Below are 50822 nucleotides of genomic sequence, written 5' to 3'. Positions count from 1 at the left end.
CAAATTCAAACCTTTTTTGATGGCAATCGTTGGATTCTTTCCCGTAGGCAAAAAACGAGCAATCCTTCCAATGTTCGCGTACTTCCCATTGCTCAAAAAATCATTGATAAATACGAGTCGATTACTAAAAATGATTTCGTGTTTCCTGTTCCTACTAATGTTACCTGCAATCGTTATCTCAAAAAAATCAGTTTAGAGGCAGGTATTAATAAAACAAAATCTTTGAGTTTTCATTGGGCAAGACATACTTTTGGAACTTTATTTCTCACGGAGGGTGTTCCTTTGGAAAGTGTTAGTAAAATGATGGACACAAGAATTTAAAAACCACACAGATTTACGCTAAAATCACTAATGAAAAAATCAGTAAGGATTTGGAAAAAGTAGCCCATAAATTTTATAGCTTAGGACAAGGATTTACATCTTCATTATAATGTAATTTATTGTAAATCATATGGTAGAACAAAATATTTTAGTTTTACAATCAGCCGACATAGAAATTGTTTACAATTTCTGTATCGTTTTTTTATTAGGTTTTATTTAGCTTTTTTGGGAAATTGTAAAGCAACTTCGTTTCTTAATTAAACCATTGATTACATAAGTTCCCTTAAATTTTTTCCTGTTTTTTTAAACCCAAAGTGCCAAAAATGGTATTCGTTCTTGAGAGCAAAGGTATTTCTGTGTTTGTAACGCTGTCACAAGGTCAAGCCTTTGGTTTTCAAAAAAATCTCCACACCCTGCGGGGTTGTATTTTTTTGAAAAACCTTGTAGCCGCTAAACACAGACCTTTTAGGCTCTCGAAACGACCACCGCATATTCCGACTCTTTATACGAATAAAAAAATGTCAATAATTATAAATACAAACACTTTGTTACTATTGGTTTTTGAAACGACTTCGCTCTTCCTCTCATTGCCGAATTAAAAATTTTCAGAGATAGAGAGCGGAAAAAGCAGGATGGACAAAACATTTCGCAAAACGCGACTCAAAAACAAAGAATATGATTGGATAACCTACCAAGTCAATCACAATTGGTATTTCAAAAATGCCATTCCTGTTATAGGATACTGCTTTGATTTTTCAGACGTTTTAAAAACTTTTTTGGTACTACAATACTAACAATGGTACAAGCATAAAGCTCTTGACAAAACAAGCCTTCGGGTGCTACAAACAAATTACATCAAATAAGTACACTTGACGTAGTTCGGAAGTCAGTGGTCAGGTTTGACTTTTGAAGGTTATTTCAAATCCTCCAAACTCCAAGCGTGAAAACGATACTCATACTTGGTTAATTGCGGGTGTAATTGTAGTAATTGATATACTTTTTGTTTGAGAATTTCTATGTTGATATTGTCTTTTTTGCGTTTTATCTCTGCAAAATCAACGGTCTTTTCCAAGTCATTCACGGCTATGAAATCGATTTCCGTTTCGCCTTTCCTGTCCCAAAAGTTACCAATTTGTGTATATTGCCCCGATTCAATAGCACGAGCTTTGAAAAATTTTTCGAGCATTTGTCCGCTAAATGTGGTGTAATCGCGTTCAATGATTTTGATGAGTTGCCCATATGCACCAATTTCAATAATGTGACTGTATTTATAAATAAATCGAAACCAAAAAGTTAGAAAATTATCTTCCAAAGTGTATTTTACATTTTTGGTTTCGCTTTTAGCAAACATCGGCGTATTTTTTCGTATCAGATTAAAATCGCGTTCCATTTTCGTCAGATAACCTCCAATTTCTTTTTTCAATAAATTTTCGATTTCACTTCTAGAATTTTTCCCTTCAGAAATAGCAGTCAAAATACTAAAGTAAATGCTGTACTCTTTACCAAATTCCTCAACAAGCAGGTTTTTCCCCTCGGAGATAAAAATGGAATTTTCATCAATCATTCCCGCAATCATTTTGCTTTTGGTTGTCCAACCGTTATCCATAAAAAGTTGTACATATTTGGCAACACCACCCGTAAAACTATAAAGAGCCAACAGGTCGTCAGACTCATAATTCGGATTAAAATCCAACAAAATTTCTTTTAAAACTTCTGTTTCAAAGGCTTTGAGTTTGATAAAGTGACTGGCTCTGCCAAACAAAGGTTCTTTGTTATTTTCAAAGATTTTGTACATCAGCGAAACCACCGAACCCGAAACAATCAGATTCAACCGAGTCTTATCCTTGTTTAAATCCCAAATGCGTTGTAAGTCGCTGTAAATCGAAGGATTGATTGCTAAAAACTCCTGAAATTCATCAATAATCAAGGTGATGTTTTGCCGGTGTGAAAGTTGTACTACATACTCAAAAAGTACTGAAAAGGAAGTTACTTCTCCCAAGATGGGAATGCCTAATTTTTGACTTAATTCCTGCTGAAAATCAGCACACAGTAGCATTTCCGATTTTTTAGCAACAAAGAAGTACAGAAAATTGGTGTCTTTATAGGCTTGCAACAAAAGTTGGGTTTTTCCAATTCTTCTTCTGCCCGTAACTACCGTAAGTTGTGCATTTTGCTTTGATTTTTCTGCAATGGAAAGCAGTTTTGCAATTTCCTTTTCCCGATTATAAAATTTCATATCTTTATTTTTTTAAGAAACAAATATTTCCGAAATGAGTGTTTCGGAAATGCAAAGATATGATTTTATAAATAATAATCTATTATTTATATAACAATAGTATTGTTTTTTCGTGTCATTTTTGGAAATCCTACATACAAAATCAGGTAATTGAATACATATATGTGTATGTATCTATCTACATGTGTATTTTTGTAAGTAGATACGTACTTATCCAAATATTTATATACATATACACAAACAGGTAGGTGTGTAAGTATTTACATTTGCAGATAATCACATAGGTATTATCGTATTTGTTTACGTATGTATGTACATATGTAAGTACGTTGGTACGTAGTTACATCCATATCTATGTGCGTATAAAGAAACATACACAATTACACACGTATTTACATAAGGAATTCTTTGGTATTATAAGGCATTCAAAGGCAAGGAATGATATATCTGTTAAATGATTGAAATTCGGTTGTTTTGCACAAAAACAAAAGACAATGATTTTGGAAGGTTTTTCTATCTTTTTCAAAGCTGACTTTAATGCGACCGATAGGGAGTATTTTCTGTTCACCCGAACAAAGCAAGTTGTGTTTTGAGATGCTCAAAATATTTTCCGCATCTCAAAACCACTTGCCCTTGCAGGGAGCTGAAAACCCCTCCAAAGTCATGGTTTTTCATATTATTCTATTTCAACTTCTCTACAAATTCTGTTGGACTTTCATTGAATAAGTCTTTAAAACATTTAGCGAAGTAGGAAGGTGATGAAAATCCTATTTCATAAGCAATCTCTGAAATGGTTTTGGTGTTCTGCATTAGTAGTTGTTTGCCTTGTTGTACTCGAATGATTCGGATAAGTTCATTAGGTGAATAATTGGTCAATGATTTTATTTTTCGATAGAGTTGTGAGCGAGAGAGTCCAAGAGCTTCTGCCATTTCATCAATATTCAAATCGGGGTTGGCAATTTGTCTTTGAACATATGTTTTAAATTCGTTAATAAAAAGTTCTTCTACTTTGCCAAGAGACTCTTTTGAGGAAACATCAAGTAATTTACTAGAGAAAATTTCTTGTATTTTCTTACGATTTTCAATGAGTTTTCTTACTCTAACAAGTAGTAAATTCGTATTGAAAGGTTTGGAGATATAAGCATCAGCACCGCTTTCAAATCCAATTTGTTTCTGCTCATCTAAAGAATAGGCTGTAAGCAAAATCACAGGAATATGATTGGTTGAAAGATTGGTTTTTAATAGTTGACAAAGTTCAAATCCATCTTTTTGGGGCATCATTACATCGCTAATAACTAAATCGGGCGTATATTTTTTGGCTTTTTTAAATCCTTCTTCACCATTAACTGCTTCAATCAAATTAAATTCGTTACAAAGAATATGACAGATAAATTTACGCATATCTTCATTGTCTTCCACAATGAGAACCAAAGGTTTGTCAGGCAGCGTAGATTCGGAAGAGAGGTACATTCTTTCTTCGTTATTTGAAGAGGGTTGAGCTAATAATCTCATTTGTGTTTGTAAAAAACTCGTTTCGTAGATATCCTCCGATATTTCGCTATGTTGGTTAGGTAAATGCACAGAAAAAGTAGTTCCTTCATTGCGGTCACTTTCCACACTAATTGTTCCTTTATGAGCCCACACCAATGATTGTGTCAAAGCCAAACCAATGCCTGAACCTTCACTATTGGGATCTATTTTGTAAAAATGTTCAAAGACGTCTGTCAATTTATCTTCCGGGATATAAGATCCTGTGTTGGAAATAGATAAACACACTCCTTCATTTTCTTTCGAAAGAGAAATAACTATTTTTCCGTTATAGTTGACAAATTTTAAGGCATTGGAAACCAAGTTAAAATAAATTTTTTCCATTTTTTCTTTGTCAAAAATAATTTCAAAGGAAGTTGCTTCGGCACGAAAAACAAAATCAATATTTTTTTGTTTTATCCAATTTTCAAAAAATATATTGATTTCTTCCAAGAATATTTTAAGGTCGGCTCGTACAAAACACATTTTTATTTTTCCGCGTTCGTAACTACGAAATTCGATAAGTTCAGAAATGAGAAACAATAAGCGATGGCTATTTTTTTGGATAAGTAATAGCATTTCACGTTGTTTTTCAGTTAGTTGTTCGTTTTTCAAAAGTGAATCTACGGGTGCTAAAATTAAGGTCAGAGGTGTTTTGAATTCGTGTGAAATATTGGTAAAAAATACCAATTTGGCTTGTGTTGTATCTTCTAATTGCTTGGTAATAAGCTCTAATTGTTCTTTTTGTTTTTGAAGAATATCGGTCTGCCTTTGAATTTTTTCGTTTTTAAGAGCTAACATTTGTCGAGCTCTGTTTTCGGTTCGGTATGCCCGAATGGTAATTAATAAAAATATCATTACTAAGACTATGGCAATGACTGAAATATAGAAAAGTGTCCGTTGATTGGTGTATTTTACTAAACTTTCGTTCAGAGATTGATTAATAGCATCAATTTTAGCTTGTTTTTCGGTAATTTGTTCTGTTTGAAGTTGTAAGACACGCACATTACTTTTGTCTACAACAGTGGTGTGTAATGTATTTTCTTTGGTAAAAGGCCGTTTTTGCAAAATTTTCATCGCTAATTCAACCACTTTGTCTCCTCCCGTTGGGTATAAAAACGAGGCGTTTTGCTTTCCTTGGATAATGTTTTGAACACCCTCGTTCTGTAAGGCATCTACTCCAATGATGAAAGGTTTTCTTCCACTAAATAACAATGAAGCCTCATACGCACCCGAAGCCATTCGATCGTTTAGAGCGAAAATTAAGTCGATGGTTTCGTGTTCGTGATAGATAGAAATCATTTGATTCTTAGCGTCATCTTTCAAGAAATTTCCATATACTTCCGCAATGATTTTTATTTCGGGTGTATTGCGAAGAGCATCTACAAAGCCTTGGTGGCGTTCTGTATCAGGAGTAGAACCTTTCCAACCACGTATTTCAACGACATTTCCCTTGCCACCGAGTACCGATGCGGCATATAACCCTGCTTCTTTCCCAATTTGGTAATTATCTGCTCCGATGTAAGCCGTGTAATTGTCAGTTTTAACTTTTCTATCAACTAAGATTATGGGGATGCCTTGTAGATGTGCCTTTTGAACAACAGAAGTAAGAGCCTCTGCTTCATTTGGAGCAATAATAAGTAAGTCTACTTTTTGATTTATAAATTCCTCAATATCTTGAAATTGTTGTTGAGTATTATCCTTTGTGCTTTTTATAATGACTTGTGTCTGTGGATAGAAAGCTATTTCACGTTTAATTTCCTCATTCATCGCCTCGCGCCACAAGTCGTCACTGCACTGTGAAACTCCAACAATGTATTGGGATGCTTTCTCTTTTTGGCAGGCAAGTAGAATCAAAAATAAAAATGGATATATAAACCTCATCATTAGATACATTAACGAACACAAAGGTACAAAAAATGACCTGCTTGGAGATGCTTATTTCATAAAAATCTTGCTTCGTTTTTCGGAAATATCAAATCACAAAGATTAAGAATACGATTAGTTTTAATAAAAAATAACTTCGATTTTTTTTCTTTTTTTTGGAGGTAAAGATATCCACTCAAAGAATATTATTTTGAAGTTAAATAATTAAGTTTTTGTTTTTAAACGATTTACAAATTCATTTTTTTATTCAAGATTCTAAAATGCAACATTCTTGCTTGTTTTTGACCAATTTTTTACAGTGTCAAAACGTAAATAATCGCAACTTTGTGAAAAATTTAATAGCATATATTGTATATGTATAAATTTAATTAAGTGCAAATTTAGGAACAATATAAAACTATATTAATATGCATCATCTAATAATCAAAAAAATGAACCTGATGTTTTTGATGAGCTTCTTTTGTTGCTATGGGATAATTTCCGCACAACAAGTAAATGTACAAGGAGTTGTAAAATCAAAAACGGATAACGAACCGCTTTTGGGCGTGAGTGTTATTGTGAAAAACAGAGTAGGAATAGGTACAACCACCGATTTTGATGGGAATTACCGCCTCGCTGCAAACACGAATGATACATTATCGTTCTCTTATGTTGGCTTTAAGACACTTAATGTAGCCGTTAGTGGACGCACACAAATCAATGTCAGCTTGGAAGAAGATATGGTAATGATTGATGAAGTAGTTGCTGTTGGTTATCGTACTGAACGAAAAGCCGACCTAACAGGGGCAGTTTCGGTAGTAAAAGTCGATGAAATGATGACAGCAGCCGAAAACAACCCAATGAAAGCCTTACAAGGGCGTGTAGCGGGTATGCAAGTAACCAATGATGGAACGCCTTCAGGAGCTGCTACTATTCGTATTCGTGGTGTTGGGACGCTTAATAACAATGATCCTCTTTATATCATTGATGGGGTGCCTACTAAAGCGGGAATGCACGAACTCAATTCCAATGATATTGAAAGCATTCAGGTACTTCGTGATGCTTCGGCAGCGAGTATTTATGGGTCACGTGCGGCAAATGGGGTTATCATTATCACCACCAAAAAAGGAAAACAAGGAGCAATAAGAGTCGATTTTGACCATTACACCACTATTTCTTCTTTCCAATCGCAGATTGAGACTTTGAACTCTGATGAGTATGCGAGGGTACTTTGGAAAGCCTTTAAAAACAGTGGGCAAGATCCAAACACCAATCCTATTGGTATTATGTACGACGAAGGGATAGATGCTTCGGGGAATGCTGTCTTAAATCGTTTACGTTATCCAAGTGAATTTAAAGATAAAATTGGACGTATTTTGCTTCCTGCTGATACTGATTGGTTTGATGAAGTTACTAGAACAGGTGTGGCTCATTCTTACAATCTATCAGTTTCAAACGGTACTGAAAAAGGAAATTATTTCTTATCGTTAGGATATTACAAGAACGAAGGATTGGTAAAATATTCAGATTTTTCACGTATTTCAGCACGTATCAATTCCGATTACAAACTTTTAGATGGAGTTGTTACCATTGGTGAGAATTTAACAATCAATCGCACAAGTGAAGTTGGGCAAAATATCATTGAAGGTGCTGTCATTGCCGCTCCATTCATCCCTGTAAGAACTGCTGACGGAACGGGTTGGGGTGGTCCCGTAGGAGGAATGCCCGACCGACAAAATCCAGCACGTATTATCCACGATGGGCAAAACAATCGTTTCAACTTTTGGAGAACTTTCGGAAATGTTTTTATCAACATACAACCCTTGGATAAACTTAATTTCCGTTCAAGTTTTGGTCTTGATTATGGTAATTATTTCAAACGAGGACTTAATCACTCTTTCATTTCAGGTTTTTTGGAAGAACCAAAGGCACTTACCTTTTCAAGTTTAGAACAAGCACATTGGCTCAAATGGAATTGGTCAAATACCATTACGTATGACTTTGAATTGGGAAGCCATCGTTTTGAAACTCTTGCAGGTATGGAAATGTTCCGTCAGAACGATACTGATTTTTCTGTTCGTGCGTATGATTTTGCAGTCGAAACTCCAGATTATATGTGGCCTAATTTGGGAACAGGAAGAGTAACAGGAACAGGGTTATCGTCCGGATACAGACTATTTTCTTTCTTTGGAAAGGTAAATTATGCCCTTGCAAGTCGCTATTTAGCTTCGGTTACACTTCGTCACGATGGTTCTTCACGTTTTCATAAAGACAATCGTTGGGGAACGTTTCCTGCCTTCAATTTAGGTTGGCGTATTTCACAAGAGTCTTTTATGGAAAGCCTACAAAACACAGTTTCTGACCTAAAATTGCGTTTTGGTTGGGGACAAAACGGAAACCAAGAAATTGGGAATTATTCCATCTACAATATTTATGTGCCTTATTATGGCGTAACAGGAGATTACATATGGAATTCTATTTGGAATACCTCCTACGACATCGAAGGTAAAAATTCAGGGCAATTAGCATCGGGCTTTAAACGCGACCGATTGGGTAACAAAGAACTAAAATGGGAAACTACTACACAAACCAACTTTGGACTTGACTTTGCTTTCTTTGACAATTCACTTTATGGTTCTGCTGAATATTATATCAAAAAAACCAAGGATATTTTGGTCGAACCTCCATACGCAGGTATCAAAGGTGAGGGAGCACATCAATGGGTAAATGGTGCAGCGATGGAAAACAAAGGGTTAGAAATTTCATTGGGTTATCGAAACGAAACAAGCTTCGGACTGAAATATGACCTTAATGCTAATTTCTCAACCAATAAAAACCGTATTACCGAACTTCCTGAATCGGTAGTTAATGCTTATGGTGGAAACGGAAGAGGAGACAATATTTTGGGGCGTCCATTAGGTTCTTTTTACGGCTATGTAGCTGATGGCATTTTTAAATCTCAATCAGAGGTTGATAATCACGCAACACAAGAAGGAAAAGGAGTTGGACGTATTCGTTATCGTGATTTAAACAATGATAACATAATCAACGATGATGACCGCACTTGGATTGGCGACCCACATCCGGACTTTATCTATGGACTCAATGTCAATTTAGAATACAAAAATTTTGACTTAACATTCTTCTTGCAAGGAGTTCATAACGTGGATATTGATAGTGCTGTCAAACGCCATACTGATTTTTGGTTCTTCGATACGTACTCTAACAAAGGAAAACGTCTTCTTGATGCTTTCGACCCTGTAACGAATCCAAATTCTGATATTCCAAGTGTTTCGAACCTCAACCCAAATGACGAAGGACGCTTTTCTACTTATTTCGTTGAAAATGGTTCATACCTAAAATTACGTAACATACAATTAGGGTACTCTCTTCCACAAAGTTTATTGGAAAAAGTAAAAATGAGTAAAATGCGCTTTTACGTTAGCGGACAAAATTTATTTACTATTAAAAGCAAAAACTTCTCAGGGAAAGATCCTGAAAACCCGAACTACGGTTATCCGATTCCAATGACATTTACCGTAGGTATCAACACCTCTTTTTAACTTTAAACATAATTAAAAAAATGAAAAAGATAATATATACAGCTTTTTTAAGCTCCTCCTTTTTAGTAAGTTGTAATTTCCTTGATGAAACTCCACAAGGTATAATGACTGATGAAGAAGTAAAAACACAAGTTGAAGGATTAGTTACAGCTGCTTATTCAGCTTTGGGTAACGACCATTATGATGTGCCTTTTAGCCTTTGGCCATACGGAAATGTACGATCCGATGATGCTTATAAAGGGGGAGGTGACTTAAACGACATTGGTGTATTCCACTTTTACGAAATCTCCCAAAATATTCAACCTACTTTTGGAGAACCTGATAAATTATGGTTTAGTTGTTTTCAAGGGATTTCACGTGCAAACAACGCTTTGAGACTTCTAAAAGAGTCATCGTTTGAAAAGAAAAATGAGCGAATGGGCGAAATGTATTTCATACGTGGGCATTTTTACTTTATGCTGAAAAGAGTTTTTGGGCATATTCCTTTTGTTGATGAAAATACACCTGACAACGAATATGAAAAAACACCTAACACCTTGCCTAACGACGAACAATGGGCGTGGATTGTGAGCGACTTCAAAAAAGCCTACGATTTGCTTCCCAAAAATCAGCCTCAGAAAGGACGTGCTAATAAATATGCCGCTGCAACATATCTTGCCAAAGCCTATTTATACAAAGCTTACAGACAGGACGAAGCAAATAACGTAACTTCCATCAACTCTAACGATTTGGAGGAAGTACTAACTTACACCAATGAGGTAATGACTTCAAGTTATGGACTAGAAGAGGATTTTGCTTTCAATTTCCTCCCTGGTGAATATGAAAATGGAAAAGAATCCATTTTTGCTATCCAATATTCTCACGAAGATGGAACCGCTTACGGAAGACTAAACTGGGGTGATGTACTTTCTACCCCAATGGGATTAGGCTGTTGTGATTTTCATAAACCAAGCCAAAACTTAGTTAATGCTTTCAAAACTTCTAACGGTATTCCACAGTTTGATTCCTATAACAATGTTAATTACAACGCATCAAGTGATAAGGTTGATCCAAGGTTATTTCATACAGTTGCAATTCCTGGACTTCCATATAAGTACAACATAAATCGTATTTATAAAGAAGATTGGAATAGAAACATAAACATTTATGGTGTATATGCTTCACTTAAAGAAAATGTTGACCCTGATTGTCCTTGTTTTAAGAATATTAATCCATTTAGAGGAAATTCTAAAAATCGAATTGTTTTACGTTATGCCGATGTACTACTGATGCGTGCAGAAGCTTTGATAGAGTTAAACCGCCATAACGATGCACTTGTATTAATCAACCAAGTACGTACACGTGCCAAACAAAGTACATCACTTATCGGATACGCTTCTAATGTAGATATCGAGCCTTACAGTAATAGTAATTGGACAAAAGAATATGCCCAACAAGCCTTACGCTGGGAGCGTCGTTTAGAATTTGCTATGGAAGGTGAGCGTTTCTTTGATTTAGTGCGTTGGGGCATTGCTCACGAAGTACTTAATGCCTACTATATTTCCGAAGCAACCCGACGTCCTGCTATTTATTCAAATGCTCGTTTTACAAAAAACAAAAACGAGTATATTCCTATACCGCAACAACAAATCGGTTTTGTAAAAGGAATTTATAAACAAAATGTAGGATTTTAATAAAACATCTTGCTGAGATACTTATAAACCTTTGTCAGAGATTAAATCTTTGACAAAGGTACTCTTCCTAACTCATTTTTAAGATAATTTGGAGAATAAAATAGTTTCAAGAAGAATTATTTAGTGATTTTAGAGAGTTACATCTATAAAAAACTTACAAAAGATATGGAATTTTAATCATACACACGAAATTGTTAATGAAAAATATTAGAAATAGTAATTCTCCTCAACAATGATAAATAAACATACAAATATGAAAATAAAAATAGTATTAAGTGGATTGTTAATAACATTGCTAAGTAGCTGTAATTCCACTAGTGATATTAGTATTGACGATTTTGAGTCTGGTAACTTTGATAAATGGAGCATTGAAGGTGATGCTTTTGGTGAAAAACCTATTGAAGGAAGTTATAAAGGACAACAACCTGTAAGTAATTTTCAAGGAAAATTCCTTGCCAATAGTTTTCTAGGTGGTGATGATACGCGTGGGGTACTTACCTCAAAAGAATTTACTATTGAACGCGATTACATAAACTTCCTTATCGGAGGAGGAAAAAATGAAGACACTTATGTTGAACTTATTATCAACGGAAATAGTGTGTATCGTTCGCGTTCATTTGTAGAAAGCGAGGCATTGCAATGGCTCACTTGGGATGTAAAAGCCTATCATAACCAAAAAGCAATTATTCGCATTGTGGATAATCAGCGAGGTGGTTGGGGGCATATTCTCGTTGACCAAATTGAACAAGGAAATAAAGCTAAAAGTGTTTTTATGACCAATTATAAACTATCCTTTGACGCTAATCAAAAATATATCCTTTTACCAATTGAAAAAGAAGCTCCCGAAGTAGCTATTCAGCTCTCAGTTGATGGTAAAAATGTTGGTGAGCAAATGAACGTTCGCTTGGCACAAACTCACATAAATTATTGGTTTCCTATACATATTGATGCTTACAAAAGTAAAAAAGTAGAACTTGCTTTCGCTCCAATAAAAACTACGGACATTTGGTATCAACAAATAAAACAATCGGATACATTTGAGTACAATTACGACGAAACGTATCGCCCAATATATCATTTTTCGCCACCTTATGGCTGGATGAACGATCCTAACGGAATGGTTTACAAAGATGGAGAATATCATCTATTTTATCAATATAACCCATACGGGACGCGTTGGGGTAATATGCATTGGGGACACGCAGTGAGTAAAAACCTTCGTAAGTGGGAACATTTGCCTATTGCTTTGTTTCCTGATGCTCTTGGGACAATATTTTCAGGAAGTGCCGTTATTGATAAAAACAATACAGGAGGTTTTGGTAAAGATGCCTTAATTGCCATTTATACTTCGGCAGGGAAAAACCAAACACAATCCATTGCATATAGCCTTGATAATGGACGAACCTTCACTACTTACAACCAAAATCCTGTATTGACGGACCCAAATATTGTTGATTTCCGCGATCCAAAAGTATTTTGGCACGATGCATCTGCACAATGGATAATGTCACTGGCTACCTCACAAACCATTACTTTTTATGGCTCTAAAAACCTAAAAGAATGGAACAAGTTGAGTGAATTTGGAGAAGGCATCGGCTCGCACGGGGGCGTATGGGAATGTCCCGATTTATTCCCTTTAACCTATGACGGAAAAACCAAGTGGGTACTTTTTGTAAGCATTAACCCTGGAGGACCAAATGGAGGAAGTGCTACACAATATTTCATTGGGGATTTCAACGGAAAAACCTTTACACCCGATGCAATGAACTATCCACTTTGGCTTGACTACGGACGAGATAATTATGCAGGTGTTACTTGGAGTGATATTCCCACTACGGATGGTCGTCGCCTTTTTATTGGGTGGATGAATAATTGGGATTATGCTAACAATACGCCTACAGAAAATTTCTGTAGTGCAATGACACTTCCGAGAGAGTTGAAATTGGCTCACAATGGCGAACATTTGGTAGTAAGTAGTATCCCTGTGAAAGAACTTAATGAGTTACGTAGAGAAAATCAAAGGTTTGACAATCAGAAAATTGAAAAGAGTTACACTTATGATAAATTACTCAAAGACAATGTAGGAGCCTACGAAATAGAATTTGTTGTAAAACCACAAGGAGCAACTGCTTTTGAATTCAAATTGTTCAATCAAAATAACGAACAAATGCGCTTTATTTTCGATTTGAAAAATAAAACCTTGGCGGTTGACCGTTCTAAAAGTGGTAAACTTGATTTCAGTGATAACTTTGCTCAAACTGTTATCAATGCCCCACTTCCAACAAAAAATAACTACAAAATTCGCCTATTTGTTGATAAAAATTCTACCGAAATTTTCGTAAATGATGGAGAAGTGGTACAAACTAACACGATGTTCCCTACAGCAGTATATAATTCCTTATCATTTGATAATGAGCAAGGCATAATAAGTGTTGAAAATATAAATGTTTATAATCTAAAATAACAAAAAGATGACAAAGAAATCTATTTTAGGCAGTTTATTGCCTGTTATGTTAGCTTTTTTCTGTATGGGGTTTGTTGACCTTGTGGGAGCAGCTACCAATTATGTGAAGGATGATTTTAATTTAAGTGATACGGTTGCCAACACGCTTCCTTCTATTGTATTCTTTTGGTTTTTGCTATTTTCTGTACCCACGGGCGTACTGATGGGGAAAATTGGACGTCGCAAAACTGTAATTTTGAGTTTGATAGTTACCGCCATTTCGTTGGCAATTCCGTTTGTGAATTATTCATATGTTTCGATGCTCATTTCATTTTCACTTTTAGGAATTGGAAATACATTGATGCAGGTAGCTATCAATCCGCTACTATCAAGCATTGTAAAAGGCGACAAATTAGCGAGTTCGCTCACTTTTGGTCAATTTATTAAAGCGATAGCCTCATTTGTTGCTCCTATTATAATGGCTCGTACAGCATTGGCTTATGACAATTGGAAAATATTGTTCCCAATCTTTACTATTATTTCAGTAATTGCTATTGTTTGGCTCGGATTTACTTCCATAGAAGAAGAGAAACAAGAGGGTAAAAGTGCTTCGTTTGCTGAGTGTTTTTCATTATTGGGTAACAAGTTCATTTTCCTTTGTTTCTTAGGAATAATGTGCCACGTGGGGATTGATGTTGGCGTGAATGTTACCGCTCCGAAATTACTTATGGAGCGTGTAGGTGTAAGTTTAGAAGATGCTACTTATGCTACGAGTGTTTATTTTCTGTTTCGTACGATAGGTGCTTTCAGTGGAGCGTTTATTTTATCATTCTTTTCGCCTAAGAAATTTTTTACTATTGGCGTAATTTGTATGGTAGCCGCAATGGTAGGATTTTTTATATTTGACACAAAAACAGCTCTTTATGTAGCAGTTGCATTGGTTGGTTTTGGTAATTCGAATATTTTTCCCATTATCTTTTCACAAGCGATGTATGCTCTACCCAATAAAAAGAATGAAGTTTCAGGTCTGATGATTATGGGACTTTTCGGCGGAACGATATTTCCATTCTTTATGGGGCTTGCTACTGATGCGGTTAAATCACAAACGGGAGCATTAATAGTACTTAGCATTGGTGTGGCTTATTTAATCTTAATGACACTAAATTTAAAAGGAAAAACGACATAATATATTCAAAAAGTGTCGTTCCCTTGCAAACAAAAAGTATAAAAAAATTAATTATATCCAAAAGGCTATTTTCTCAAGAAAAATTGTTCCTTTTGTAAGAAGTATCAAATTATCAACATATTAAAAAGAAAAACAAATGAAAAATATAGTTGTAGGTTTGGGAGAAATCCTTTGGGATGTATTTCCTGAACGAAAAATATTAGGTGGGGCACCTGCTAATTTTGCGTATCACGCATCACAATTTGGTTTTGAAGGCTATGTTGTGAGTGCCGTAGGTTCTGATGTATTGGGGCACGAAATTCTACGAAGTTTAAAGCGTAAAGAATTGAATGCACTTGTAGAAACCGTTGATTTCCCAACAGGTACGGTGCAAGTAACCCTCAGCGGGGCAGGTATTCCGCAGTATGAAATTTGTGAAAATGTAGCTTGGGACAATATTCCCTTTACCACAGAAACCGAGAATTTAGCAAAAAAAACACAAGTTGTTTGTTTTGGCTCACTAGCACAGCGAAGCGAAGTTTCTCGGCAAACTATCCACAAATTTATTCAAACTATGCCTCCCGATAGTCTTAAAATCTTTGATATTAATTTGCGATTGAACTATTACACGAAAGAAATCATTGACGAGTCGCTCAAACTCTCCAATATGATGAAGCTTAATGATGAAGAAGTGGTGAAAATAGCGAATCTATTCGGTTGGCAAGGTACAGAGGAAGAAATTTGTAAGCGATTATTGCAAGAGTATGGTTTGAGAATTGTGATTTTAACCAAAGGTACGCAAGGAAGTTATGTTTTTGCAACTGATAAGATTAGTTTTGTATCATCACCCAAAGTACACGTGGCTGACACGGTAGGTGCAGGCGATTCATTTACAGCGGCTTTTGTGGCAGCCTACCTCAATGGGCAATCCGTTGAAGAAGCACAACAATTGGCTGCCGAAGTCGCTGCCTATGTATGTCAACAACACGGAGCAATGCCTAAACTTGCTGATGCGTTCATAGAGCTTTTTAGAAACAGAGCTTAGAACTTTAAAAATTAAAATTAATCTGTAAAAAAGGCGTGTTTTTCGAAATGAAAAACACACCTTTTTTAATTTGGTTATAGATGTAAGATGATTTTGTCAATTTATAAATAGCTTGTATCTTCGCATCGTTGAGTTACAACGCAAAAGAAGTAAAATCAATGAAATTGGCTCCGTTACTAAATCGTTACCTCATAGACTTTGAAAAACAAGTAACACACTGATAATAAATATGTTGTGAAATTAGTTGAATTCCCTTAGATGAAAAGAACCAAAAATCAAGGCTTTGGATACTTCGCTAAAAATCAGATGAATTCCGCTGAAAATCTCCAAACTTACTCCCTACGGTCGCTTCGAACAATGAAAAATTTTCACGCTTTATTCGTTGATTTTCTTAACGCCAAATCTCCAATGCCGATGAAAAGCGGTCAAAATACTGAAAAATCAGTGTTTAAACATTAAAAAGTATATGCAATTAAGTACTGAAATGAAAATAGTAATACCAAATAATTTTTGATACTTGGACTTCAAAACTTCGTGTTAGTCTCGGCGGAGTTAAAGACTTTTATCTCAGTAATTTTAGACTCGAAATTATGAATGTGTCTTCGTTACTTCTTCGTTGTTTCTTCGTTTATTTACGATGCTTTTTTGTAGTAATCAATCCACGCTTCGACTTCGCTCAGTGTAACATTTAAAATTAAAAATCAATTACTTTAAAATTTCTGTTTTTTCTGTTACATTAGCGGGAATATCGGAAGCCTGAATGATTATTTTATCTCCTGAGAGGTCGGGATTTTGTGTGGTGGCGGTATAAATCCAATCGATGCCTTGTAAAACAGCTTCGCCCTCCTCAACCAACGAACCATCTGCATTTTGGATAATTACCTTTACGGAAATGACCTTAAAATCGTCTGTAGCTCGAATAACAATCGTGTCTCCTGCATTGCCTTTGTAGTTTGATACATTGATACTTTCGATTTTAGGTGCATTGAGCAGGTCGGCAACAGCTACGTTGTAGGCTTTTTTGCCTGTGGTTTCGTAAAGTACCTTTTGATTGTCGTCTGCAAGGACAGCCTTTCCGTAGAGTACCGCCTGTTGGAACTTGGCTTGTTGTTGTTTTTGCTTTTCGGAATCTTCTCCTTTGCGTTTTTTGGGAGCTTTGGAAACAATGGTTTTCCCGTTTCGTTGCGAGAAGACTAAAATATCTCCCACTTTTCCACTTAATCCGTGGGTTACGATGTTGTTCTTTGATTGTGCCATTTTTTTATGATTTTAGTTTTAATAATATGTTTAAAAGTTCATTGAATAAAAATTGCTTTTCACTGAGCTTTCCAAAAAAACGCTTGTCAAACTCTTCCACTTCAAAAATTGCTTTTTTGATGCAGTCCACACCTTTATTTGTAATTTCTACTACCTTAGCTCGTGTGTCGGTTTTGTGTTCTTTTCGTATTATGAAAGTTTTCTTTTCTAAATTTCTAACGATTTGAGATGTAGTCATTGGGTCAATCTGTGTGAAATTTGACAATGAAACCTGTGTAGCTTCTTCTTTTTTCAAAGAGAACCAGTAAATACTTGCCAAAATCATAAATTGTGGATGTGTTAAACTGAAAGGTTGTAGTATTTTCTTAATTTCTCTTTGCCACAAATTCGTTACTTGTAAAAGCAGAAGACCAGAGCTGTCTTCGGGTGTTAATTGAAAAATTCTTTTCATTTTCTGACTACAAGGTTATAATTGTTTAGCGTGTTTGATTTGATTTTCAATATCTTTTGGAATATTTTTTACAATATCATTGGCTACAAGTTTTATCCAAAGTCTTGATAACAATCCTTTTACGCTCATTGTTATGGTAATTTTTAGTCCATCGGGAGTTTCTTCGTACAAATGTTCCCCGTACATTTTTGCCAGAGGAAATCGGGTTAAGTCCGTGAATTTCCTAAAGGGTTCTAATTCCACAATTTCCATTTTCACTTTGGGAGCTTTTTTAGGTTTTAGGATGAAGAAACTCCCCACTTTCAATTCGCCCAATAATTTTGAGTATTCTATGGAAGTCTTCCAGCGATTCCAATTATCAATATCTGTAAACAATTGCCAGATTTGCTCTTTTTTAATTTCTTGGGTAACTACCGAATACGATTTTGTCCACATAATTTATGTTAGTTAAAATTCGGGACAAAGATAATAATAAATGTGTATATAATAAGTATACTTATAATAATATTTTTATTTAAGGAGTCAATAAAATTGATATTATTATCTTAGATTTAAAATTAGATTTATGGTCAAAACTATTAAAAGCAGAAGAAATTGATGATAATTATTTGATTTTCAAAACTAAAAATTTCCCAATCAATCCTTGGGTAACGATGTTGTTCTTTGATTGTGCCATAATTGTAATACTTTAGAATTATTGAAAGTCATTGAGTTTTTTCATTGCTTCAACAAGTGAATCGTGTATGTAAGTCATATCCGAATCAGGTTCTAATATCCATACAGCATCGGTTTCTTCGGTGTTTTCTTCTGAAATCCAATCGGATTCGTCATATTCCGACAAATCAAAAAGCCACCATAAATTGCCTTGCGGGTCGATGAAGCGAGCTAATTTCCCTCCATAAAAATCGGTAGGCTGGGTAACAACAGTCGCTCCGAGTGATTCGGCGGTTGCGAGTTTTCTATCTATATCATTCACATAGACTTGCAATAGAGAGGGCGTATGTTTCCAACCTTCTTTTCGGTCGAAAATAATAATCGTAGTATCGCCAATGGTTATACTACTGTTGAAAATCTTTCCGTCGGATTGGCTGATTGCCAAAGCGTTTTTATCTTCTTGAGCATCAAAAACTTTCTCCAAAAACGAAATTAAAGCACGGGTATCTTGTGTGGAAATGAGGGCGTTTACAGTGTGGCTTCCTTTCGGTACATTTACTTTTTCAGTCATTTTTATGTAAATTTAAATTAGAGGCAAAGCTACCCCGAATTTGTGTGTTGAAATTGTACCGAAACGACATTTTTCAACTTCTCTTCACAAATAATATCTTAAAAAATTATTCAATGTATATCTCAGAAAAATAGAGGTCATCAAAAACCCTATCAAAATCATATTTTTGTTTTGGAATGTTAGCATAAAAATCTTGAAGTTTTGCCTGAAATGTTCCTTTTTTATCAAGTTCTATAAGTTCATCCCAAAGCCCAAATTTTTTAAATGCTAATTCCAAATATTCCCAATATTCGCTATAATGTTGTATTGCATTATTCGCAAAAGAAATCCATTTATTTCCTGTGAATTTATAATAAACTAATTGTTTATTTTTTGCTGATTCAATGATAAAAAGCAACTTATCGAATTTAAAAACATCATCAACCAGACTTCTATTTGTAAGTCTATCACACAATTTGTAGATATAAACATAACCTGATAAAATCTCTTGTTTTTCTAAAAGTTCGTTTAGAAACAGATTATCCGAATCGGTTAATTTATATCCTGCTTTAAAAAGAGATTTAATAGGTAAATATCCATCAATGTTTTTATTTAAGAAAATAGCTTGAAATGGAGTTTTACCTGAACTATCAGGTTTGTTGATGTCCAATTCGATTTCTTTACTTTGTAAAATAAATTCAATAAATTTTACATCTCCCTGAGTTGCACTATCTATCCACTCAATCAAAGGATTCTTTGTTCTCTCTTTGAATTTTAGGTGTTTATTGAGAATTTCAATTTCAAAATCATTCATTTCTTCGAGTTCTTCAATTATAACATCAAAGTTTTGGGCTTTTCTATCTCTATGCTTTTTTATTAATTCGATTAATTCATTAGCTCTATATCTTGCGTTGTTTAATTTGCTTTCTTCAATTCTCTTTCTTTCGATTTCTTCTAACTCTTCATTTCTTTTCTTTTGGAGAATTTCTTTTTTTATTTTGTTATCCTCAAAATTGTAATAAAAAACTTGAAAATCTTGATTATCGTATTTTAATTCATTTAATGACACAGATTTTTTCGACCATTTAACCCTTAGTTCATTATTTTCTGTTAACAGAACATATTTATATTCACATTCCAGTTTGAATTTTTCTGAATTTTCATCTAACTTAAAAAAATTCTGATGCTTTGCTAAATATTTTATATCTCGCTCTAATGTTCCTTGATTATGAACATCGTAGTTATCAAGAATCCAAATAAGATAAATGCCGTGTTTTTTATAAAACTCATAACGGCTCAATATGTAACTAAGTGGTAAATCTGACAGCTGAATTTCAAAAACAATCTCTTTATCTTGGAATTTACAATATACATCTGGACGTCTTTTTCCATCGTCTCTCATTATAAATTTGTTATCAATTGAGATAGAATCCAAATCAACTCCTTCAACCGATTTCAATAATTGTCCAATTTTATTTTTAAGTTCCTTGTGTCTGAAACTTTCTTTCCCTCTCAAAATTTCGGTAAACTGTTTATGCTCTTGTAGGGTTAGTCGCTCATCAGATAAAATACAGTAACTGTGTCCAGGTTCGTGTTTAAAATGTAATCTGTCGTATTTGCTTCCTGAAACTACCAATTCTTGCTGACACTCACAACAAGAAAGGGGCAACTCACCAGTTTGATATTTTTTCCTAATTTGAAAAGCATCTTTGGTTTTATTGAATATTTCGTCTGCATCAAGAATTTCTCCTGTTGACTTATCAAGGGCAATTTTTATTGAACGGTTATATTGTTTCATAGCTCATAATAGTAATTTTATGTATATATCTTTTAATCAACTAAATAAACATTATAAAATCTTTCGGGCTTCTTCCTGTGAATTCCTTAAAATCTCGGTTGAAATGAGCTTGGTCGTAGTAGCCAAATCGATAGGCGATTTCGGTAAGGTTTTCTTTATTTTTGGTGCTTTGTAAATATCTAAACACTTGTTCAAATCGTTTGATTTTGGTGTATTTTCGCAAAGAGAAACCTGTAAACTCCTTAAAATTTCGTTCAAATTGCCGTTGAGAAAGGCAAATATCTTTAGTAGAAATATCGGGACTTAGGAAATTGGTTTTTGATAACCATTTTTCGACAGATTGGTATTTCAGAGGCAAATCTGTTGCTTTTTGCATCAAAAAGTTTGAAAAAAGGCTTACAGCTTCAGTCAATGTTTTGGAATTGAGCATTTCTTCTGTAAGTTGTTTGCCCTCATAACCAAACAAATCCTGCAAAGAGATGCGTTGCCCTCTCAATACTGTTGCGGGGATATTGTGAGTCAACAGAAAAACAGATGGATGCACCCTAACTCCAAAAAGTTTAGCTTTCGGAAAAATGGCTTCATAATTATCGAATACTGTTTTTTGACCGAAAATCATTCCACTTTCGGATAATTCTTCCCGATTTTGAGTGTTTTTCATTGTCCCCTCGCAAAAGAAAACCAAATCGGTAAGCGTGGATGCAGACGAAATATACCGAAAATATTCGTCGGTCTCTGCTGCCCAAAAATGCTCTATATATTTCCGTAAAAATGCGTTGGGTTTAATAATTTGATACCTCATAGCCACCATCAAAGATTGTTTTTCCCACAAAAGTACAATGTTTTTCAAAATACAATAAAATTATTCATAAAAACGTCCCAGTTGGACGTTCTCTACTGCGTATGTTTTAAGTTAATCTATACATTAAGATATTGTTCTTTGATTGTGCTATTTATATATATTTTTAACATTATTGTAAATTCTTCTTAAAAAATGTTTCCAGCTTATCAAACGGAATTACTCCTGCCTGATTGTCGTAAAAGTCCGTATGGCGGGCATTGGAAATGATAAGCAGTTCCTTATTTTCGCTTCCTACGGATTGGTAGGCATCTTCGCTCATATAGCGGGAATGGGCGTTTTCTCCCGCAACGATAAGGGTCGGGACATCTATTTCGTGAGCATACGACAGCAATGGAAAATTTAGAAACGAAAGCAGTGTAGTGGCTGTCCAAACCTGATTGGAAACCGAACGCTCGTGGAAACCTCTCGGAGTTTTATAAAACTCGATATAATCGTTCAGGAACTGAGGAACTTTATCGGAAGGAACGTCTGGCATCGGATAGCCAGGAGCAGGCATTCCCGTTTCGGCATCCGTCCAACGAAGCGCATTGAGCGAACGCTTCATTTCTAGACGCATTTCGGGTGTGTTACTGTCGAAATATCCTTTGCTAAAGACGCGAGACATATCGTACATTACCATCGTCGCCACCGCCTTTATTCGCGTGTCGATAGCCGTAGCGTTCAGGGCAAATCCGCCCCAACCGCAGATGCCAATAAGCCCTATTTTTTCTCTGTCCACAAAGGGTTGAAGCCCCAAGCAATCGACCGCAGCCGAAAAGTCTTCGGTATTGATGTCGGGTGAGGCTACATTGCGAGGTTCGCCACCGCTTTCGCCTGTATAAGAAGGGTCAAAAGCCAAGGTTACAAAACCTCTTTCCGCCATCATCTGGGCGTAAAATCCGGAGGCTTGCTCCTTTACCGCTCCGAATCCACCGCAAACGGCAAGAGCTGCAAGTTTCGTGTTCTCGCTGTTTTTCGGAAAGTACAAATCGCCGACAAGAGCTATGCCGTAGCGATTTCTGAACGTTACTTTTTTATGTTCTACTTTATCACTTTTCGGGAAAATTTTGTCCCAACAGTCAGCACCGGAGTGCATTTTTTTGTTTGTGTTCATATTGTTGAAATATTAATGATTTTAATTTATGTATTATATTCTTTTGTAATGCAATTGCACAAGTCCTGTGTCGTAAGGGGTTACGCTGATGAGTTTTAGTGGCTGTTCGGGTCTGTTGTCGTTAAACAATTTTGTGCCGTTGCCCACCAATATCGGAATGACGGAAATGATGAGTTCGTCCAATAAATCGCCCTTCAAAAGTTCATTCACGATTTGAGCCCCGCCGTCGCAATAGATGTTTTGGCGAGTTTCTTTTTTCAGTTTGCCGATGAGCAGCGATATATCTCCTGTATAAAAATGAATGTTCCCTGCGGAAGGTCTTTCGGTTTTCGTCAGTACATAAACCGTTTTTTCCTTATGCGGAAATTCCCCTACCGCATTCACTACCCAGTCGTATGTTTTTCGTCCGATAATCAGCGTATCCACCGTTGATATAAAACGCTCAAAACCATAATCTTCTCCTTCTTTTTCCACGATGGATAAGAAACTTAAATCGTCATTGGGCTTGGCGATATACCCGTCCAAACTCATTGAGATGTATAGAATTACTTTACTCATATATTATATTGTATATTGGTTATTTCTGTTTTTGATGTAACCACAAAATCAATCAGTTTGACAGAATTTCGCTTTTCGTATTTTTCTTAAATACAAGCCTATCCCTAAATAAATCATCAGCGGAATAATACCGAAAGTTGGCGAAATCAATAATGTTTTATCAGACGAAACAACGGCAAAACCTTCGGAAATCAGCGGATTGAGAGCGTCTTTTATCGTGTGCATTAAAATGACCACCCACAGTGAACGCGAAAGAAAGAAAACTTCAGTGTACATAATCGTCCAAACACCGACTACCACAAAGCCATAAACAAAAAGCCAAAGTCCACCATAAGGGAAAAATTGAGCCAGATAGCCGTCTTCCAAAAACACCAGATAATAAGGGGCGTGCCAAGTCTGCCACACCAGTGCCACCACTAAATAAATCAACCATTCGTTTTTGGTAAGTTGCTCCATTTTTACGGTCAGATAGCCTCGCCAAACCGATTCTTCAAAGATATTTTTGATAAATTCGGGCAGAAAAGCGGTTGCTAATATCGGTAAATAGGTTGCAAAACTAAACTTGCCCACATCTATCCAGCCCAGCATTTGCCCTATGCAAAGCGTTATACCGATAACCACTGGATAAACTGCAAGGGCAAATAAATACCAACGGGCGTTTTGCTTGAAATTTGGTTTCAGAGGAATGTCTTTCCAGCCATCTCCACCGAAAAGGCGAAGCAAAAGCATACACAAAAGTGGCGTAGCAATAAAAATCAACGCTCCGAGCGATTCCAAATTGGAAGGCTGACCAAGTAACTTATCCACCCCGACACCTACCCAACCGCAAGTGATAGCCACCAAGCTGAATAGAGCAACATTTCTGAAAGTTTTTGATTTGGTGTTCATATTATTTAAAAAATGATTATTTTAAATTTATCATTTGTGATTTCATTTTTTTGAAGCCACAAGTGACAACGCCGAAGCCAGATACGATAGGATAAATAACTGTAAATCAGGTTCGATTTTCTCAACAAATTCAGTCAAAATGTCATAGCTCTTTTGTGCAAATCCCTTAAATTCTTTTGAGAAAAATCCCAAGTTGAGAGCAACTTCGTGGTAAATAATTCCCAATCGAACCTTGTTTAATTCGGTTGGGTTTTCTCTAAAATCCGATTACACTTCGGCAAGTTTTTATTTCAGAAGCTCGCTATCAATGAACTCCATCACATCGTCTAAGCGAGTTTCAAACGCTTTTACTTTGTTAAAATCAAGTATTTGTAAATTATTCATATCTGTAAATTTTAATTATTCTAAAATCTGTTTTACTTTTTCTTTATTAGATAAATTCCCGAAGCAATTCCCCATAGCAATAAACTAATAATTGCTACCAAAGCCAATGGAATAAAAATTTCAGAAGCATAATATGTTCCAACAATCTGTAAAGGCACAGCTGCGATAGCCAATGCTGTAACCAAAGACGAACTAATGATACGTGAAAAAATAAGGATAAATAGAGCCAATATCAGCATCAACCAATGAATGCCAGCAAAAACTTGACTGGCGGTCATCACAGCCATTTCACCAGTAACAGTCGGTAAGCCGTTGACTGGATAAACCAAGCGTCCTAAAGGCAAAACAACCCCAGTAGTTGTGCCAATAGTCAAAGTAATAGTAATCATCATAGCCAAACTGCTATTGATAGGTTGTTGTTTCTTAATTCGTCCGTAAAGTAACAGGGTAGCAGTCAAAATTACAGGTGTGGCAAAAGCAAGCAACTCATCTGCCACCTGCAACCATAACAGATTTTGTGTTACCCAATTTTTAACACCAACAGCATCTGCCGACGGCATTGGCAAAGTTAGTGCCACTATCAGCAATGATACAGCCAATAAGCAAAAACCAACTATCAGCAACCAACCACTAATGATGAAAATTCTATTTGATTTTAATGTATTTAGTACCATAAATTTCACGAATTATAAAAATCTTAATTTACGACAGAATTATAGCTATTCTTTATTAAATATACCAAGAAGCAAATCATCACAAAACCAAATTATCATTTTCATCAAATTCCCAATAAGGATTGTAGGCAACTTCAAACAGGTAGCCGTCCAAATCTTTGAAATAGCCACTATATCCGCCCCAATACACTTTTTGAGCAGGTTTTACGATGGTTGCCCCCAACTGAGCTACTTTCTGTAATACTTCATCTACCTCTTCTTCCGATTTTGCATTGAACGAAATCGTTAGTCCTGAAAATGAGGAACTTTCATAGGGCAAAGTAGTGTCTTCTTCTAAATCTTTTAAGAGATGCAACCCCAAAACAATGCCTTCGAGCGGAAACAAAGCGTATTCATCTAAGCTCTGTACAGACTTTTTCCAGCCTAAATTTTCGTAAAAGTTCAACGATTTTTCAAAATCACGAACCCCCAATGTAATTAAATTCAATTTTTGTCTCATTTTTTACAATATTTTATTAAAATTTGGATTATTCTAAAATCTGTTTTACTTTTTCTTCGTCATAGACAAATAGTCCTGTGGCAATCAGCGAGGCAATGCCGTGAACCAACATCCACGATTTGGCGATAATGTTTTTTACGCCTTCGTCGGATAATTGTCGGTATTCTTCTGAATTTTTCATTATGTTTACTATTTGCTGACTTTCCGGAAAAATATCTGTAAGTTTTATATTCATAATATTATCCATATAGAAAGCCTTAAATAAAGCGGGTTCTGTATGAGCCATTTGCACATACCCCAATCCTAAATCAAGGAAAGAGTTTCCTGTTTTTGAATAGCCCAACATTGTGTTTTGTAAGTGAATAAGAGCTTTTTGGCAGACTTCAGCTTTGAGGTCGTCCATATTTTTGTATGTCCAATAAATGGGCTGTGTGGAGCAACCAATTTGTTTTGCAATGTTTCGGGCAGAAAGTACCGCAAACCCTTCTTTTCGAACCATTTCAAAAGAAGTTTCAATGATAATTTCTTTCGTTATTGTCGTTGTTTTAGGCATAATATTATTTTATAACACACATTATATAACTATTGTTATATTTTATTGCAAAAGTAATATGTTTTTTTGAACAGACAAATTTTCTATAAGAAAAAAGAACGCAATTTTCTTCCTTTAATTTTAAAATCTTATAAGTTATGTTCTTTCTAAACCAAAAACGCCCCGATTAAGGAGCATTTTTGTGTCTTTTTTGATTATCTAATAAATTCCTAGATTACACGATATTGGTTTTTACAAGAAATTTGATTATTACTCAGGTTCTGTGTAGGTTACTATATCAATACCGATGCCATTGGGGTCTTTGATAGCGAAATGGCGGTCGCCCCAAGGTTCGTTTCGTAGTTCAATCTCAATAGGAATGTTTTTGTTTTTCAATTCTTTATAAACTTCATCTACATTTTCGACTTCAATAGTGAGGTAAACACCTTGATTTTGAAAAGGTTTCTGAAAAATAGGCTGTTGGCTCGGGTGATTGGGAAGCAAAAAACTGATTTCTGCCTCTTGATTAGGAGTGTGGAGCAAAAGGTAAAATTCGTTTTCGAAGCTCACGCCAAAGTTTAAAATTTCGGTATAAAAGGCTTTGGTATCTGCTAATTTTTCGGTGATAATTCCTGTATTCAATTTCATTTTTTCTGAATTCTAATTTTTGGCAAAATTATCAAGAGAGATGAAACCAAAATAGGAAAAAAGGGACAGAATTATTTATACATCAAATTTTCTTGTGGCTCGTTTTATAATCCATTGGGTATGCGGATTTTCGAAAGTTTTCCAGCGGTGGATGAGAGGTAAAACAGCTTCTTTATTCACTTTAAGCCAGTCGGTTAGGTGATTGGCAACGGATTTCTTTACAAACATAATTTCATCATCTTTTAGGAGTTCCAAAATTTGAAAAACAGGAGCAGGATTTTCTACAAAAGTATCTAATTTACTCGCCCAAGGGAGCTTAGGTCTCAGTCCCTCACTTGCCAACCTACGTAAGTGAAAATTAGGAGATTTTGCCCATTTTTCAATGATTTCTAGTGATTTTTCAGGATATTTTCTGATAAATGGACGTACGGCGTATTCACCTGTATTTCTCTTAGTTATCTCCTCTATAGCATTCATCGAAAGTGTAAAATGATTAATACCATAACGTTCTACAAATTTTCCAATAGGCAAAATCCAATAATAATGTGTGAACATTCCTGTTTGATTGGGATTTTCTTCGCCCAAAATAGAGAGTAATACACGCAGATCTTCTTTGTAGTCTGCTGAAAGATAGTTTTTTAACAAATCTGCGATGGTGATTATTCTCTGTGTGTAAGTTTGCCCAATAACCTTATTTCCTGTGTCTTTTATGAAATTTTTGCTGTTAAAATCAAGATAAACCCTATTAATTTTTTCAGCTAACAATTCGGCAAGATTTGCACCAAATTTTTCGGTAATGCTGTAATTCGTTCCCATCTTCGTGAATTTTAGGCAAAAATAGAAATGTTTTTTAATGATAAAATAGGAAAAAGGGGACAAATTATTTGTAATAAACCTCCCTCGGCGTTACCCCACAAAAAGTTTTAAATTCTTTGATAAAGTGAGATTGGTCGTAATAGCCCATATCGTAAAATGATGGATTATCAGTGTTTTGATTGGAAATTTTAGCATTCAAAAAAGACTGAAAACGAACGACTTGACTAAAAGTTTTTGGGGTATCGCCAATGTAAAATTCAAACAATCGGCGGAGATGACGAGGACTAATTCCCGTATCTAAATCGCTCACTATCCGTGCATTTCCTTTTGATTTTAAAATAATTTCCAAAGCTTTATAGAATCTGTTGTCTATACTAAAATCAGTCTTTTCTAAATGTTTATTAAAAAATGTATCTAACTCATTTTTAATCTGTTGTAAACTCTGCGGATTACTGAATTTATGAGCAATGAATGTCGCCAAATCGGAAGAAACCAAATTCAAAAGAATATCATTATTGCTCAATTCTTTGGCGTCTTGTTTGAAAATCAACGGAAAAGCAGAAGGCAAAAATCGTATTCCCACATAGTTAAACTCTTTCCCCAAAGGAAATTCCGTATAACTTCGGCAAAACCCCATAAGGTAACTTTCATCGGGATTATCCAACTCAAAAAACACATCAATACAACCATCGGAAATCACTCTATATACATAGTTTTCAGTAAGTTGTGTTTTTGTTTTAAGTTGCCAATAGCAATAGATGAAAGGCAATAATTTTTCATCAGGAAAGATTTCTGTATAAAACACATTTTCAGCCGATTGAATAATCGTTGGCTGAATGGGTTTGTAGTAATTTCGTATGTTCAAAGAGGATTGCAAGAAGTATGATTTTGAGACAAATTTAAAAACTTTTCTCTGTATTTCAATATTTTACAAAAAGAATGAGTATCTTCATATATTTCATAAATTTGGAATTTATCAAAGACAATCATCACATTTGCATTTCATTTTTGAGAGTTCTACTTCAAAAGTTGTGTGATGGATATTTTGATGCTCAAGTGTGTGCTTTAGTTCTTTTTTGACTTTTTCCATTTCTTCAAATGTAATGTTGTCCTTCACCACCAAATGAGCTGTCAGTGCGTTTTGCGAACTACTTAAAGCCCAGATATGTATGTGATGTACCGAACAAATTAAAGGGTGCTGTTCTATAATTTCTCTGATTTTATCGACCTTAATATTTTGCGGAACTCCGTCAAGAATTAACTTAACGCTCTCCACAAGCAAACGCCAAGTGGAAATAAGAATAATTACCGCAACAAGGCAACTTGTTATCACGTCAGCAATATTCCACCCAGTAAAATAAATTATTATCCCTGAGATAATTACACCAACGGACACTAACGCATCTACCAATAAATGCAAAAACGCCCCTTTTATATTGATGTCCTCTTTTTGTCCTTTATGGAAAAGAAAAGCGGAAAGTGTATTGATAATCACTCCAATAATAGCGGTAATAATAATCACACTGCTGGTCATTTCGGGGGGAGATTGGAATCGCTCAACAGCTTCAATAATAATTTTAATAGCAATGTACACCAGCAACAACGCATTGATGAGAGACGCTAAAATAGAAGCCTTTTTGTAACCATACGTAAAGGAATAAGAACTCGCCTTTTGTGCCAACTTAAGTCCGATGAGGGAAATCAAAAGACTTGCTACATCGCTCAGGTTGTGTGTTGCATCTGAAATAAGTGCCAATGAATTTACTCGAAAACCTGCTACAAACTCAACGATGGTGTAGATCAAATTCAGCCCGATACCCACATAGAAAGCTCGGCTGATGTTTTCCAAATGGCTCACCGAATGATGATGGTGATGATGCTCTTCGTGTAAATGTCCCATTGCTTTGTATTTTTAGTTTGTTGTTTATCAGTTTTGTTTTTCTTCGCAAAGGTAATGCTTTTCGGATTGAAAATCACGTTAAGTACACGGAAATAAAGGTTTTTAGTGAATTGATAGTAAAAAAGACAAACTAAAACTACAATAGTTGGTTAAAAAATAATTTATTCTATATCAAAGCAAAGCTAATACGATCCTTATTTTATCGCCTTTTTTAATTCATTCATATAGTAACTTGCTTTATTTTCATCATCTGACAACAAGTCCATAAATAGCTTATAAATCATTTCCCCTCCAGTAATTACATTTTCAGCTGTTAGTTGTTCTTTACCCTCAATATCAGTAAATACAATTTCATACCAAAAAAACCACCATTTTTCAAGTTTTATTCTTAAGTCAAATAGTTTAGATAAATTTTGTTTATAAATAGTGGAGTCTAATCCTTCATCTAAAAGAATCCTTGTTAATTCATGTGAAAGCTTATTTCTATATTTCCTCAGTTCATTAAATACTTCTATATCTGCTTCATTGATCGCATTTTGATTCAGAAACCATTTCAAGCTTGCATTTATTGGCTTCTTATCTAAACTAAGTACTTCGGTTTTGTAATCTTGACTTATTAAATCACCTTTTTCAGAATTGTAACCAAATGAGAAAAAAGATCTTGGTTGGTCAATTATATAATCTGTTGTATTTTCAAAATAGGCAATAAATAATCCACTTAAAATTAGGTTGGACTTAAAAAGTTCAGGATTTAATAAATCAACAATTTTTTCATTCATACTAGTGTTAAGATTTCAAAAGATTGATTAAGTATAGGCTTGTGATTCATTCTCAAGCAAATAAAAAATTTCACAACTCTTGGCAAAAATACAAAATTCTCTCATCTTGTGAAATCTACTAAAAAAGCAAAAAAACTACCCTTTTCAGGATAGTTTTTATTAAGTTTCTTCTAATTACTTCAACTCTCCAAACTTGCCTTGTTCAAAATCTTGGAAGGCTTGTATGAGTTCTTGGCGGGTATTCATCACAAACGGACCATAAGCGGCAATGGGTTCGGCAATGGGTTCTCCACTAAGTACTAATATCAAGGCATCAGAAGTGGCTTCCAAAGTGAAATTTTCACCATCGTTTTTGAACAAAACAAAGTGGTCAGCAGCGACTTCCTCCTGTTCGTTTACGCGGATACTTCCCTCCACCGTTACCAAAGTCGTGGTGTAATGTTTTGGGAAAGAAAGTGTGGTTTTTCCTCCTCTTTGCAAACGCACATTATACATATGGATAGGACTAAAAGTAGAAGCCGCACCTTTCACTCCGTTGTATTCCCCTGCAATAACTGCTACTTCGCCATCGGTTATCGGAACTTTGGGGATATCCGCATTTTTTATCGCCTGATACTTAGGCGGAGTGGTTTTGTACTTTGCCGGAAGATTCACCCACAGCTGCATCATATGGAAAAGTCCGCCTGATTTACTCCACTCGGTTTCGTGAAATTCTTTGTGCAAAATGCCATTTCCAGCGGTCATCCATTGTACATCGCCCTCTCCTATCACTCCACCTCCACCTGCACTATCCGCGTGTTCTACCTTGCCTTTGTAAGCGATGGTTACGGTTTCAAAACCCTTGTGCGGGTGTACATCTACCCCTTTCGGAATTTCACTCGGTGGGAAAACATACGGGGCATTATAATCCATCATTATAAAGGGGTCCATACGCTCCATAGAAGAAGTTCCAGGAATGAAATTATGTACGCGAAATCCGTCTCCCACAAAATGCGGTGTGCCGGAACGAACGATTTTTTCTATATGTTTAGTGTTCATAGTCTCTTTTTTAAATTTGTTATTTATTGTTTTACTGCATATTAACTGCAAGAAAAATTATTCTGACTAATCGTTTTTCTTAAAAATATTGGTTTTATCCAAGTTCAGAAAAGGATTATTCAAATTCGGATTATCTTCAAAAGTATAATTCGACATTCTTCTTCTAAATAATTCATTACGAAGATTGATGACTACTTTTTCCAAATCTGCCATATTTTTGAAATCTGCTTTTTCAAATATAATCTCAGAATCTAAAATTCCTGCGATTTTCTTTATTTTGAGGATTTCTTGTTCTTCAATGGTTGCATCTGCCAATATTGCTCCCACAGCAAAGAGATTCAATTTTTCAATGGCTTGTTCGGCATTATCCGCAAATTCAAACACAACTGAAGTATATACTTTTGCCAACTCTCTGATGAAAGTTTCTTCTTTAGAAACAATCAAAACAACATTTTTTTTCATTGTTTAATCTCCTTTTATTTTTCTGATACAAAGATACGACTATATGCAATACATTTTTCAGTAATAGAACATTATCAAGCTAATATACTTTCATATAGTAATTGATTTTTAGATGTTTATTTTGAAAAATGTAGATATTCAATATTTTTCTATTTGCCAATATTGTCTATTTTTGCAATCTAAAAAACTTTTGATGAAAGAAAACAACGAAAATAAATACACGGAAATACAATCGGTTTTAGATGCGATTGAAGTCATTGGCGGGAAGTGGAAATTTCCTATTATTTACAGCCTCTGCGACCATACCAAGCGGTTTAAAGAATTGGAAAACGAACTAAAAGGTATTTCACCCAAAGCCCTTTCCAACGCTTTGAAAGATTTGGAAATGAATGGACTAATACATCGCGAAGTGTTTCCCACCGTTCCCGTTACGGTAGAATACAGCCTTACGCCCTACGGCAAAGACCTCAAACCTGTACTTTCTGCCCTGCAAGAATGGGGCAAAAAACACCGCGAAAAAATCGTGGAATCTTGTAAGGAGAAAAACTAAATAGCATCAAAAAATGAACATTTCTTTATTTGCAAACTTTTACCAACCTTCGCAGCTTACTACTGAAGAGATAGAAATTCTCACTCAAAAACACCAATATTGGGAAGTTCCTAAGGGAACTATCATCTTAAAACAAGGCGAAATCTCCAATGAAAATTATATCATTGAAAAGGGCGTAATACGTACCTACACCTTTGATTCGGACAACAAGGAAATTACCCCTTGACTTATCATTATCACCTCATAAAAATATCATAATGCTATATTTTTCAAAGATTTTTCCTTTCCTACTGATACGTTCATCGTACTTTTAATCAAGATATTGATAAAACCCATCATTTACTTTTTTATTACTTCTTCAATAGGTTTTCGTTTTGAATAAGGAAGCTGTTTTGCATAACCAATACGTAATAATATTTGAGGATTTTGCCCTTTTATAGGAAGTTGATTTTGTAATTTCTGTCGTAACTCAGGAATTTCGCAAGGCTGATTAAGATAGGCGTGAGCAATGCCTTTCTGGGTGAGCAATAGTAAAAATCGTTGCAAAATGCGTCCCGTTTTTACCCACGAAACTATTGTATCTTCCAAATTTGTTAAAAGAACTACGTGTGAGGACGAAGCTATTTTCTTTCTGTCAGTTTGGTTTTGCTTTTTGACGTTAAGCATTCCCTTCACAATGGGTTTGGTAATCCAAATGGGCAGGTTCGGAGCTTCTAAAGCAGCGTAACTGATTCCATCGTTGGTCTTTTCGGAATGCCTTTTATTTAAACGTATCCACGAAAGTAACTCCTGCTTGAAAGCCTCATCATTCATCTGGATTTCATTACCTTTCATCACAAATTCAGTAATCGTTTCAAAAGTTGAAGTTCCTTTTTTCCACAGATAAATAGCATCATTCACTTCTTTTTCAAAAAACTTCAAGATACTTTCTACATCTTCTTCAGGAATTATCTCGTTGTTGTACACTGACCGATTCGTCTGTCTTTTATCAATCTGCTCAAAAAGAGCTTCTTTTACAACTGAATCATCTTTCTCCAAATATATTGTGATTATTCCTTCCGAAGAAACCCTCATATCAGACTTATATCCCAATGTACCAGCAGCCAAACACAGATTTTCAGTAGCACACCCCAAACTGATAAAAAGTTCACGATTATCCGCATCTACCACAGCAAGATGTTTTTCTAAATTGGGTAAAATACGAATGGAATTCTCCCCCATTTCAAACCACCAAGGCTGCGTATTGTGTCCTGAAGGAGCTTTGATAGCACTTTCAATCATACGCATATAATCCGAATTTTGTGCTTTTGTATTCATAATTCCTACTGTTAAAATTAAACCGAAATATACTGCTAACGTTCTCATTTGCTGAAAAGTTTTTTATTTTTCTATGGCAAAGTAACGACTATATATTCTCAAAAAAATCTGTTTTTAGAAACTTTTGTTCTATGATAATTCCTCTCTTACAGTTGAAAGTAAAAAAATATCGCCTTTCTCTGCTAATCTTCTTATACCTGCTCTTGATAAGGCTTCATTTGTGAACGGCACGATATGTTTTGTAAAAAGTTCTTTCAGGCGTTCTTTTCTTATTTCATCTTTCATTGGCTTATCAAAGTCGAAAACATCTTTATAGTCTTTCGTTTCACCGGAATTGACGTGTCCCATAGATTTTTTGATTAAGTCTTTACTTAGCAAATAAGTCTTTTCAAAAACTCCTTGAATAAATATCTTTATATTTAACTGGTAATAATCGCCAAAGTTGGATTTCTGCAAATCAAGTATAGCAAGACATTCTGAACTGTCTTTATACCAACCACCAAAAGCTTTCTTAAAATCATATGTTTTGGCAATTTCATCAAATAGAGTCTTAAAATCTTTACTATCCATAGTTTATACGCTATTCTTTCCTATTTTTCTTTATTTTTCCCGCCATTATGAATTGATATATTATCAATTTTGGGAGGATAACAAACAGAAGCAATAATTTTTTTGGTTTTCCCCCTTCTATAATGCTGATAATGATGGTTACAAGTGGCACTAGCACTAACAATACCGTGTTGATGCGATACGCCCAAATTAAGTATCCTTTTTCTGCCCAAAGGTCCCATTCATCTTTGATTTTCAAGTCAGTTACTTCACTTTTGAGAAAATCAACAAATTGTTTTGTGTCGCTTTTAAACAGTAGGTAGGACTTTTTACATACAAAAGTAATAGTTTTATTTCGGGTTACAATCCTATGAAGAGCATTTCTTCTTTCATCATCAAAAACAATCGCTGTTACTTCCAAAATGTCAATCGTAGGAATCTCTTTGTAATTAAACAATAATTTTTTGTTCCAATGAAATACAAGTTTGTTGTTTTCAACAGTTACTATAAGTCGGCTAACTATAGAATATATTAGCAATAAAGTCAGCCCAATGAAAACGAGCGAAGGAATTATCCATTTAAGATACGGAATTTTAATATTTACAGCTAAGATAATGGTTAACAGTATCCATAGAGGGAAAATAAAAATACTTATAAGCGCTCTATTTAATCTATAAACCAATAAACTAAACGTTTTCTTCTCTTCCACAACTTACTTTTTGATAGGTATTACTGCTCAAAGATATAAATTTTATGACTTTTTATATAAATACATTGGGATAAAAAAACTTCAACTTCGCTCAGTTTGACCAAGTGCCTGTGACATTGAGGCAAAGCCCCTTTTCTCGTTTTAAACCAAAAGTACAAAAAAATAAAAATCAAACATATTTCAATCCATTACCAACATAAAAAAAGTAAAGACGCCCCAACGGACGTCCTTACCGATAATTTTTTAATTTCTTATCCTTTTTTGGTCACAATACCCAAAGCTTCAAGCTCCTGACTATGAGCAAACACAACTTTGGCGTAAGCCACAAACTCACTGTACTGCGGATAAAACTCATCGAAGAATTTGTCGCGAACTTCGGTGGCTTTTTGAGCCTCGGCGGTTTCCTTTTTCTGACTTTCTTTCAGGGCGATGACTTCTGTGAGTTTATTTTGTACCGCTTTCAAATCTTCTTCTTTGATGTTGATAGACTGCAACTTAGTTAGAAACGCCGAGTTTTTAAGCAATTGTGAATAGAAGTTCCCCACTTGCACCAACCAATCGCTATATGCCGTTTTGCGTTTCCCTGCAAAGTCGAGCGAAGCACCTGCTAAGGTATCGCCTTTAAAAAGGATTTTACAGAAAGCCAAATGCTTGGTATATAAATCATTAATTTCGGAAAACTTTTGGTCGAACTTCTCCGTTTCGGCGTATTGCTGAGCGTATTCCGTCTTTTGGATTTGGTGTAACTCTTCCAAACGTACCACTTTGGCTAAAAGCTCATCAAGTTTTTCGGCAGTATAGCCCAATAGCCCCATCTGCTCCTGAATGTTAGGCAATTTCCCGTTAGAAAACGCCAATCGCATTCGCTGAATCCATTCCTCCATTGAAATATGCACGTTTCGCTTCTTTGGAGTTGGTGTTTGCTCGTTTTGATTCAGATTTTGGTCATTCTGATTCAAGTTTTGTTCGTTCTGATGTAAATTCTCGTTCATAATAATTGTGTTTTTGGTGTTAAACTTTTAATTTTCTATTGATTTTATAGATTTTTACTTGCAGGAAATGGATTTTTACCGGTCAGAATCCATTTATTGTCAGTCAAGATTGATTTCTTGTCAGTCAGAATTCATTTCTTATTGGTCGGGATTGATTTCTTGTTAGTCAGAATTCATTTCCTGTTGGTAAATATTGATTTCTTGTTGGTAAATATTAATTTCTTATGGGTCAGAACTTATATAATGTAGGTCAAACCTTGCTTCCCTGCTGTAAGAATGCTTTTCTGTACGGGAATTATCAAAATCCTATGGGTAAACATTCGTCACTTGCAGGGAATTCTTATGATATACGCAGCAATATCCGTGCCGTAAGTGGTAAAAATTCAGCGGATTAGTATTAAAATGCTGTTAAAAAGAAAAGACGCCGTGAGGGCGTCTGTGAAAATAGGTTTATGTATGGTAAAAGCTCTACCCCTCAAAAATAATCATCCAAGAGATACCGAACTTATCTTTAAAATCTCCGAAATAACCAAAAAATTGCTCTTCCATAGGCATTTCTATTTCGCCTCCTTCGGAAAGTGCGTGGAAAAGACGGTCGGCTTCGGCTTTGCTATCCACGGCAATACTCACATAGCTGTGATTGCCCGTAGTGAGTTTTTGCCCAAATGATTCAAAAATATCCGACCCCATTAGCTTATCGTTTTCCCCTATCGGAAGCTCAATGTACATAATGCGGTTTTTCTCATTTTCAGGAACTTCCATCGGAGTTTTATCAGAACGAACCACCATTGTAAAATCGCCCCCGAAAGCCTTTTTGTAAAAATTAAATGCCTCTTCGCAATTCCCATTAAAATTCAAATACGGATTGAGTTTTGTTGCCATTTTTTTATCGTTTTAATTATTAAGGGCAAAAATAGGCAGTTGGAACGAAAAAAATCTTGTCATAAGGCAAGATTTTAAGTTAGAAATTAACTATTTTATCATACCTTCTTTTCCTAACAATCGGCGAGCATACCCGATTTGTCCACAATGATAAATCTCGTGCAGTGACAAAAATGAAAGTTCTACGATATTGCTTTTAGGTTGATTTTCAAACTGTTCCAAACCGTCCATTAAAGGTTTATATGTTTGCTGAAAATATGATTTAAGAAGTTCAAAATCAATGAGTTTTTCTGTTACATCCTTAGCGTTGATATATCTTCCGTAGAAAGCAAAATGTTCATCGTTCCAAACGGAATTTTTACCCAAAATTTTTAAAACCAAATTGCGAGAATAAATCAAATGCCCTAAAAGCCAATTCACACAATTAGCCTCATTCTGTGGAAAAATCAACGATTCTTCGGCTGAAATTCCTTCTAAATTCTTCAAAATCAAACCAAAATTGGCTTCAAATTGCGTTTTTAATATGAGAGTGTCCATTGTTATGTTTTTATTTGGGCAAAAATAAGCAGTTGGAACGAAAAAAATCTTGCCTTATGGCAAGATTTTAGTTCATTTGTCGTATCCTTACTTCAATAGGTGTATTTTTGAGTTTTTCAATAAGTTCACTAACAGGAGTTTCGTTGAAATGATATGGGTAAAATATCTTAGGTTGTACCATTTTTGCTGCTTTTTCGGCTTGTTCTAATGTCATCGTATAAGGTTGATTGACAGGTAGAAAAGCAATGTCTATATTTGAAAGATTTGCCATTTCGGGAATATCTTCCGTGTCGCCCGCCACATAAATCCGTAAGCCGTGAAAGGTAAGAATGTAGCCATTATCACGCCCTTGTGGGTGGAATTTTTCGCGACCAATGGTAGTGTTATAAGCGGGGACAGCCTCTATGGTTACATTTTTCATAAGGGAACGCTTTTCTCCGTTTTTCATTGCTATTCCTCTTCCTAATTTGTTCTGACAACTTTCATTCAGAATGATTTTTGTTTTCTCCTTTTCAAGAGAAGCAATTGTTTTGGGGTCGAAATGGTCGTGATGCTCGTGAGTTACCAAGATAAAATCTGCTTTCGGAAAGCGTGAATAATCAGTTGTATGGTTTTGATAGTTTTCAACAGGGTCAATTTGGAAATATACATTTTCATAATTTATTGCCAAACTGCCGTGCTTGATGAATGTTATTGTTACCTGTTTTCCGTTTTTGGTAGAAAAAGTATCGGAAACATAGTTTTGAGCAGACATACCAACACACCAAAAAAATATAAATGCTACAATTATCTTATTCATAAAATTTAAAATTTTGAAACAAAGGTAATACAATAATTTGATTTGCAAAATAAATTTTGTTTTGTAAGTTTGATGTTTCCCCCAATTTTTATCATCAAAAAACCTCCTTCCGAATTCTACTCAGCGATGTATCGGTAATTCCCAAATAAGTGGCGATGTATTTTAAAGGTACGCTTTGAATCACTTGTGGCTTATCTTTGAGGAATTGCAAATAGCGGTCTTTGGCGGGAAGCGTAATCATCTCGAGGGAGCGTTGTTGGGTTTGGAAGAGTTTTTCGGTCATAAAAAGTCGTCCCCATTCAGAAACTCCCGCAATGGAATGGTACAACAGCTGAAAATCCTCGAAAGAAATTTCCCACGCTATGCAATCGGTCAGGGCAACTATATTTTCTAAACTTGGCTCTTGCTTAAAAAGTGACAATTCATTGATAACAAACTCCTGCTCACAGAAAAAACCCGTAGTAATGTCGTTTCCTTCGTAATCGTGGACAAAACTCCGAGCAATACCACTTTGCAAAGCGAAATAACTTTTGGAAACTTCGCCTTTTTGTAAAATAAAATCTCCTTTCTTGAAACTCACCTTCCGATGTGCCGCCTTAATTTGTTCAAGTTGTTCACTCGAAATCAGCGGATGGGCATAAAGTGTGGAAAAATCAAAGGTGGTCTGCATTTTATATATAGTCTTTTAAGATTTATGTAAAAAAAGGGCGAAAATTTTTTCGCCCTTACTATTTTCTATTTGTTAATTCCTATTGCCTATTTGAACAGATACATTTTCCTTCTTGCATAGAGCTCATAGAATTGGTCGTCTTTGAGGTCGTCTATGAAAAGAATGCTCTCACCGGTGGATTTCATTTCGGGACCTAAACGCTTATCCACGTTCGGGAACTTGTTAAACGAAAACACAGGCTGTTTGATAGCAAATCCGTCCAATTTCGGTTGGAAATCGAAATCGGTTACTTTCTTCTCGCCAAGCATCACTTTGGTAGCGTAGTTCACGTACGGCTCCCCGTAGGCTTTGGCAATAAACGGAACGGTACGCGACGCCCTCGGGTTGGCTTCGATGATATACACCGTGTCGTCCTTAATGGCAAACTGAATGTTTATCAGTCCCACCGTGTTTAAGGCTTTAGCTATTTTGTGCGTATGGTCTTTGATTTGTTGCATCACAAACTCACCGATGTTAAACGGCGGCAGTGTGGCGTTACTATCCCCCGAATGCACCCCACACGGCTCGATGTGTTCCATAATCCCGATGATGTACACGTTTTCGCCATCGCAAATAGCATCGGCTTCGGCTTCGATAGCTCCATCTAAATAATGGTCAAGCAAAAGTTTGTTATTCGGAATTTTACGGAGCAAATCCACCACGTGTTCTTCCAATTCGTGCTTGTTGATAACGATTTTCATTCCTTGTCCACCCAACACGTACGACGGACGCACCAAAAGCGGGAAGTCCAACTCATCGGCTAGCTTTAAGGCTTCGTCGGCAGTTTCGGCAACACCAAATTTCGGATACGGAATGCCCAATTCTTTCAATAAAGTAGAAAAACGCCCTCGGTCTTCTGCCAAATCCAACGCGTCAAAACTTGTTCCGATGATTTTAATGCCATATTTATGGAGTTTTTCAGCCAATTTCAAAGCGGTTTGCCCGCCCAACTGAACGATAACACCTTCGGGTTTTTCGTGACGAATGATGTCGTAAATATGTTCCCAAAAAACAGGCTCGAAGTAGAGCTTATCTGCCGTATCAAAATCCGTAGAAACCGTTTCAGGGTTGCAGTTAATCATAATGGTTTCGTAACCGCACTCGGCAGCCGACAGCACTCCGTGAACACAACAGTAATCGAACTCAATTCCCTGCCCGATACGGTTGGGTCCAGAGCCTAACACAACTACTTTTTTGCGGTCGGAAACGATACTATCGTTCGCTGTGAAAAGATTGCCGTTCGCATCACGAATTGGAGCTTCAAACGTAGAGTAATAATACGGCGTTTGTGCTTTAAACTCGGCAGCACACGTATCTACCAACTTATATACGCGGTTGATACCCAATTCTTCACGTTTTTTATAGACTTCACTTTCCCAACATCCCAACATATGGGCGATTTGGCGGTCGGCAAAGCCTTTTTGTTTGGCTTCCAATAGTAAATCTTTCGGAAGTGTTTCTATTTTATAGGTTGAAATTTCTTTCTCAATGCTGTATAGTTCTTCGTATTGCTTCAAGAACCACATATCTATCTTAGTGATTTCGTGAATTCTCGAAAGCGGAATGCCCATCGCGATGGCGTCATAAATCACAAAAACTCTATCCCAACTCGGATTGGTAAGTTTGTCGATGATTTGCTCATAATTTTTGTATCCTTTGCCATCTGCTCCCAATCCATTGCGTTTGATTTCAAGTGATTGCGTAGCTTTATGAAGTGCTTCTTGGAACGAGCGACCGATGCCCATTACTTCTCCTACCGATTTCATTTGCAGACCGATAGTGCGGTCAGAACCTTCGAATTTATCAAAGTTCCAACGCGGAATTTTTACGATAACATAATCCAACGTGGGTTCAAAAAGTGCCGAAGTGGACTTAGTGATTTGGTTAGAAAGTTCGTCCAAGTTATAACCGATAGCCAATTTTGTTGCAATTTTGGCAATCGGATAGCCTGTCGCTTTGGAAGCCAATGCCGAAGAACGTGACACACGCGGATTGATTTCTATGGCGATAATATCTTCTTTTTCGTCAGGAGAAACGGCAAATTGTACGTTGCAACCTCCCGCAAAATCGCCGATACTTCGCATCATCTTGATTGCCATATCACGCATACGTTGGAACGTTCTGTCGGAAAGCGTCATCGCAGGAGCAACGGTAATAGAGTCACCCGTGTGGATACCCATTGGATCCATATTTTCAATGGTACAGATAATTACCACATTATCGTTTTTATCACGAAGAAGTTCCAATTCGTATTCCTTCCAACCCATTAACGCTTTGTCAATCAACACTTCGTGAATAGGAGAAGCCTCCAAACCACGTGTGAGAAGCGTATCAAAGTCTTCCTTTTTGTACACCACAGAAGCTCCTGTTCCGCCCAATGTAAACGACGGACGAATCACCAAAGGAAAACCGAATTTCTGAGCGATTTCTTTTCCTCGAAGGAAAGAATTTGCCGTTTCGGACGGAGCCATCGGAATGCCAATTTTGTCCAAAAACACACGGAATTTCTCTCGGTCTTCGGTAATTTGGATGGCATCGATATCCACCCCGATGATTTCCACATCAAAATCTTTCCAAATCCCTTTTTCAGCGGCTTCAATGCAAAGATTTAAGGCAGTTTGCCCTCCCATTGTGGGTAAAACGGCATCAATATTGGGATGTTTTTTCAGAATTTCAACTATGGATTTGGTAGTCAATGGCTTTAAATAGACGTGGTCAGCCATTGAAGGGTCAGTCATAATGGTGGCAGGATTGCTGTTGATAAGCACCGTTTCGATGCCGTCCTCACGTAGCGAACGCAACGACTGTGAACCCGAATAGTCAAACTCACAAGCTTGTCCGATAATGATTGGTCCTGAACCAATTAACAATACACAATTTAAATCTTTACGCTTTGGCATTTTTTCCTATGTTTTTAGTTTTTTTTCCAAATTTTAACGGCCTCATTATAGAGAAAATCAGCTCTTTTTTGTATTTCTTCCTCATTCCAATTTTCTAACGAAAGAAAAGGAACCAAAGTTTTTATTCCCGATGAATAAAGTGCCAAACCTCCTCTTTTATCCTTTCCTTTTTTCTTAGTTTTCCAATTCGCATCTCGGATTGATGAATTTAAAGACTGCGTAATAATAGCGAGGTTACCAAGAGTGAGTAATTTCCGATTTCTAAAATCTCGTTTCTCTTTATCATTTATTTTCCCCCAATTATTTTCCCATTTTTTAGGCATTAAGTGTTCCAGAGTATATTTTGAAATTCCTAAAAGGCGAGTACTATCCATTCCATTTCGCAATTTAGATTCTATAAAATATACAATCCCTGCTGCTTGTTTATTTACAAGTATAGCATTGTCAAATCCTTTTTTTAACTCTTCATCATTAGGAAAGAAGTTGATTTGGTCTTCTTGCCTCTCAAAAAAGTTTATGAACTCTTGCTTTGATAAAATTTCATTCTGAATGAGTCTATCGGTAAAAAGTTGATTATAATTTTTTGTATTAGCGTGAATTACCATTCTACGCATCACATAACTTTCTAATATTTCAAAAAGTTCATTTTGAGTATTTTTATCATTTTGAGTATTTTTCAGAACATATAAAATATACGGAATTAAAGTGGAAGTATCTAATCCAAAAATAATTGTCGTTATTCTTTCTATGCCATTATTTGGAGTAAGTTCAGTATTGACAACTTCATAATCAAAATTACCACTAAATATTTTTGCATAATCTTTTATCTCTAAAAGAATATCATTTTTGTTTAGATTGTAATTTTTTATAAGATTTTTGTAAGATTCGAAAAGCGTTTCTACTTTTGAAAATTCTATCTTATCTTCTGTTTTAATTTTTAAAGTTGGTTCTTGAATTTTTATTTGTAAATATGCCCAAAAAAATAAATCAATAAATGTTCTACGAATTCTACCAGTGGTTATTTCTCTATCCCAATAATTTTTGGTTTCATCATCGGCTTCAAATATATTTTTCCAATATTTTTCGTATAAATCTTTTTCCTCCCTACCAAAAAAATAATTTTTAAGTAATTCAGCAGTAGTTAACTTAACACCAAGAGAGTTAATAGTATCAAAAATTTGTTGCTCATCTTCTCGTTCATCAAGGTCAATTCCTACAAAAAGAATATTCGTTAAAATTTTACCAAAATCTAATTTCTCGGGATTTAAATTCTTTTTAAAATAGGTATAAGCCAAAGTGATATTATCCGTTTCTGATAAATCTTCTAATGTAGATAAATTTAAAATTCTATTAAAATTTTCAACATCATTATGATTATGTAATAAGGAGATACTTTCATCAATTAGTTTAAAAATTCGTTCAAATCTCCCATCTTGATTGGTTTTCAAACACAAAACTTTAAAAAAGATGTTCAAAGTGGTTAATCTTTGTTGTCCATCAATCACAGTTCTTCGGTCTCCTGCCCTACTTACTGTTTGGGTTGGTTGTTGCTTTAGAATTACCGAACCTAAAAAATATGGTTTATCGGTCTCACTTACATTTTCCATATCTTCCAGTAGCCTTTCCCATTGGTCTTCCCCCCAAACATAAGCTCTTTGAAAAAAAGGAATTTCTAAAACCCTATTTCCATTAAAAATATCATTGATTGTTTTTTTTCCCGCTTCCATAATATTCTATCTTTTCTTAATTCTGTATCAAGCCATAAATTAGTTTTCATTTTGAGCTATTGCAAAAAATACAACAACTGAATTTTTATCTATGTCTCTTTCCTTTGAAGACATTTTTCAAGTAACTAAAAGTTAAGAATTTGTCTCTTTCAAAGAGCAACACCATTTGATTAGGGTTTTCGGAATCCTATCAAAAAACACCTTTTTTTATAGAAATTTTAAAAAAAAGGTGTTACCTAAAAAAGATAACACCTTTATATATTGTAAAACCCAACCATCGACATTATTTTTTATGTCTTGGTTCTGAAGAAACTGTTAATTTTTTTCTTCCCTTAGCTCTTCTTCTCGCTAATACTTTTCTACCGTTTGCAGTAGCCATACGCTCTCTGAAACCGTGTTTATTTCTTCTCTTTCTTTTTGATGGTTGAAATGTTCTTTTCATTGTCCTAAATCTTTAAAAATATCTTATCTCAAATAAAATTTATAAACCTTTCTCTATTTAAAAGTGGGGCAAATGTACGATTTTTTTTTAAACTGACAAATATTACACTCTTTTTTTGTTGTCTTTTTTTATTTCTTTGGATACTTATTTATCACAATATCAAAATATTTCGGATTATAAGTTCCTTTCATTGAATAAAATAAATTTTTCCTTTCTCCATTATCTTTGGGTAAAGAAATCAATTTCAAATCATTTCCCAAAATTTGCCAAATAAGCTCTGTACAATACATTTGTGAAGGCTCATCAATAACTCCCATTCGGTCGAATGGAACTTTTTTTTGTAAATAATATTTTGCCTGATTTACAATCCGTTGCCCCTGCTCTTTAGTAATGTTTTTAGGACGTACAATAATAATTCTCTCAGGCATTGACCCCTTCAAAAACTGGTTAAGTGATTGTTCTTGCATTCCGTCCGTGTCACTCGTATCAGATGAAAGTGAATGAATTACCCACCATTTATCATCTTTTAAATACAAAATTCCAGAGTGAGTAACGTCAAAAACAGAGTCATTTAACTTTTTGGAAATCAAATCACTAAAAAAACCATATCCTCTCCTAAGAATAATATCTCCCTGTTGTATTTTCTTTAAATCTTCTTGAGAAAAACGTGCAATTTTCTGATTTTGCCTTATGAGTTTGCTCTCCTGATTTCTATCTACCCAAAAGAATAAATGAAAACTTCCCCACAAGAACAACAAAAAAAAACTGAAAAATAAAGTCCCTTTTATTAGATATTTCTTCATTTTTCAGTTCTTTTTACACTTTTATTATTCCGTTGTTTCAGTAACCACCTCCGCTTCTAAATCTTCTAGTTCTGTTGTGATTTCTTCTTCACTTGATTGATTTTCAGATTCTGTAGCGTCTAAATTTCCTACAGGTTCTTCCTTGTTCATTTCTTCCTTATTAAAAGAAACCTTCCAATTTCCATCAACTTTCTTTAAATCAATGCTTTGCTCTTTGCTTTCTTCTTGAATCTCAGAACTTTCAACAATATAAAAAACTTTTGCCTTATCACCATTTTCTTCTACCTTCATTACTTTTACTTTTGCATTTTCAGCCTTTTTGTTATTGTCCTTAGGCATACTATCAAGCATATTCAAAAGTTGTTTCATCGAATCGTCCGAATACTTTTTAGCTTCCTCAAAGTTTTGATTTTCCATAGCTTCCAAGAATTTTTCTGCGACTTTTCTAGGAGAATCTCCTGAACAAGAAACAAACAAAAGCATCGAAAACATTACTAAATTTAAAAATAATTTTCTCATATTTATTTATTGAACTATTAAAAAAACGGTAGCAAAAATAAGAATAAAGAATTAGATACAAGAAAAATATTTCGTTTTTTTGACTATTAGAGTAAAAATAAATACCTTCGCACTTATTATATTAATTTTAGTTTCATATGAAAATAGTTATATCCCCAGCCAAGTCACTAAATTTCGATAAAAATATCCCTACGAAAGAATACTCTCTACCAATCTTTCAAACAGAAATGAAGGAAGTTAATACTGAATTGAAAAAACTAACTCCCAATACGTTAGCTGAATTGATGCATATTTCAGAAAAACTTGCCGACCTTAACTGGCAACGAAATCAAGAATTTTCACTACCTTTTTCTACCAAAAATGCTAAACAAGCTGCATACGTTTTTGATGGTGATGTTTATGACGGATTGGATATTCTTTCTCTCAATAACAATGAAATCGAGAAATTGCAAAAGACGTTACGCATTCTTTCAGGGCAATACGGGCTATTAAAACCTTTGGATTTGATACAACCTTATCGTTTGGAAATGGGTACAAAAATTAGCATCGCAGGAAGTAAAGACTTATACGATTTTTGGAAAGATAAAATCACAAACGCTTTAAACAATGAATTATCAGATAATGAGTTATTTATAAACTTAGCAAGTAATGAATATTTCAAGGCTATTGATGTTAAAAAACTAAAGACTTCGGTTGTTACCCCCATTTTTAAAGATTGGAAAGGCGATGAACTTAAAATTATTAGTTTTTATGCAAAAAAAGCTCGTGGACTAATGGTAAAATACATCATCAAAAATGATGTCCAAACAATTGATGGCTTAAAAGGATTCAATTATGAAGGATACAACTTTAGTGAAAGTTTATCCGTAAAAAAAGGAGAACTCATTTTTGTTAGATAACAAAAAAGCTACCCAAAAGGTAGCTTTTCTTTTTAATATTCAAATTGTTATGATAATTTCATATCTGAAACAATTGCTTTTATTTTTTCATCTAAGACCTTTTCAGTCTCTTTAAATTTATCGACACTATCTAATTTTGTATTCACACTGAAATAGAATTTAATTTTTGGCTCTGTCCCACTTGGGCGTGCCGCAATTTTTGTTCCGTTTTCAGTATAGTAAATCAATACATTTGATTTTGGAATATCAATATCTTCGATCTCACCTGTTAAAATATTATGAGCTTTTGAAGTTTGGTAATCTTCAACCATTGTAACTTTTTCTCCATTGATTTCTTTTAGTGGATTTTCACGTAGGTCTTTCATCATTTGAGCAATTTCTTGTGAACCTGAAATTCCTTTACGAACCAATGAAATTAAATATTCCTTGTAGAAAACATAATCCACATAAGCCTTTAGCAACTCCTTGTAAAAAGAACTACCTGAAGCCTTAGCTGTAGCTGCAATTTCACAAGCTAATAATGTTGCTGTAACGGCATCTTTATCACGAACGAAATCCCCAACCATATATCCAAAGCTTTCTTCACCACCACCAATAAATGTTTGGTCGGAAAAATCACGAATCATTTTTGCAATCCACTTGAATCCTGTCAACCCAACTTTGCATTCTACACCAAAGGCAGTTGCTACATCATTCATCATAGGAGTGGAAACAATTGTTGACCCCACAAACTCGTTGCCTTTGAATCCTTTTTCTTTATGTTTCTGCAATAAAAATAAAGTCATCATCACCATCGTTTGGTTTCCGTTCAGAAGTACCATTTTCCCTTCCAAGTCACGAACGGCAACACCCACTCGGTCGCAATCGGGGTCTGTACCAATTACAATATCTGCATTTATTTCGTCAGCTTTTTTCAAAGCCATTGTTAAAGCCTCTGGCTCTTCAGGATTAGGTGATTTCACCGTTGGGAAATTTCCGTCAGGTTTTGCTTGTTCTTCTACAATATGAACGTTTGTGTAACCAGCTCGTTTCAAAACTTCTGGTACCATTGTAATTGAAGTTCCGTGCAAAGAAGTAAAAACTACTTTCAAATTTTCCTTTTCCGGAGCGTTAAAACTACCGTTTTTAATGGAAGCTTCTGCAAAGGCATTATCTAACTCAGTATCAATCCACTCAATCAAATTTTCATCAGCATCAAATTTAATATCCTTAAAATCAACTGCTTCAATAGCCTTCATTATGTCTCCATCTTGCGGAGGAACCAACTGACCACCATCTTCCCAATACACTTTGTAGCCATTATATTCAGGTGGATTATGCGATGCTGTTAGCACAATTCCGCATTGGCACCCCAAATAACGTACTGCAAATGAAAGTTCTGGAGTTGGACGCAAATCCGAAAACAAAAAAACCTTTATTCCGTTAGCTGAAAAAACATCAGCAACAACTTTCGCTAATGTTTTCGAATTATTCCTGCAATCGTGAGCAATTGCCACTTTAGGTTGTTCGTTAGGAAATGTTTTTTTCAGATAATCACTTAGTCCTTGCGTGTTTCTTCCGAGCGTGTATTTATTAATTCGGTTTGTACCGATTCCCATAATACCACGCATTCCTCCAGTTCCAAATTCAAGATTTTTGTAGAAAGATTCCTTTAATTCGTCAAGATTTCCATCAAGAAGTTCTTGTACTTTGCTTCGGGTTTCTGCATCAAAAACATCAGAAAGCCACGTTTTTGCTGTTTCAATACTTTTTTCTAACATAGTATATAAATTAGAAGATATTTTTATTTTACTTATCGTTTTTCAACTAAGCAAAGATAAAAAATTTATATCAATTTCCTTAGCAAAAAAATTAATATTTTTTAAGAAGAAATATATTTAAAAGCTATCTTATACCGAATAGTATATAACTTGCTGATTTATTTTCCTTTTGATAATTTACTGACATTTATTTTGCATTTTGCTGTAATTCTACCCAAGCATCTGCAAGCATAAATTCCAACATTTTATGATTTTTGGCCTTTATTACGTCGTGAAACTGAGGTTTTTCCATAACAAAATAGGACAATTTTTCTATTTCCTCATCAGTAAGCCGAACCGTTTTGCGAAGAAAAGTAGACATATTTTCAATGATGTAATTCGCTACTTTCACATTTTCATCATTGGCTACTAATTGTTTTATTTTTTTACTTTTTCCTGTAATTGCATTAATCAAACCTTCAAAATTTACTGAAACTGCACCTACAAGCAAAGGCCAAAGCCCACTTGGTAAAATCCGTGTTTCACTATAAACTCGCTTTTCGTTATAAGTTCTTTCTATAGGCTTGTGTTGTAATATCCCGAGCGATTGTGCATTTATATCTGGATTTTTAGAAACTTCAACTTCCTCTATCTTAATCAGTTCATCTTTCATTTTCACTAAAAGTAGCTGGTCTGTTTCTAAATCAAACCGAGTAATAACACGATAAATTGTTTCTTTACCTACATAAGTAATTTTCAATGTATTGCCGAGAAAAGCCTCAATAGAAAATTTTCCTTCTGTATCTGTTATTGTAAAACGATTTCTCTCTAAATTTTGTATGTGAACACCTTGCAAGGGTTGTTTTTCATCAATTATTTTCCCATTGATGATTACACTTTCCTGAGCAATGAGCATTTCGCCCACAAACAGAAGAAACAAAAATATAAATTGCTTACTGTTTTTCATTTTTTAGTTCACGTTCCAGCATTCCTTGTAACTCTACCCAAACATCTATAAGCATAAATTCTAAATCCTTCAGATTATTCTCCTGAACAGCTTTGTGAAATTCTGGTCTTTCCATAACGTAATACGCCAAAGCATTGATTTCTTCTTCAGATAATTTAAGTTCTTTCTTTAGAAAATTCCCCATATTCTCAGAAATATAGGTTGCAACTGCCATATTTCGTTCATTTTGCAAATCTTTTTTTATTTGCTTTCTTTTGCCTGTTATAGCATTAATGAGAGCAGCCACGTCTAGTCCCCCACTGAAAACTCTAGTATTGCTATAGACTTTTTTCTCTCCATATGTTCTTCGTATAGGAGTGTGTTGCAAAATTCCAAGTTCTTGAGCTGTGATATTTTTATGCTTTGTCACCTGAACTTCCTCCAGTTCATTAATATGTTCTTTCATTTGTATCACTATTCCAGTAACCTGAAAATCTGCTTTTGCAATATTTCTGAAGACTGTTTGCATACTAACGTGGGTTAATTGAAGTGTATTCCCAATAGTTGCTTTTATTGTGAAGTATCCTTTTTCATCAGTGGTAGAGAACAATTGAGTATGAAGATTTTGTACGTGAACTCCCATCACGGGAATCGTATCATTCATTACACGTCCACGTACAATTTCTTCATTTTGGGCAAAAAGATTTCCAAAAAATAATAGAAAAATAAATGTTACACCAACTCTTTTCATTTTGTAAATTTAATTTTCAATTTCTGACTGCCCCATCAACATTAAATAGGCCTTGAGGAATTGGTCAATTTCGCCATTCATAACACTATCCACATCAGTAGATTCATATCCTGTACGAACATCTTTCACCAATTTGTATGGATGCATCACGTAATTACGAATCTGTGATCCCCACTCAATTTTCATCTTTCCGGCTTCAATTTCATCACGTTTTGCTTGACGTTTTTTTAGCTCAATTTCATAAAGCTGTGACTTTAAGAGCTGTAAAGCCTTATTTTTATTATCAAGCTGACTTCGGGTTTCCGAATTTTCTATTATAATCCCTGTAGGGTGGTGTCTTAAACGCACAGCAGTTTCTACTTTGTTAACATTCTGTCCTCCTGCCCCACTCGAACGCATTGTTTCAAAGGTAATATCAGACGGATTTATTTCAATTTCAATAGTATCATCTGCCAAAGGATACACGTACACTGAAACAAAAGACGTATGACGTTTGGCATTACTATCAAAAGGCGAAATACGCACCAAGCGATGTACTCCATTCTCACCTTTCAAATATCCAAAAGCATATTCTCCCTCTATTTCAATAGTAACCGTTTTAATTCCAGCTACATCCCCCTCTTGGTAATTCAAAGTTTTTATGCTATACTTTTGGTTATTACACCACATTGAATACATTCTAAGTAGCATTGAAGCCCAGTCACAACTTTCGGTTCCTCCTGCCCCAGCCGTAATTTGCAACACGGCACTCATACTATCTCCTTCATCGGAAAGCATATTTCTGAACTCAAGGTTTTCGATGCTTTGCAAAGCCTTTTGATATTGTTCACCGATCTCTTCTGCAATAGAAGAATCCTCCTTTAAAAAATCCATAAGAATTTCCAAATCTGAAATATACTCCTTAGCTTGTTGATAATCTTCTACCCATTTTTTCTTTGCCCGAAGCTCTTTCATTATTTTTTCAGCTTCTTTAGGATTATTCCAGAAATCAGGTGCAAAAGTTTTCTCTTCTTCGTTTGTAATTTCAATCAACTTAGCATCTATGTCAAAGATACCTCCTTAACGCACCTAGGCGATTCACTAAATCCTTTACTTGTTCGTTGTTTATCATTTTATTTTTTAATTTAAAAGGCAAATATAAATTTTAGAAATAAAGAATACAAATTATATTTTAAGAAAAACAGATTGAGTTATTATTATAAGAATAATAATCATTTTTGAAATGTTCCCAAACAAAAACTCCTAACTACACTCGTTAATTTGTATCAAGAAAGTAAAAAAATAAAACAGCTTTTAATTTTAAAGCTGTTTTTTTCTTTAAAATATCTATTTTTTTAGTTGTATAGTCTTAAATAAATATATATATTAAA

51 protein-coding genes are annotated in these 50822 nt (G+C 35.0%); 12 read left to right on the top strand and 39 right to left on the bottom strand.

Annotation, left to right across the window (positions count from 1 at the left end):
• Both YW9_RS0104615 and YW9_RS13450 read left to right on the top strand, forming a co-directional pair.
• Positions 1 to 321, top strand: a 321-nt coding sequence (locus YW9_RS0104615; protein ID WP_026193816.1) for a site-specific integrase, incomplete at its 5' end; no start/stop codon positions are given.
• A gap of 632 nt (positions 322 to 953) precedes the next feature.
• Positions 954 to 1115, top strand: a complete 162-nt coding sequence (locus YW9_RS13450; protein ID WP_018279019.1) for a hypothetical protein — start codon at positions 954 to 956, stop codon at positions 1113 to 1115.
• 119 nt (positions 1116 to 1234) lie between these two features.
• Here YW9_RS13450 and YW9_RS0104600 read toward each other — a convergent pair whose 3' ends face one another.
• Both YW9_RS0104600 and YW9_RS0104590 read right to left on the bottom strand, forming a co-directional pair.
• On the bottom strand, positions 1235 to 2557 hold the full coding sequence (locus YW9_RS0104600; protein WP_018279018.1) for an ATP-binding protein: 1323 nt from the start codon (positions 2555 to 2557) through the stop codon (positions 1235 to 1237).
• 681 nt (positions 2558 to 3238) lie between these two features.
• Positions 3239 to 5971, bottom strand: a complete 2733-nt coding sequence (locus YW9_RS0104590) for a substrate-binding domain-containing protein (RefSeq protein ID WP_231555650.1) — start codon at positions 5969 to 5971, stop codon at positions 3239 to 3241.
• A gap of 449 nt (positions 5972 to 6420) precedes the next feature.
• Between YW9_RS0104590 and YW9_RS0104585 the strand changes: the two genes are divergently transcribed.
• From YW9_RS0104585 to YW9_RS0104560, 6 genes are all read left to right on the top strand, one after another.
• A complete protein-coding gene (locus YW9_RS0104585) occupies positions 6421 to 9513 on the top strand; it encodes a SusC/RagA family TonB-linked outer membrane protein (RefSeq protein ID WP_018279013.1) in 3093 nt (1030 codons plus the stop codon).
• A 20-nt stretch (positions 9514 to 9533) separates the two neighbouring features.
• Positions 9534 to 11186 carry a RagB/SusD family nutrient uptake outer membrane protein gene (locus YW9_RS0104580; RefSeq protein ID WP_018279012.1) on the top strand — a complete coding sequence of 551 codons (1653 nt, stop codon included), beginning with the start codon at positions 9534 to 9536 and terminating at the stop codon, positions 11184 to 11186.
• Between the two features lie 253 nt (positions 11187 to 11439).
• On the top strand, positions 11440 to 13650 hold the full coding sequence (locus tag YW9_RS0104575) for a GH32 C-terminal domain-containing protein (RefSeq protein ID WP_018279011.1): 2211 nt from the start codon (positions 11440 to 11442) through the stop codon (positions 13648 to 13650).
• Between the two features lie 7 nt (positions 13651 to 13657).
• On the top strand, positions 13658 to 14815 hold the full coding sequence (locus tag YW9_RS0104570; RefSeq protein WP_026193813.1) for an MFS transporter: 1158 nt from the start codon (positions 13658 to 13660) through the stop codon (positions 14813 to 14815).
• A gap of 136 nt (positions 14816 to 14951) precedes the next feature.
• Positions 14952 to 15839, top strand: coding sequence for a carbohydrate kinase family protein (locus tag YW9_RS0104565; RefSeq protein ID WP_018279009.1), 888 nt, complete (start codon positions 14952 to 14954; stop codon positions 15837 to 15839).
• 258 nt (positions 15840 to 16097) lie between these two features.
• Entirely contained in the window at positions 16098 to 16298 is a 201-nt protein-coding gene (locus YW9_RS0104560; protein WP_018279008.1) for a hypothetical protein, read from the top strand.
• Positions 16299 to 16544: 246 nt separating this feature from the next.
• Here the strand turns inward: YW9_RS0104560 and YW9_RS0104555 are convergent, their stop codons facing one another.
• The 20 genes from YW9_RS0104555 to YW9_RS0104455 all read right to left on the bottom strand — a co-directional run bounded on the left by YW9_RS0104555 (position 16545) and on the right by YW9_RS0104455 (position 31682).
• Complete coding sequence (locus YW9_RS0104555; protein WP_018279007.1) at positions 16545 to 17096, bottom strand: hypothetical protein; 552 nt, start codon at positions 17094 to 17096, stop codon at positions 16545 to 16547.
• A gap of 4 nt (positions 17097 to 17100) precedes the next feature.
• Positions 17101 to 17547, bottom strand: a complete 447-nt coding sequence (locus YW9_RS0104550) for a MarR family winged helix-turn-helix transcriptional regulator (RefSeq protein WP_018279006.1) — start codon at positions 17545 to 17547, stop codon at positions 17101 to 17103.
• Between the two features lie 15 nt (positions 17548 to 17562).
• On the bottom strand, positions 17563 to 17982 hold the full coding sequence (locus YW9_RS0104545; protein ID WP_018279005.1) for an SRPBCC family protein: 420 nt from the start codon (positions 17980 to 17982) through the stop codon (positions 17563 to 17565).
• Between the two features lie 259 nt (positions 17983 to 18241).
• Entirely contained in the window at positions 18242 to 18772 is a 531-nt protein-coding gene (locus YW9_RS12545; RefSeq protein ID WP_018279004.1) for a VOC family protein, read from the bottom strand.
• A gap of 106 nt (positions 18773 to 18878) precedes the next feature.
• Positions 18879 to 20549 (bottom strand): DUF6035 family protein, encoded by a 1671-nt coding sequence (locus YW9_RS0104535; RefSeq protein WP_018279003.1) that lies wholly within the window; start codon positions 20547 to 20549, stop codon positions 18879 to 18881.
• Between the two features lie 40 nt (positions 20550 to 20589).
• A complete protein-coding gene (locus YW9_RS0104530) occupies positions 20590 to 21399 on the bottom strand; it encodes a helix-turn-helix domain-containing protein (RefSeq protein WP_018279002.1) in 810 nt (269 codons plus the stop codon).
• A gap of 121 nt (positions 21400 to 21520) precedes the next feature.
• Entirely contained in the window at positions 21521 to 22504 is a 984-nt protein-coding gene (locus tag YW9_RS0104525) for an alpha/beta hydrolase (RefSeq protein WP_018279001.1), read from the bottom strand.
• A 33-nt stretch (positions 22505 to 22537) separates the two neighbouring features.
• Entirely contained in the window at positions 22538 to 23062 is a 525-nt protein-coding gene (locus YW9_RS0104520; RefSeq protein WP_026193812.1) for a dihydrofolate reductase family protein, read from the bottom strand.
• Between the two features lie 48 nt (positions 23063 to 23110).
• Entirely contained in the window at positions 23111 to 23950 is an 840-nt protein-coding gene (locus YW9_RS0104515; protein WP_018278999.1) for a CPBP family glutamic-type intramembrane protease, read from the bottom strand.
• Between the two features lie 42 nt (positions 23951 to 23992).
• The gene (locus YW9_RS13685; protein WP_018278998.1) at positions 23993 to 24175 is read right to left on the bottom strand and encodes a hypothetical protein; all 183 of its coding nucleotides are present in this window, start codon (positions 24173 to 24175) and stop codon (positions 23993 to 23995) included.
• A gap of 191 nt (positions 24176 to 24366) precedes the next feature.
• Positions 24367 to 25008 carry a hypothetical protein gene (locus YW9_RS0104505; RefSeq protein WP_040353761.1) on the bottom strand — a complete coding sequence of 214 codons (642 nt, stop codon included), beginning with the start codon at positions 25006 to 25008 and terminating at the stop codon, positions 24367 to 24369.
• A 79-nt stretch (positions 25009 to 25087) separates the two neighbouring features.
• The gene (locus tag YW9_RS0104500) at positions 25088 to 25507 is read right to left on the bottom strand and encodes a VOC family protein (RefSeq protein ID WP_018278996.1); all 420 of its coding nucleotides are present in this window, start codon (positions 25505 to 25507) and stop codon (positions 25088 to 25090) included.
• A 28-nt stretch (positions 25508 to 25535) separates the two neighbouring features.
• Positions 25536 to 26060, bottom strand: coding sequence for a TetR/AcrR family transcriptional regulator (locus YW9_RS0104495; RefSeq protein WP_018278995.1), 525 nt, complete (start codon positions 26058 to 26060; stop codon positions 25536 to 25538).
• Between the two features lie 249 nt (positions 26061 to 26309).
• Entirely contained in the window at positions 26310 to 26687 is a 378-nt protein-coding gene (locus tag YW9_RS0104490) for a VOC family protein (protein ID WP_018278994.1), read from the bottom strand.
• A gap of 75 nt (positions 26688 to 26762) precedes the next feature.
• Positions 26763 to 27503 (bottom strand): DNA alkylation repair protein, encoded by a 741-nt coding sequence (locus tag YW9_RS0104485; protein ID WP_018278993.1) that lies wholly within the window; start codon positions 27501 to 27503, stop codon positions 26763 to 26765.
• 64 nt (positions 27504 to 27567) lie between these two features.
• Positions 27568 to 28368, bottom strand: coding sequence for a helix-turn-helix domain-containing protein (locus YW9_RS0104480; protein ID WP_018278992.1), 801 nt, complete (start codon positions 28366 to 28368; stop codon positions 27568 to 27570).
• A gap of 111 nt (positions 28369 to 28479) precedes the next feature.
• On the bottom strand, positions 28480 to 29403 hold the full coding sequence (locus YW9_RS0104470) for a cation diffusion facilitator family transporter (RefSeq protein ID WP_026193810.1): 924 nt from the start codon (positions 29401 to 29403) through the stop codon (positions 28480 to 28482).
• A 194-nt stretch (positions 29404 to 29597) separates the two neighbouring features.
• Positions 29598 to 30182: a hypothetical protein gene (locus tag YW9_RS0104465; RefSeq protein WP_018278989.1), complete on the bottom strand. Its 585-nt coding sequence runs from the start codon at positions 30180 to 30182 to the stop codon at positions 29598 to 29600.
• A gap of 174 nt (positions 30183 to 30356) precedes the next feature.
• Positions 30357 to 31220 (bottom strand): pirin family protein, encoded by an 864-nt coding sequence (locus tag YW9_RS0104460; protein WP_018278988.1) that lies wholly within the window; start codon positions 31218 to 31220, stop codon positions 30357 to 30359.
• 66 nt (positions 31221 to 31286) lie between these two features.
• Positions 31287 to 31682 carry a hypothetical protein gene (locus YW9_RS0104455; protein WP_018278987.1) on the bottom strand — a complete coding sequence of 132 codons (396 nt, stop codon included), beginning with the start codon at positions 31680 to 31682 and terminating at the stop codon, positions 31287 to 31289.
• 193 nt (positions 31683 to 31875) lie between these two features.
• On the opposite strand from YW9_RS0104455, the gene YW9_RS0104450 reads away from it, so the two are divergent.
• Positions 31876 to 32232, top strand: a complete 357-nt coding sequence (locus YW9_RS0104450) for a winged helix-turn-helix transcriptional regulator (RefSeq protein ID WP_018278986.1) — start codon at positions 31876 to 31878, stop codon at positions 32230 to 32232.
• A gap of 13 nt (positions 32233 to 32245) precedes the next feature.
• A complete protein-coding gene (locus YW9_RS0104445; RefSeq protein WP_018278985.1) occupies positions 32246 to 32458 on the top strand; it encodes a cyclic nucleotide-binding domain-containing protein in 213 nt (70 codons plus the stop codon).
• A gap of 113 nt (positions 32459 to 32571) precedes the next feature.
• Here the strand turns inward: YW9_RS0104445 and YW9_RS0104440 are convergent, their stop codons facing one another.
• The 4 genes from YW9_RS0104440 to YW9_RS0104425 form a co-directional block, all read right to left on the bottom strand.
• The gene (locus YW9_RS0104440; protein ID WP_018278984.1) at positions 32572 to 33597 is read right to left on the bottom strand and encodes an Acg family FMN-binding oxidoreductase; all 1026 of its coding nucleotides are present in this window, start codon (positions 33595 to 33597) and stop codon (positions 32572 to 32574) included.
• A gap of 81 nt (positions 33598 to 33678) precedes the next feature.
• Complete coding sequence (locus YW9_RS0104435) at positions 33679 to 34119, bottom strand: DUF4304 domain-containing protein (RefSeq protein ID WP_018278983.1); 441 nt, start codon at positions 34117 to 34119, stop codon at positions 33679 to 33681.
• Between the two features lie 10 nt (positions 34120 to 34129).
• Positions 34130 to 34807 (bottom strand): hypothetical protein, encoded by a 678-nt coding sequence (locus tag YW9_RS0104430; RefSeq protein WP_018278982.1) that lies wholly within the window; start codon positions 34805 to 34807, stop codon positions 34130 to 34132.
• 251 nt (positions 34808 to 35058) lie between these two features.
• On the bottom strand, positions 35059 to 35799 hold the full coding sequence (locus tag YW9_RS0104425; protein ID WP_018278981.1) for a hypothetical protein: 741 nt from the start codon (positions 35797 to 35799) through the stop codon (positions 35059 to 35061).
• 224 nt (positions 35800 to 36023) lie between these two features.
• Between YW9_RS0104425 and YW9_RS13440 the strand changes: the two genes are divergently transcribed.
• Positions 36024 to 36194: a hypothetical protein gene (locus YW9_RS13440; protein ID WP_155848727.1), complete on the top strand. Its 171-nt coding sequence runs from the start codon at positions 36024 to 36026 to the stop codon at positions 36192 to 36194.
• Between the two features lie 73 nt (positions 36195 to 36267).
• Here YW9_RS13440 and YW9_RS0104420 read toward each other — a convergent pair whose 3' ends face one another.
• From YW9_RS0104420 to YW9_RS0104380, 9 genes are all read right to left on the bottom strand, one after another.
• Positions 36268 to 36681 carry a VOC family protein gene (locus tag YW9_RS0104420; protein WP_018278980.1) on the bottom strand — a complete coding sequence of 138 codons (414 nt, stop codon included), beginning with the start codon at positions 36679 to 36681 and terminating at the stop codon, positions 36268 to 36270.
• 90 nt (positions 36682 to 36771) lie between these two features.
• Entirely contained in the window at positions 36772 to 37218 is a 447-nt protein-coding gene (locus tag YW9_RS0104415) for a hypothetical protein (RefSeq protein WP_018278979.1), read from the bottom strand.
• Between the two features lie 67 nt (positions 37219 to 37285).
• The gene (locus YW9_RS0104410) at positions 37286 to 38017 is read right to left on the bottom strand and encodes an MBL fold metallo-hydrolase (RefSeq protein WP_018278978.1); all 732 of its coding nucleotides are present in this window, start codon (positions 38015 to 38017) and stop codon (positions 37286 to 37288) included.
• Positions 38018 to 38111: 94 nt separating this feature from the next.
• Positions 38112 to 38687, bottom strand: coding sequence for a Crp/Fnr family transcriptional regulator (locus YW9_RS0104405; protein ID WP_018278977.1), 576 nt, complete (start codon positions 38685 to 38687; stop codon positions 38112 to 38114).
• An 86-nt stretch (positions 38688 to 38773) separates the two neighbouring features.
• Entirely contained in the window at positions 38774 to 41626 is a 2853-nt protein-coding gene (gene carB / locus YW9_RS0104400; protein WP_018278976.1) for a carbamoyl-phosphate synthase large subunit, read from the bottom strand.
• A gap of 14 nt (positions 41627 to 41640) precedes the next feature.
• Positions 41641 to 43353 (bottom strand): DUF262 domain-containing protein, encoded by a 1713-nt coding sequence (locus YW9_RS0104395; protein ID WP_018278975.1) that lies wholly within the window; start codon positions 43351 to 43353, stop codon positions 41641 to 41643.
• A gap of 283 nt (positions 43354 to 43636) precedes the next feature.
• Positions 43637 to 43795, bottom strand: a complete 159-nt coding sequence (rpmH, locus tag YW9_RS0104390; RefSeq protein ID WP_002669412.1) for a 50S ribosomal protein L34 — start codon at positions 43793 to 43795, stop codon at positions 43637 to 43639.
• A gap of 128 nt (positions 43796 to 43923) precedes the next feature.
• On the bottom strand, positions 43924 to 44598 hold the full coding sequence (locus tag YW9_RS0104385; protein WP_026193806.1) for a YiiX/YebB-like N1pC/P60 family cysteine hydrolase: 675 nt from the start codon (positions 44596 to 44598) through the stop codon (positions 43924 to 43926).
• 24 nt (positions 44599 to 44622) lie between these two features.
• The gene (locus YW9_RS0104380) at positions 44623 to 45117 is read right to left on the bottom strand and encodes a nuclear transport factor 2 family protein (RefSeq protein ID WP_018278973.1); all 495 of its coding nucleotides are present in this window, start codon (positions 45115 to 45117) and stop codon (positions 44623 to 44625) included.
• Between the two features lie 137 nt (positions 45118 to 45254).
• Between YW9_RS0104380 and yaaA the strand changes: the two genes are divergently transcribed.
• Positions 45255 to 46016, top strand: coding sequence for a peroxide stress protein YaaA (gene yaaA / locus YW9_RS0104375; RefSeq protein ID WP_018278972.1), 762 nt, complete (start codon positions 45255 to 45257; stop codon positions 46014 to 46016).
• A 47-nt stretch (positions 46017 to 46063) separates the two neighbouring features.
• On the opposite strand, the gene YW9_RS0104370 is transcribed toward yaaA, so the two are convergent.
• From YW9_RS0104370 to prfB, 4 genes are all read right to left on the bottom strand, one after another.
• Positions 46064 to 47776: a phospho-sugar mutase gene (locus YW9_RS0104370; protein ID WP_018278971.1), complete on the bottom strand. Its 1713-nt coding sequence runs from the start codon at positions 47774 to 47776 to the stop codon at positions 46064 to 46066.
• A gap of 187 nt (positions 47777 to 47963) precedes the next feature.
• Positions 47964 to 48722 (bottom strand): carboxypeptidase-like regulatory domain-containing protein, encoded by a 759-nt coding sequence (locus YW9_RS0104365; protein WP_041996057.1) that lies wholly within the window; start codon positions 48720 to 48722, stop codon positions 47964 to 47966.
• Complete coding sequence (locus YW9_RS0104360) at positions 48709 to 49452, bottom strand: carboxypeptidase-like regulatory domain-containing protein (RefSeq protein WP_018278969.1); 744 nt, start codon at positions 49450 to 49452, stop codon at positions 48709 to 48711. Before YW9_RS0104360 ends, YW9_RS0104365 begins: the two co-directional genes overlap by 14 nt.
• 9 nt (positions 49453 to 49461) lie before the next feature.
• A protein-coding gene (gene prfB / locus YW9_RS0104355; RefSeq protein WP_155848726.1) for a peptide chain release factor 2 occupies positions 49462 to 50563 on the bottom strand; the annotation gives its coding sequence in 2 pieces (ribosomal slippage) (positions 49462 to 50499 and positions 50501 to 50563; 1101 coding nt in all).
• Between the last annotated feature and the right edge of the window lie 259 nt (positions 50564 to 50822).

The organism is Capnocytophaga cynodegmi DSM 19736 (assembly GCF_000379185.1).
Lineage (GTDB): Bacteria > Bacteroidota > Bacteroidia > Flavobacteriales > Flavobacteriaceae > Capnocytophaga > Capnocytophaga cynodegmi.
This window is presented reverse-complemented; position numbering and strand designations above follow the sequence as displayed.

Coding starts and splice junctions, on each gene's coding strand:
- YW9_RS13450 (WP_018279019.1), top strand. CDS start 954: ATGGACAAAACATTTCGCAAAACGCGACTCAAAAACAAAGAATATGAT.
- YW9_RS0104600 (WP_018279018.1), bottom strand. CDS start 2,557: ATGAAATTTTATAATCGGGAAAAGGAAATTGCAAAACTGCTTTCCATT.
- YW9_RS0104590 (WP_231555650.1), bottom strand. CDS start 5,971: ATGATGAGGTTTATATATCCATTTTTATTTTTGATTCTACTTGCCTGC.
- YW9_RS0104585 (WP_018279013.1), top strand. CDS start 6,421: ATGAGCTTCTTTTGTTGCTATGGGATAATTTCCGCACAACAAGTAAAT.
- YW9_RS0104580 (WP_018279012.1), top strand. CDS start 9,534: ATGAAAAAGATAATATATACAGCTTTTTTAAGCTCCTCCTTTTTAGTA.
- YW9_RS0104575 (WP_018279011.1), top strand. CDS start 11,440: ATGAAAATAAAAATAGTATTAAGTGGATTGTTAATAACATTGCTAAGT.
- YW9_RS0104570 (WP_026193813.1), top strand. CDS start 13,658: ATGACAAAGAAATCTATTTTAGGCAGTTTATTGCCTGTTATGTTAGCT.
- YW9_RS0104565 (WP_018279009.1), top strand. CDS start 14,952: ATGAAAAATATAGTTGTAGGTTTGGGAGAAATCCTTTGGGATGTATTT.
- YW9_RS0104560 (WP_018279008.1), top strand. CDS start 16,098: ATGAAAAGAACCAAAAATCAAGGCTTTGGATACTTCGCTAAAAATCAG.
- YW9_RS0104555 (WP_018279007.1), bottom strand. CDS start 17,096: ATGGCACAATCAAAGAACAACATCGTAACCCACGGATTAAGTGGAAAA.
- YW9_RS0104550 (WP_018279006.1), bottom strand. CDS start 17,547: ATGAAAAGAATTTTTCAATTAACACCCGAAGACAGCTCTGGTCTTCTG.
- YW9_RS0104545 (WP_018279005.1), bottom strand. CDS start 17,982: ATGTGGACAAAATCGTATTCGGTAGTTACCCAAGAAATTAAAAAAGAG.
- YW9_RS12545 (WP_018279004.1), bottom strand. CDS start 18,772: ATGACTGAAAAAGTAAATGTACCGAAAGGAAGCCACACTGTAAACGCC.
- YW9_RS0104535 (WP_018279003.1), bottom strand. CDS start 20,549: ATGAAACAATATAACCGTTCAATAAAAATTGCCCTTGATAAGTCAACA.
- YW9_RS0104525 (WP_018279001.1), bottom strand. CDS start 22,504: ATGAACACAAACAAAAAAATGCACTCCGGTGCTGACTGTTGGGACAAA.
- YW9_RS0104520 (WP_026193812.1), bottom strand. CDS start 23,062: ATGAGTAAAGTAATTCTATACATCTCAATGAGTTTGGACGGGTATATC.
- YW9_RS0104515 (WP_018278999.1), bottom strand. CDS start 23,950: ATGAACACCAAATCAAAAACTTTCAGAAATGTTGCTCTATTCAGCTTG.
- YW9_RS0104505 (WP_040353761.1), bottom strand. CDS start 25,008: ATGGTACTAAATACATTAAAATCAAATAGAATTTTCATCATTAGTGGT.
- YW9_RS0104500 (WP_018278996.1), bottom strand. CDS start 25,507: ATGAGACAAAAATTGAATTTAATTACATTGGGGGTTCGTGATTTTGAA.
- YW9_RS0104495 (WP_018278995.1), bottom strand. CDS start 26,060: ATGCCTAAAACAACGACAATAACGAAAGAAATTATCATTGAAACTTCT.
- YW9_RS0104490 (WP_018278994.1), bottom strand. CDS start 26,687: ATGAAATTGAATACAGGAATTATCACCGAAAAATTAGCAGATACCAAA.
- YW9_RS0104485 (WP_018278993.1), bottom strand. CDS start 27,503: ATGGGAACGAATTACAGCATTACCGAAAAATTTGGTGCAAATCTTGCC.
- YW9_RS0104470 (WP_026193810.1), bottom strand. CDS start 29,403: ATGGGACATTTACACGAAGAGCATCATCACCATCATCATTCGGTGAGC.
- YW9_RS0104465 (WP_018278989.1), bottom strand. CDS start 30,182: ATGAATGAAAAAATTGTTGATTTATTAAATCCTGAACTTTTTAAGTCC.
- YW9_RS0104460 (WP_018278988.1), bottom strand. CDS start 31,220: ATGAACACTAAACATATAGAAAAAATCGTTCGTTCCGGCACACCGCAT.
- YW9_RS0104455 (WP_018278987.1), bottom strand. CDS start 31,682: ATGAAAAAAAATGTTGTTTTGATTGTTTCTAAAGAAGAAACTTTCATC.
- YW9_RS0104450 (WP_018278986.1), top strand. CDS start 31,876: ATGAAAGAAAACAACGAAAATAAATACACGGAAATACAATCGGTTTTA.
- YW9_RS0104445 (WP_018278985.1), top strand. CDS start 32,246: ATGAACATTTCTTTATTTGCAAACTTTTACCAACCTTCGCAGCTTACT.
- YW9_RS0104440 (WP_018278984.1), bottom strand. CDS start 33,597: ATGAGAACGTTAGCAGTATATTTCGGTTTAATTTTAACAGTAGGAATT.
- YW9_RS0104435 (WP_018278983.1), bottom strand. CDS start 34,119: ATGGATAGTAAAGATTTTAAGACTCTATTTGATGAAATTGCCAAAACA.
- YW9_RS0104425 (WP_018278981.1), bottom strand. CDS start 35,799: ATGAACGAGAATTTACATCAGAACGAACAAAACTTGAATCAGAATGAC.
- YW9_RS13440 (WP_155848727.1), top strand. CDS start 36,024: ATGGGTCAGAACTTATATAATGTAGGTCAAACCTTGCTTCCCTGCTGT.
- YW9_RS0104420 (WP_018278980.1), bottom strand. CDS start 36,681: ATGGCAACAAAACTCAATCCGTATTTGAATTTTAATGGGAATTGCGAA.
- YW9_RS0104415 (WP_018278979.1), bottom strand. CDS start 37,218: ATGGACACTCTCATATTAAAAACGCAATTTGAAGCCAATTTTGGTTTG.
- YW9_RS0104410 (WP_018278978.1), bottom strand. CDS start 38,017: ATGAATAAGATAATTGTAGCATTTATATTTTTTTGGTGTGTTGGTATG.
- YW9_RS0104405 (WP_018278977.1), bottom strand. CDS start 38,687: ATGCAGACCACCTTTGATTTTTCCACACTTTATGCCCATCCGCTGATT.
- carB (WP_018278976.1), bottom strand. CDS start 41,626: ATGCCAAAGCGTAAAGATTTAAATTGTGTATTGTTAATTGGTTCAGGA.
- YW9_RS0104395 (WP_018278975.1), bottom strand. CDS start 43,353: ATGGAAGCGGGAAAAAAAACAATCAATGATATTTTTAATGGAAATAGG.
- rpmH (WP_002669412.1), bottom strand. CDS start 43,795: ATGAAAAGAACATTTCAACCATCAAAAAGAAAGAGAAGAAATAAACAC.
- YW9_RS0104385 (WP_026193806.1), bottom strand. CDS start 44,598: ATGAAGAAATATCTAATAAAAGGGACTTTATTTTTCAGTTTTTTTTTG.
- YW9_RS0104380 (WP_018278973.1), bottom strand. CDS start 45,117: ATGAGAAAATTATTTTTAAATTTAGTAATGTTTTCGATGCTTTTGTTT.
- yaaA (WP_018278972.1), top strand. CDS start 45,255: ATGAAAATAGTTATATCCCCAGCCAAGTCACTAAATTTCGATAAAAAT.
- YW9_RS0104370 (WP_018278971.1), bottom strand. CDS start 47,776: ATGTTAGAAAAAAGTATTGAAACAGCAAAAACGTGGCTTTCTGATGTT.
- YW9_RS0104365 (WP_041996057.1), bottom strand. CDS start 48,722: ATGAAAAACAGTAAGCAATTTATATTTTTGTTTCTTCTGTTTGTGGGC.
- YW9_RS0104360 (WP_018278969.1), bottom strand. CDS start 49,452: ATGAAAAGAGTTGGTGTAACATTTATTTTTCTATTATTTTTTGGAAAT.